The sequence below is a fragment of the Pseudoalteromonas sp. L21 genome, assembly GCF_021728035.1.
In the GTDB taxonomy this organism is placed as follows: domain Bacteria; phylum Pseudomonadota; class Gammaproteobacteria; order Enterobacterales; family Alteromonadaceae; genus Pseudoalteromonas; species Pseudoalteromonas arabiensis.
This window is the reverse complement of the sequence record NZ_JAKKCV010000006.1, coordinates 115,344-173,014: the sequence shown is the minus strand read 5'-3', so window position 1 is coordinate 173,014 and position 57,671 is coordinate 115,344. Positions and strand designations below refer to the sequence as shown.

Annotated in this window: 52 protein-coding genes (2 of these 52 cut by a window edge); 26 read left to right on the top strand and 26 right to left on the bottom strand. The window is 41.3% G+C overall.

From position 1 onward, the window contains the following. Positions 1 to 39: the 3' end of a co-chaperone DjlA gene (gene djlA, locus L3V41_RS17185; RefSeq protein ID WP_237128167.1), read on the top strand. Its footprint begins 822 nt before the window's first position; only the last 39 of its 861 coding nucleotides appear in the window; the start codon falls outside the window, past its left edge; the stop codon is at positions 37 to 39. Here djlA and L3V41_RS17180 read toward each other — a convergent pair. The 3 genes from L3V41_RS17180 to rapA all read right to left on the bottom strand — a co-directional run bounded on the left by L3V41_RS17180 (position 22) and on the right by rapA (position 4,681). Beyond that, positions 22 to 915 carry a DUF3530 family protein gene (locus L3V41_RS17180; RefSeq protein WP_237128166.1) on the bottom strand — a complete coding sequence of 298 codons (894 nt, stop codon included), beginning with the start codon at positions 913 to 915 and terminating at the stop codon, positions 22 to 24. The two genes, djlA and L3V41_RS17180, sit on opposite strands and share 18 nt — an antisense overlap. A 68-nt stretch (positions 916 to 983) precedes the next feature. Further along, positions 984 to 1,637 (bottom strand): bifunctional tRNA pseudouridine(32) synthase/23S rRNA pseudouridine(746) synthase RluA, encoded by a 654-nt coding sequence (gene rluA, locus L3V41_RS17175; RefSeq protein ID WP_237114824.1) that lies wholly within the window; start codon positions 1,635 to 1,637, stop codon positions 984 to 986. Between the two features lie 149 nt (positions 1,638 to 1,786). After that, positions 1,787 to 4,681 carry an RNA polymerase-associated protein RapA gene (rapA, locus tag L3V41_RS17170; protein ID WP_237128165.1) on the bottom strand — a complete coding sequence of 965 codons (2,895 nt, stop codon included), beginning with the start codon at positions 4,679 to 4,681 and terminating at the stop codon, positions 1,787 to 1,789. A 299-nt stretch (positions 4,682 to 4,980) separates the two neighbouring features. Between rapA and L3V41_RS17165 the strand changes: the two genes are divergently transcribed. The 3 genes from L3V41_RS17165 (at position 4,981) to L3V41_RS17155 (ending at position 10,785) form a co-directional block, all read left to right on the top strand. Then, on the top strand, positions 4,981 to 6,378 hold the full coding sequence (locus L3V41_RS17165) for a PhoH family protein (protein WP_130150739.1): 1,398 nt from the start codon (positions 4,981 to 4,983) through the stop codon (positions 6,376 to 6,378). A 62-nt stretch (positions 6,379 to 6,440) separates the two neighbouring features. Beyond that, the gene (locus L3V41_RS17160; protein WP_237128164.1) at positions 6,441 to 9,893 is read left to right on the top strand and encodes a response regulator; all 3,453 of its coding nucleotides are present in this window, start codon (positions 6,441 to 6,443) and stop codon (positions 9,891 to 9,893) included. Next, on the top strand, positions 9,862 to 10,785 hold the full coding sequence (locus tag L3V41_RS17155) for a diguanylate cyclase (RefSeq protein ID WP_237128163.1): 924 nt from the start codon (positions 9,862 to 9,864) through the stop codon (positions 10,783 to 10,785). The genes L3V41_RS17160 and L3V41_RS17155 overlap by 32 nt, the downstream gene beginning before the upstream one ends. Before the next feature lie 28 nt (positions 10,786 to 10,813). On the opposite strand, the gene L3V41_RS17150 is transcribed toward L3V41_RS17155, so the two are convergent. Beyond that, positions 10,814 to 11,197 carry a DUF3192 domain-containing protein gene (locus L3V41_RS17150; RefSeq protein ID WP_062570098.1) on the bottom strand — a complete coding sequence of 128 codons (384 nt, stop codon included), beginning with the start codon at positions 11,195 to 11,197 and terminating at the stop codon, positions 10,814 to 10,816. Positions 11,198 to 11,354: 157 nt separating this feature from the next. Beyond that, positions 11,355 to 12,299, bottom strand: coding sequence for a D-2-hydroxyacid dehydrogenase (locus tag L3V41_RS17145; RefSeq protein WP_193988340.1), 945 nt, complete (start codon positions 12,297 to 12,299; stop codon positions 11,355 to 11,357). Positions 12,300 to 12,384: 85 nt separating this feature from the next. On the opposite strand from L3V41_RS17145, the gene zntR reads away from it, so the two are divergent. The 4 genes from zntR (at position 12,385) to L3V41_RS17125 (ending at position 15,561) form a co-directional block, all read left to right on the top strand. Next, entirely contained in the window at positions 12,385 to 12,798 is a 414-nt protein-coding gene (gene zntR, locus L3V41_RS17140) for a Zn(2+)-responsive transcriptional regulator (RefSeq protein ID WP_083515344.1), read from the top strand. Continuing rightward, positions 12,782 to 13,933, top strand: a complete 1,152-nt coding sequence (locus L3V41_RS17135; RefSeq protein ID WP_237128162.1) for an SO_0444 family Cu/Zn efflux transporter — start codon at positions 12,782 to 12,784, stop codon at positions 13,931 to 13,933. The genes zntR and L3V41_RS17135 overlap by 17 nt, the downstream gene beginning before the upstream one ends. Positions 13,934 to 14,085: 152 nt before the next feature. Then, a complete protein-coding gene (locus L3V41_RS17130) occupies positions 14,086 to 15,213 on the top strand; it encodes a 1-acyl-sn-glycerol-3-phosphate acyltransferase (RefSeq protein ID WP_062570101.1) in 1,128 nt (375 codons plus the stop codon). 99 nt (positions 15,214 to 15,312) lie between these two features. Further along, positions 15,313 to 15,561, top strand: a complete 249-nt coding sequence (locus L3V41_RS17125) for a DUF1289 domain-containing protein (protein ID WP_062570219.1) — start codon at positions 15,313 to 15,315, stop codon at positions 15,559 to 15,561. Here L3V41_RS17125 and L3V41_RS17120 read toward each other — a convergent pair. Beyond that, positions 15,558 to 16,253: a transporter substrate-binding domain-containing protein gene (locus tag L3V41_RS17120; protein ID WP_083515345.1), complete on the bottom strand. Its 696-nt coding sequence runs from the start codon at positions 16,251 to 16,253 to the stop codon at positions 15,558 to 15,560. The two genes, L3V41_RS17125 and L3V41_RS17120, sit on opposite strands and share 4 nt — an antisense overlap. A 140-nt stretch (positions 16,254 to 16,393) precedes the next feature. On the opposite strand from L3V41_RS17120, the gene L3V41_RS17115 reads away from it, so the two are divergent. Genes L3V41_RS17115 through L3V41_RS17105 form a run of 3 tightly spaced genes read left to right on the top strand, consistent with a single transcriptional unit; the run spans position 16,394 to position 21,543 of the window. Next, entirely contained in the window at positions 16,394 to 16,594 is a 201-nt protein-coding gene (locus L3V41_RS17115; protein WP_062570102.1) for a DUF3283 family protein, read from the top strand. 2 nt (positions 16,595 to 16,596) lie between these two features. Next, a complete protein-coding gene (locus L3V41_RS17110) occupies positions 16,597 to 17,025 on the top strand; it encodes a GNAT family N-acetyltransferase (protein WP_062570103.1) in 429 nt (142 codons plus the stop codon). A gap of 12 nt (positions 17,026 to 17,037) precedes the next feature. Then, positions 17,038 to 21,543: an EAL domain-containing protein gene (locus L3V41_RS17105; RefSeq protein WP_237128161.1), complete on the top strand. Its 4,506-nt coding sequence runs from the start codon at positions 17,038 to 17,040 to the stop codon at positions 21,541 to 21,543. Between the two features lie 27 nt (positions 21,544 to 21,570). On the opposite strand, the gene L3V41_RS17100 is transcribed toward L3V41_RS17105, so the two are convergent. Together L3V41_RS17100 and L3V41_RS17095 are read right to left on the bottom strand one after the other, a co-directional pair. Further along, on the bottom strand, positions 21,571 to 22,524 hold the full coding sequence (locus L3V41_RS17100; RefSeq protein WP_157066224.1) for an ion transporter: 954 nt from the start codon (positions 22,522 to 22,524) through the stop codon (positions 21,571 to 21,573). Between the two features lie 10 nt (positions 22,525 to 22,534). Beyond that, on the bottom strand, positions 22,535 to 25,204 hold the full coding sequence (locus L3V41_RS17095; RefSeq protein ID WP_237128160.1) for a bifunctional acetate--CoA ligase family protein/GNAT family N-acetyltransferase: 2,670 nt from the start codon (positions 25,202 to 25,204) through the stop codon (positions 22,535 to 22,537). A gap of 142 nt (positions 25,205 to 25,346) precedes the next feature. Between L3V41_RS17095 and L3V41_RS17090 the strand changes: the two genes are divergently transcribed. Then, entirely contained in the window at positions 25,347 to 26,063 is a 717-nt protein-coding gene (locus L3V41_RS17090; RefSeq protein ID WP_193988347.1) for an SIMPL domain-containing protein, read from the top strand. Here L3V41_RS17090 and L3V41_RS17085 read toward each other — a convergent pair. The 9 genes from L3V41_RS17085 to L3V41_RS17045 all read right to left on the bottom strand — a co-directional run bounded on the left by L3V41_RS17085 (position 26,052) and on the right by L3V41_RS17045 (position 34,319). Next, positions 26,052 to 27,308 (bottom strand): hypothetical protein, encoded by a 1,257-nt coding sequence (locus L3V41_RS17085; RefSeq protein WP_237128159.1) that lies wholly within the window; start codon positions 27,306 to 27,308, stop codon positions 26,052 to 26,054. The two genes, L3V41_RS17090 and L3V41_RS17085, sit on opposite strands and share 12 nt — an antisense overlap. A gap of 7 nt (positions 27,309 to 27,315) precedes the next feature. Then, the gene (locus L3V41_RS17080) at positions 27,316 to 27,996 is read right to left on the bottom strand and encodes a hypothetical protein (protein ID WP_237128158.1); all 681 of its coding nucleotides are present in this window, start codon (positions 27,994 to 27,996) and stop codon (positions 27,316 to 27,318) included. 102 nt (positions 27,997 to 28,098) lie between these two features. Next, entirely contained in the window at positions 28,099 to 29,934 is a 1,836-nt protein-coding gene (locus tag L3V41_RS17075; protein WP_062570110.1) for a DUF885 domain-containing protein, read from the bottom strand. Positions 29,935 to 29,974: 40 nt separating this feature from the next. Further along, on the bottom strand, positions 29,975 to 31,111 hold the full coding sequence (gene hemW, locus L3V41_RS17070; protein ID WP_237128157.1) for a radical SAM family heme chaperone HemW: 1,137 nt from the start codon (positions 31,109 to 31,111) through the stop codon (positions 29,975 to 29,977). Continuing rightward, entirely contained in the window at positions 31,108 to 31,707 is a 600-nt protein-coding gene (locus L3V41_RS17065; RefSeq protein ID WP_237128156.1) for an XTP/dITP diphosphatase, read from the bottom strand. The genes hemW and L3V41_RS17065 overlap by 4 nt, the downstream gene beginning before the upstream one ends. A 7-nt stretch (positions 31,708 to 31,714) precedes the next feature. Next, positions 31,715 to 32,155, bottom strand: a complete 441-nt coding sequence (locus L3V41_RS17060) for a DUF4426 domain-containing protein (RefSeq protein WP_062570113.1) — start codon at positions 32,153 to 32,155, stop codon at positions 31,715 to 31,717. A 54-nt stretch (positions 32,156 to 32,209) separates the two neighbouring features. Beyond that, a complete protein-coding gene (locus L3V41_RS17055) occupies positions 32,210 to 32,743 on the bottom strand; it encodes a YggT family protein (RefSeq protein WP_062570114.1) in 534 nt (177 codons plus the stop codon). Positions 32,744 to 32,766: 23 nt separating this feature from the next. After that, positions 32,767 to 33,588, bottom strand: a complete 822-nt coding sequence (gene proC / locus L3V41_RS17050) for a pyrroline-5-carboxylate reductase (RefSeq protein WP_237128155.1) — start codon at positions 33,586 to 33,588, stop codon at positions 32,767 to 32,769. A 17-nt stretch (positions 33,589 to 33,605) separates the two neighbouring features. Next, complete coding sequence (locus tag L3V41_RS17045; protein ID WP_237128154.1) at positions 33,606 to 34,319, bottom strand: YggS family pyridoxal phosphate-dependent enzyme; 714 nt, start codon at positions 34,317 to 34,319, stop codon at positions 33,606 to 33,608. Between the two features lie 2 nt (positions 34,320 to 34,321). Between L3V41_RS17045 and L3V41_RS17040 the strand changes: the two genes are divergently transcribed. Genes L3V41_RS17040 through L3V41_RS17030 form a run of 3 tightly spaced genes read left to right on the top strand, consistent with a single transcriptional unit; the run spans position 34,322 to position 37,379 of the window. Then, a complete protein-coding gene (locus tag L3V41_RS17040) occupies positions 34,322 to 35,362 on the top strand; it encodes a type IV pilus twitching motility protein PilT (protein ID WP_062570117.1) in 1,041 nt (346 codons plus the stop codon). Between the two features lie 14 nt (positions 35,363 to 35,376). After that, complete coding sequence (locus L3V41_RS17035; RefSeq protein WP_062570118.1) at positions 35,377 to 36,510, top strand: PilT/PilU family type 4a pilus ATPase; 1,134 nt, start codon at positions 35,377 to 35,379, stop codon at positions 36,508 to 36,510. Next, the gene (locus L3V41_RS17030; protein ID WP_237128153.1) at positions 36,510 to 37,379 is read left to right on the top strand and encodes a hypothetical protein; all 870 of its coding nucleotides are present in this window, start codon (positions 36,510 to 36,512) and stop codon (positions 37,377 to 37,379) included. The genes L3V41_RS17035 and L3V41_RS17030 overlap by 1 nt, the downstream gene beginning before the upstream one ends. On the opposite strand, the gene ruvX is transcribed toward L3V41_RS17030, so the two are convergent. The 6 genes from ruvX to L3V41_RS17000 all read right to left on the bottom strand — a co-directional run bounded on the left by ruvX (position 37,376) and on the right by L3V41_RS17000 (position 41,640). Continuing rightward, a complete protein-coding gene (gene ruvX / locus L3V41_RS17025) occupies positions 37,376 to 37,825 on the bottom strand; it encodes a Holliday junction resolvase RuvX (RefSeq protein ID WP_193988351.1) in 450 nt (149 codons plus the stop codon). The two genes, L3V41_RS17030 and ruvX, sit on opposite strands and share 4 nt — an antisense overlap. Positions 37,826 to 37,855: 30 nt before the next feature. Continuing rightward, positions 37,856 to 38,413 carry a YqgE/AlgH family protein gene (locus tag L3V41_RS17020; RefSeq protein WP_062570121.1) on the bottom strand — a complete coding sequence of 186 codons (558 nt, stop codon included), beginning with the start codon at positions 38,411 to 38,413 and terminating at the stop codon, positions 37,856 to 37,858. A 24-nt stretch (positions 38,414 to 38,437) separates the two neighbouring features. Further along, positions 38,438 to 39,391, bottom strand: coding sequence for a glutathione synthase (gene gshB, locus L3V41_RS17015; protein ID WP_237114837.1), 954 nt, complete (start codon positions 39,389 to 39,391; stop codon positions 38,438 to 38,440). Positions 39,392 to 39,459: 68 nt separating this feature from the next. Then, entirely contained in the window at positions 39,460 to 40,194 is a 735-nt protein-coding gene (rsmE, locus tag L3V41_RS17010; RefSeq protein ID WP_062570123.1) for a 16S rRNA (uracil(1498)-N(3))-methyltransferase, read from the bottom strand. A 59-nt stretch (positions 40,195 to 40,253) separates the two neighbouring features. Next, entirely contained in the window at positions 40,254 to 40,718 is a 465-nt protein-coding gene (locus L3V41_RS17005) for a hypothetical protein (protein WP_062570124.1), read from the bottom strand. A 28-nt stretch (positions 40,719 to 40,746) separates the two neighbouring features. Beyond that, positions 40,747 to 41,640, bottom strand: a complete 894-nt coding sequence (locus L3V41_RS17000; RefSeq protein WP_062570125.1) for a hypothetical protein — start codon at positions 41,638 to 41,640, stop codon at positions 40,747 to 40,749. Positions 41,641 to 41,712: 72 nt separating this feature from the next. On the opposite strand from L3V41_RS17000, the gene glnE reads away from it, so the two are divergent. After that, positions 41,713 to 44,505: a bifunctional [glutamate--ammonia ligase]-adenylyl-L-tyrosine phosphorylase/[glutamate--ammonia-ligase] adenylyltransferase gene (gene glnE / locus L3V41_RS16995; RefSeq protein WP_237128152.1), complete on the top strand. Its 2,793-nt coding sequence runs from the start codon at positions 41,713 to 41,715 to the stop codon at positions 44,503 to 44,505. On the opposite strand, the gene L3V41_RS16990 is transcribed toward glnE, so the two are convergent. The 3 genes from L3V41_RS16990 to tolC form a co-directional block, all read right to left on the bottom strand. Further along, entirely contained in the window at positions 44,494 to 45,069 is a 576-nt protein-coding gene (locus L3V41_RS16990; protein WP_062570127.1) for a TcpQ domain-containing protein, read from the bottom strand. The two genes, glnE and L3V41_RS16990, sit on opposite strands and share 12 nt — an antisense overlap. Positions 45,070 to 45,127: 58 nt before the next feature. After that, positions 45,128 to 46,054, bottom strand: a complete 927-nt coding sequence (gene lpxL / locus L3V41_RS16985) for an LpxL/LpxP family Kdo(2)-lipid IV(A) lauroyl/palmitoleoyl acyltransferase (RefSeq protein ID WP_062570128.1) — start codon at positions 46,052 to 46,054, stop codon at positions 45,128 to 45,130. A 100-nt stretch (positions 46,055 to 46,154) separates the two neighbouring features. Continuing rightward, complete coding sequence (gene tolC, locus L3V41_RS16980) at positions 46,155 to 47,495, bottom strand: outer membrane channel protein TolC (RefSeq protein ID WP_062570129.1); 1,341 nt, start codon at positions 47,493 to 47,495, stop codon at positions 46,155 to 46,157. Between the two features lie 152 nt (positions 47,496 to 47,647). Between tolC and L3V41_RS16975 the strand changes: the two genes are divergently transcribed. The 10 genes from L3V41_RS16975 to L3V41_RS16930 form a co-directional block, all read left to right on the top strand. Beyond that, positions 47,648 to 48,280: an NUDIX domain-containing protein gene (locus L3V41_RS16975; RefSeq protein ID WP_062570130.1), complete on the top strand. Its 633-nt coding sequence runs from the start codon at positions 47,648 to 47,650 to the stop codon at positions 48,278 to 48,280. 27 nt (positions 48,281 to 48,307) lie between these two features. Then, a complete protein-coding gene (locus L3V41_RS16970) occupies positions 48,308 to 48,766 on the top strand; it encodes a DUF1249 domain-containing protein (RefSeq protein ID WP_062570131.1) in 459 nt (152 codons plus the stop codon). Further along, complete coding sequence (locus L3V41_RS16965) at positions 48,753 to 49,535, top strand: metallophosphoesterase (RefSeq protein WP_237128151.1); 783 nt, start codon at positions 48,753 to 48,755, stop codon at positions 49,533 to 49,535. The genes L3V41_RS16970 and L3V41_RS16965 overlap by 14 nt, the downstream gene beginning before the upstream one ends. Further along, a complete protein-coding gene (locus tag L3V41_RS16960) occupies positions 49,520 to 50,080 on the top strand; it encodes a YqiA/YcfP family alpha/beta fold hydrolase (RefSeq protein WP_062570133.1) in 561 nt (186 codons plus the stop codon). The genes L3V41_RS16965 and L3V41_RS16960 overlap by 16 nt, the downstream gene beginning before the upstream one ends. Positions 50,081 to 50,113: 33 nt before the next feature. Continuing rightward, positions 50,114 to 52,003, top strand: coding sequence for a DNA topoisomerase IV subunit B (parE, locus tag L3V41_RS16955; RefSeq protein ID WP_062570134.1), 1,890 nt, complete (start codon positions 50,114 to 50,116; stop codon positions 52,001 to 52,003). A 53-nt stretch (positions 52,004 to 52,056) separates the two neighbouring features. Further along, a complete protein-coding gene (locus L3V41_RS16950) occupies positions 52,057 to 53,157 on the top strand; it encodes a PQQ-dependent sugar dehydrogenase (RefSeq protein ID WP_062570135.1) in 1,101 nt (366 codons plus the stop codon). A 10-nt stretch (positions 53,158 to 53,167) separates the two neighbouring features. Continuing rightward, positions 53,168 to 55,468, top strand: a complete 2,301-nt coding sequence (gene parC / locus L3V41_RS16945; protein WP_062570136.1) for a DNA topoisomerase IV subunit A — start codon at positions 53,168 to 53,170, stop codon at positions 55,466 to 55,468. A 314-nt stretch (positions 55,469 to 55,782) separates the two neighbouring features. Continuing rightward, the gene (locus L3V41_RS16940) at positions 55,783 to 56,496 is read left to right on the top strand and encodes a 1-acylglycerol-3-phosphate O-acyltransferase (RefSeq protein WP_062570137.1); all 714 of its coding nucleotides are present in this window, start codon (positions 55,783 to 55,785) and stop codon (positions 56,494 to 56,496) included. Continuing rightward, positions 56,496 to 56,831, top strand: coding sequence for a ribonuclease E inhibitor RraB (gene rraB, locus L3V41_RS16935; RefSeq protein ID WP_062570138.1), 336 nt, complete (start codon positions 56,496 to 56,498; stop codon positions 56,829 to 56,831). Before L3V41_RS16940 ends, rraB begins: the two co-directional genes overlap by 1 nt. A 163-nt stretch (positions 56,832 to 56,994) precedes the next feature. Beyond that, positions 56,995 to 57,671, top strand: partial view of an HD-GYP domain-containing protein gene (locus tag L3V41_RS16930; RefSeq protein ID WP_062570139.1) — the 5' portion only. 532 nt of this gene lie beyond the right edge of the window; only the first 677 of its 1,209 coding nucleotides appear in the window; it begins with the start codon at positions 56,995 to 56,997; its stop codon lies off the right edge, out of view.

The window sequence follows — 57,671 nt, the reverse complement described above, 5'->3', positions numbered from 1 at the left end:
ATTCAAGCTGCGTACGAATACTTAAAAAAGGCGGCGTAGAAAGCCGTCTACCTCTTTGAGCAGCCGCTCGTGTTGTTCAGGCTCAGTGGGTAAGCCAAACAGTTCCCTTTGACGATAATCGTACTTTGCATGGCGTTTTACCCAGCGCTTTCGCTCATGAGCACTGTGTACGATATCTTGATTACCCTCACTGTAAAATATATCCAGTAGCGGTGGGCTGATTGTCGATAGTGTTGCGTTAAGGTGCTGGTTTCGCTCACCATTTGGTAAATAACCACTTAGGCTGATAAATGCGTTTACACTGGTATTAGGGAAACTGGCGTAATGTTCAATTAATAGCCCTGCGCTGGCACCTTGTGCAAGGACGATAATAGCGCCTTGTTCATCTAAGGCATTATTATAGAGCGCATTAAAGCGAGTAATTAGTTTGAGCTTATAGTCATTGAGTACAGCATCACTAATTGTTGGAGTTGCAGAGGCGAAGTGAGGAGTTTGCTCTTTTGGCTCTGTTGATGCTGTCGCAGTGTCACTTTGTGTATTGTTTGATTGTGTATCCGTGTCAGCAGGATGCCAATCTATATCAGGCATCGTCATGGCTGAAGTGGCATAACCTAAGTCATTAAGCTGTTTACGTAGAAAGTTTAGGCCAGTATTACTGGTCGGCGGGTGTTGCCAATCTGGAATGATTAAAACCACTCCTCGTTGAGTTGCCGCCATCGATTGACGATAAAGACAGATAAACTCATCATCACCAGCAAGCAAGGTACGCACCTCACCATCAGGAATAAAGCGCTGAATATCGTTACTAACGATACTTGACCAAGGTGTTGGTTGAATGAAGTCGAGTGCACTTACATTGCTTATAAACGCAAAACTAGTGGCGTAAAGTAATGTATTTAATACTCTTAAAGTCATGCCGATATCCTAACTGAAGTCTAATTAGACTATCGGCACCTCATGCTAAATATTTAGCAATATTATTGTTAAAACTCAGGCGTGGCTTCAAAAACCATTTCTTTACCACTGACAGGGTGAGCCAAACTGAGCATTTCTGCATGCAGTTGCAGTCTTGGCGCCATCGCTAATGCTGCTGGGTGGGCGTACAGTCTATCCCCTAAAATAGGATGGCCTAAAGACAGCATATGAACACGTAATTGATGCGAGCGCCCAGTAATTGGAGTGAGCTCTACACGAGTTGCATTGTCTTCATGCTCAAGCACTTTAAAATGAGTTAATGAAGGTTTGCCATTGTCATGGTCAACCATCTGCTTTGGACGATTAGGCCAATCACAAATAAGAGGTAAATCCACTGAGCCAGTTGGTTGTTCGAGTTTACCAAACACGCGTGCAATATAACGTTTAGCGGTTTTTCTATCTTGAAATTGCATGCTTAAGTTACGATGCGCTTCTTTGTGCATTGCTAAACAAATAATTCCCGAGGTTGCCATATCTAAGCGGTGCACAATTTTTGCTGTTGGAAATACGCGATTAACCCGTGCAATTAGGCAGTCGGCGTGTTTTGGATCTTTCCCTGGTACAGTGAGTAAGCCGCTTGGTTTATTCACAATAAGCAAGTCATTGTCTTGATAAACAATACTTAAATAAGGTGTCATTGGGGGATTATAATTGAGTAACACAGCCAGCCTCGATGATTTTCTAGAGCGCTATTTTAAAGGAGCTGAGAGAGTTACACAAATGTTGATGGTAGCGCTTCGGAAGGTAACTCCACGTTCATAAAAAAACGCGATGTGAAAACACACCGCGTCTATGATTGTCAGCCTAAAGCTTAGTGTGAAACCACAATCAAACGAATGGCATCCAATTTAACTTGGGCTTTTTCGATATAAGTCGTCAATTCACTGCGCTGTTTATCAAAAAAGTTAAGCTCTTCATCACGAATATTCGGATTGATTTGCTTAAGAGCGGCTAAGCGCGATTGTTCCTCAGCAAGTGCCGTTTGCATTTTTTCTAACGACGCAGCACGAAGTGCCTCAAGCTTGGTTTGTGCCATGCCTTGTGCGCTGGTGATCATTGGGTGAATAGCGCTTTGTAAAGCACTGGCTAACTTACTTGCTGTTTGACGGCCCACCGCTGATAGTTGCTGATTAAACGCGTCAAAGGCGACATTGTCAGCTAGGTTATTACTGCCTTTGTCTAGCAAAATACGAATAGGTGTAGGCGGTAAAAAACGCCCCACTTGTAGTGCTTTAGGTGCCATAGCTTCAGCAATGAAAATAAGCTCAACAAAGAAGGTACCAGCAGGTAACTTTTTGTTTTTCAGTAGTGCAACAGACGCTGTACCAAAGTCATCATCACAAATCATATCTAAGCTGCCTTGCACCATAGGGTGATCCCAGCTGATGAAATGCGCGTCTTCTTGCGAAAGCGACGTACTACGGTCAAATGTCACTGTAATGCCATCATCTTTCAAACATGGGAAAGATGGGTTTAGCATGTGCTCTGTTGGTTTTAAGATAATGGTGTTTTCACCTTTGTCTTCTTGGCTTACGCCGAAGGTGTCGAACACATTAATCATATAGCTTGGCAACGTGAATTGATCGTCTAGTTCTTCAATATCAGCAACTAGGCTCTCAGCACGCCCTTGACCACTAGAATGCAGCTCTAATAAGCGGTCACGACCACTTTCCATTTGTTTACGCAGCTGAGCATTTTGCTTAGCTACTTGCTCTAGAAGTGGCTCAAGCTCTTCTTCGTCACAATTATGAGAGCCAACAAACTCAAGTAATTCTTCACCAAACTCTTTATACAGCATTTGGCCTGTTGTTGAGGTTGTTTCAAACGCATCAAGGCCTTCGTTGTACCAACGTAATAGGACTTCTTGTGCAGTGTTTTCGAAATACGGCACATGAATGTTTACGTCTTGGGTTTGACCAATACGGTCAAGACGACCGATGCGTTGCTCTAACAAATCAGGGTTAAGAGGTAAATCAAATAATACTAAATGGTGCGAGAACTGGAAGTTACGCCCCTCTGAACCAATTTCAGAACACAGTAGAATTTGCGCGCTGTCGTACTCATCGGCAAAGAATGCTGCCGCACGGTCACGCTCAACGATTGACATTCCTTCGTGGAAAACAGACGCTTTGATTGCTTCACGCTCACGCAAAATTTGTTCAAGGCTAATAGCGGTTTCAGCTTTAGCACAGATAAGTAAGACTTTTTCGTGCTTAAGTGTTTTTAATGTCTCGATTAGCCAATCAACACGTGGATCAAATGCCCCCCAACTGGCATTTTCGCCTTCAAACTCTTGGAAAATCTTTTCCGGGAACAGTGCACGCAATGCGGTTAGTTCGGCGTTTTGAATACCCCCCATATTGCCCAAAACGGAGATAGCTGTTTTATATTGCTTCGGCATGGCCATAGGGTAGGCATGAAGTTTACGGCTAGGGTAGCCATCGATGCCGCTACGGCTATTTCTAAATAAAATACGTCCCGTGCCGTGACGGTCTAATAGCATAGATAAAATTTCGTTACGGGCAGTTTCATCACCTTGCTCCGCACTTGCAAGTAATTCGCTGATGTCTGTTTCTTTTAAGAGTGCTTTTAACGCGTTACGTGATGCATCAACCAAGCCCTTTTCAGCAAGGAGTTGGTTAGCAGCTTCAGCAACATCTTTGTAGTTACTTTCTTCTTCAACAAACGCATCGTAGTCGTAGAAACGATCAGGATCGAGTAATTGCAAACGCGCAAAGTGACTGCGATGACCAAGTTGGTCAGGTGTTGCTGTTAGTAAAATAAGCCCCGGAATGTCTTGGCTCAACTCTGCCATACGTTGGTATTCAGTGCTTGGTTTACCATTATTAATACTTAGATGATGGGCTTCATCAACGACCAGTAAGTCCCAGTCAGCCAGTGTCGCTTGTTCAAACCAGCGCTTTTTCTTGCTTAAAAACTCAAGGCTAGTAAGTACTAACTGTTCGGTTTCAAATACGTTTGGCGAGTCTGCAAATGCTTCGTCACAGCGTTCTTCATCAAAAATAGAAAAGCGTAGGTTAAAACGACGTAGCATTTCAACAAGCCATTGATGCTGTAAGTTTTCAGGCACGACAATTAACACTCTGCTTGCGCGGCCTGTAATGATTTGCTGATGTAAAATCATGCCCGCTTCAATGGTTTTACCAAGGCCAACTTCATCTGAAAGTAATACACGGGGTGCGAAGCGCTTACCTACCTCTTGAGCAATATACAGCTGGTGAGGAATAAGATTGGCACGCTGACCAATTAAGCCCTTAAGGGGGGATTGTTGGCGCTCAAACTGGTGTTGCCAAGTTTGGTAGCGAAGAGTGTAACGATCAAAGCGGTCTACTTGACCGGCGAATAAACGGTCTTGTGGTTTATTAAATTTGATAAAGTGATCTAAAAAGGTTTCTTTTAATTGTGCTTTCTCACCGTTGTCAGTACGAATACCGTGGTAGCACAATAAATCACCTTGTTCTTCAACAGACTCAACTTCAAGTTCCCATTCTTCAACGCTGCGAATAGTATCACCTGGATTGAATGCAACACGAGTAACAGGCGCTTCAGTTAAAGAGTAAACACGGTTTTCTCCACTGGCAGGAAATAAAATGCTGACCTGACGGCCTTCAAGGGCAACTACGGTGCCTAATCCTAAATCTGACTCTGTATCACTGATCCAACGTTGACCTAAGGAAAAATTCATATATGTCTCATCTATGAAGAAAAAAGGCGGCTATGTTACCTGTATCGTCTTGGTACTTCAAGGCAGTAAACTTGCCTTATACAATTAAATTTAGTCAATTATTTAAAGTTATTTTTTTGGTTGAAATTTGTATGTATTTTAACCGCTTAAATAATTGTAATTTTAGCTGTCATAAAAAAGACTTTTGCTACAAATAGACTAGACTGAGTATATACCTAACAAATAAATAACAGGTTCAATTCCCGCTTGTTTAGTTACTTGGGTATAGCATAAAAATCATAAAACGTAAGGAAAGTGCTATGGAAAAAGCTTCGAACCTTGATAGTAAAATGTATGTGCTCGATACCAATGTATTACTCCACGAACCCCTCGCTTATTTATCTTTCCAAGAACATGATGTTGTTATCCCCATGACAGTATTAGAAGAGCTCGACCACATTAAAGATAGAAAACACGATGTCAGCCGTGATGCTCGTGTTGCTATTCGTGGTTTAGATGAAGTGTTAAAAGATGCCTCTCCAGAGCAAATGTTACAGGGGGTGGCGTTACCCAGTAATAAAAAAGCGAAAGTTCAGTCCCGAGGTCGACTTATTATTGTTAACGACCACTTATTTGCAGACAGTATTTCTGGTTTACCAGGCAACGAAAATGATCACCGTATTATCAATTGTGCGGTGCATCTACAAAAACAGCACAGTGACAGCAAGGTGGTGCTGGTTACGAAAGACATCAATATGCGACTCAAAGCCAAAGGGGCAGGGCTTAAATTTGTTGAAGATTACAGAACTGATCAGCTGATTGATGACATCGCATTACTGACCAGTGGCTATAAAAAAATAGAAGGCGATTTTTGGCAACAGGTAGGAGAATGCGAAACTGAGCAACAAGGGCGGGACACTTATCACCATGTAGCAAAAAATACCATCAGTGACGTATTTTGTAATGAATACATTCTTGATAGTAGCGATCACTTTGCTGCGCGAGTAAAAAGTTATGATGATAAACAAATTACGTTAAAAGATATCAGTGTTGAGCGCCTGATGAGCCACACAGCATGGGGAGTAAAGCCAAAAAATGTTTATCAAGGTATGGCGCTCGATGCCTTACTTGACCCAAGTATTGAGTTGGTTATTTTAACTGGCCCCGCAGGCTGTGGTAAAACACTACTTGCGCTTGCCAGTGCCCTTGAAATGATTATTGAAAAAGGTATTTACGATAAAGTTATCGTCACCCGTAACACACCAGAAATTGCTGAATCTATCGGCTTCTTACCTGGAACTGAAGAAGAGAAGATGGCTCCTTGGCTGGCTGCTATTACGGACACTTTAGAGGTATTACATAAAGGTGACGAGAATCCTATTTCGAGCCGTAATTACATTATGGAAAAGGCCAACGTGCAATTTAAATCGGTGAACTTTATGCGTGGCCGCAGTATTCAAAATGCCGTGGTGATTTTAGATGAAAGCCAAAACTTAACAGCTTCACAATTAAAGACCATTATTACTCGTTGCGGTGAAGGGACCAAGCTTATATGTTCAGGTAATTTGGCACAAATTGATAGTAACTACCTGACCCCAGTTACCTCAGGCTTAACTTACATTGTTGAACGCTTTAAAGACTTTGAGGGAAGTGCTACCGTCAACTTAAACGGCGTTGTCCGTAGTCGCTTGGCAAGCTTTGCCGAAGAAAATTTATAACTTGCCAGCAGATCCTTGCCTCGTTAATCTAGAAAGTTCCGAGGCAAGGTACTTTGAAGCTAGTGAACTTTTTACCACTTAAACGTTATTACCGCTCTATCACTGTCGCACTGATTGTGCCATTGTTAGTGGCGTTTTTTTTATGCTTGCATTTGTACGACTTAAAACTTGAGCGTGCAATTGAGAATCGCCACAGCAGCTTTAATAATATTTCAGCTCAACTGAGCCATGCAATGAGCGCCGCCGATGGGCTGATTGATACTATGTTTACATTGTACGAGCAGCCTTTATCATATGATTTTGACCCAAGCTGGACTAAAAATGTCAACCAATTTGAGCATTACTATTATCAGCCAGTTGGTGATGAAATTGGCGAAATAGTTGGACAGGGTAAGTTTGCTTCCACTTCTTATGCACTTGAACAGTGGCGGCAGGTTATTGCATTAGGGCCTTCTTTTAATACCACACTCTCACTTATCCAATCTTTACAAGCGGTTGCTTATGTTAATGAGCAAGGTTTTGCCTACATCAAGCGGCGTTCTACCGCAGACAGCACGTTACTAACGACAATACTCGATAATAAACTCAAACCACAGCAATTAAACGACAACACACTTTCGTCAAGCCAAGTCGTTACTGTGAATAATCATGCTTATTTTGCAATTGGTAAAAAGCGTACAGCCACAAGCCATGACTACATCATTTTAATTTATGATTTAGAAGCCATTTCAAATTGGTTGCAGAAAATAGCGCCCCCGCAGGGGGAGTATATTTTTATAAATCAACATAACCAAGTTATAGCCAGCTCTGACGTGCGCTTAAATAGTGCAGTGGGTGCAGGTGATTACTGGCCTGAGCCAATGATTATTGACACTAAGCGGCCCGCAAAAAAGTCACATAGCTACTTGGTTCAAACCTCAGATAACTTGCCCATTCATACCCAGTTTTATGAATCTAAACAGGCGCTTAGTGAGCCAATTAGTTATGATATTCTTATAGAGTTTATATTTTTGTGCGTCTTTTTAATAATGATGTTCAGTGGGGTATTTTGGTTGAGCCAACGTATATTTGTTAAGCCCATGACACACTTGATCTGCTATTTAGATCAGCATAATGAGAATAGCAGCCCGCTTTTACATTACCGTATACCGACCGATTGGCAACCGTGGTTTAGTAGAGTTAAACAGGTCTTTAAGCGTAATGAAGAGCTAGTTACATCTTTACAAGAAGCCAATAAGGCACTTGATTCACAAGTTCAAGTAAAATCAGAGCAATTACGACGTAGTATTGATGCCAAAGAACGTCATTTAGCCTTGTTAAACACCATGCTTAACAATGTGCCTGATCTCATTTATTTTAAAAATACTTACGGTGTTTTTTTAGGTTGCAATAAAGCTTACGAAAGTTACGTAGGCATGCCACAAGAAGAACTCGTGGGTGAAAAGTTTACTAACACAAATCAAGACAATATTGAGCTGAGTTTATTAGAAGAGAACGTGTTAACTGAGCGTCAAGTCTATCAAAAACGCTTAGTTACAAATAATAAAACATACAACCTCAGTATTGCGCCATTTTATAATGAGCATCAACAACTGTTAGGTACGATGACCATAGGTAGAGACATAACAGAGCAACACGAAGCGCTTAATGCGTTGCAAAGCTCCGAAGCAAAGCTCAAAAGTGCCATGGAGTATGCAGCGAACGGGGTTATTTTATTATCTCTAGATTACCAAGTGTTACAAGCTAACAAAGCTGCCCGCCAGATATTTTCAATGCAAAAAAGCCACAATATACCCAGTCAGTATATGTTGGCAGATTTATTCGTTGCGCAATCACTAGAAAAATTAACGCAAACACTTAAGCAGCTGCATAGTGAGAAGAAAAATGTTTATCACTTTAGCTTACCTCAACAAGAGCAAAAGCGTTGGTTGCAAATAAGTGTCTCCTTGGTATGGGATAACGAACAAACCCCTGATTATTATGTTTTGCACGTGCAAGATGTCACAGATTTAATTCAGGCAAAGAATGATGCGGAGAGAGCGACATTAGCTAAAAGTCGTTTTATTGCGAATTTAAGTCATGAAATACGTACGCCCCTTAATGCAGTGTTAGGTTTAATAGATGTAATCGCTTTACAAGGTTTATCGCAAGAGCAGCGAGGCTACGCATCGCAAGCTAAGTCGGCAGCAAATAGTTTGTTGTCACTACTTAATCGTATGCTTGATTTTGCTCGTGTTGAAAGTGCGCAAGTGCAATTAAATAAGGCACCATTTAGCGTGGCTGACTTAATTGATTACTGTGAAGGGATTGCAACGCCTCTTTGCAGTAAAAAAGGTTTAGAGTTTAGCGTCGAATGTGATGACACCATTAATGCAAATTTATTGGGTGATCAAATTTGTTTACAGCAAGTGCTCGCAAACTTATTAACCAATGCGGCTAAATTTACAGAACATGGCAGTGTAAAACTGAGTCTTACTTTAGTTGAACAGTCCGATGAGCAGCAACTTATTTGCTTTGTAGTTAAGGATACGGGGATTGGTATTAGCGACGCTGATCAAAGTCGATTATTTGATGCTTTTACGCAAGGAGACGAGTCGCTTACTCGTTCTCATCAAGGTGTAGGACTTGGTCTAGCAATTGTTAAATATGAAGTCGCATTGATGGGGGGGGAAGTTAAACTCACAAGTGAAAAGGGGAAAGGCAGTGAATTTAGCTTTTGTTTACAGCTTGATAAAACCACACAGACCGCCAAAAAAAACAGCCCGTTACTCCCATCAAGTACAGATTTATCAGGTCTATTAGTGCTTGCAGTGGATGATAATCCACTTAATTTAAGTATTATTAAAAGTATTCTGAAGCAGGCTAACATTACTGTTATTTGTGCTGATAGTGGTGCAAAAGCAATTGAGTTATCAGCAAGCTTAACCCCAGATCTGATTTTTATGGATATTCAAATGCCAGAGATGGATGGCTGTCAGGCGACACGAATTATTAGGCAATCATTCACAAAAGAGCAGATGCCTATTTATGCTTTAACCGCCCATAGCGAAGCTGCTGATATTGAACAATCTGTCGCTGCAGGTATGAATAAGCATTTAACAAAGCCAATTGTTGCAAATAAGCTCTTTTTAGCAATGAGTGAACTTGATAAACCAATTGAACCATTTTTTGATCATTCTTTTGTTTTAACTCAGTTTGCAAATGATAGTGATTTGGTATTAACTATGTTGTCAAAGTTTGCCACTATGGCCGCACAGCAATTATTAGAAATTTCTACCTTAAGTACTACTGAAGAACTGGTTAGAGTTGTGCATAATGTCAAAGGGTCTGCTGGTAATTTAGGTTTTAAGCGATTGTCAGCATGTGCTAAACAGTGTGAGGCTGAACTTAAAACGCAAGGTAAGCTTCCTGAGCTATTAAACGATGAGCTGCAGCAACACATAAAGCAAGTTATTGCATTTATCATCGAACAAGGATCTACAAATGTTGAAAAAAGCCAAGGTACTGATTGTTGATGACGATCCGTTAAATCGCTTGGTCTTAGAAAAAACATTGCGACAAGATTACGATGTTTTTTGTGTTGAAAGTGGTGAAAAAGCACTTACATTTTTAAAAACACAACCCGTTGATTTATTAATCTTAGATATTGTTATGCCGGGTATCGATGGCTATGAAGTGCTGGCACAAATAAAAGAAAATACAACAACAAATATGTTGCCTGTTATTTTTATATCCGCAAATACCAGCCATGATGATGAGGCCAAGGGCCTTGAATTAGGGGCAATGGATTATATAACTAAGCCCTTTAGCGCTGCGATTGTTCGTGCCCGTGTTCGCAATCAGTTAATGATCAAACAAAAAAATGATCTACTCGAAATGTTGGCATCGATTGATGGCTTAACTGAAATTCCTAATAGACGTTATCTTGATGAAAACTTATCTAGGGAATGGCGGCGCTCAAGACGAGATCATACCCCTTTGTCGGTTTTATTGATGGATGTTGATCATTTCAAGCGTTACAACGACTGTTACGGTCATCGTGCGGGTGATGATTGCCTTAAAAAAATAGCACATGCACTTGTTGGCTCATGCGAGCGAGGGAGTGATTTTGTTGCCCGTTACGGCGGGGAAGAATTCGCAGCTGTGTTGCCCAGCACTCCTGCTAAAGAGGCGGTTGCTTTCGCTAATAAGCTACGCAATGCAGTTAATAAGTTAAGTATTCCGCATAAGGCCTCTTTAAATTCAGAGTATGTGACAATTAGTATTGGTATTGCCACCACAGAGTCAGGGCAAGTTTATGCTGAGCAAACATTACTGGAAGAAGCCGATTTAGGATTATACCAAGCTAAAGAGGCAGGGCGCGACCAAGTGGTATCGCGGTTAGTATCTGCGACATTGCAGGAGTAGGTTATTTGTCTACCCCTGCATAAAGTAATTAGCCATTACTAAGTGATTTATAAATAGTGTCGCCCACACCAATTAATTTATCGTTTTTAAAGACCAAAGGGGTGCACTCATCTTTGGTCGTTTTGCTGTCTGAGTGGATGCTATGAGTGGCATAAAAGAGTACTTGGTATACGCCGTCATCCTGTTTTAGTAACTCTGTAAAGTTAGGTGTGCTTAGTTTATTGAGTACCGTTTGGTAAGGCGTATCAAGTGCTAAGTTTGCAATGACTTCACGATTATTTTTGTGGTGTTTTTGCCAGCTTGTTGACGAGTCGCCTGCCCAGTGAGTTTCGGCTTCACCGTCTGACACGGCAATGACACAACCGGTTAAAAAAGGTGCAGTTAGCGCGGCAATAAGAAGTGCTTTTTTCATTGTTATATCCCTTGTTTTATCGTTTCGTTTTTTCATATATAGCAATCCATTTGCCAACATTTTATTTCTTTTATAATCAAAGTTTTAGCTTGTTGTTGCGAGCTAGCTAAGTAATGTGGAACTCATTACTTAGCTTATTTGGCTAAAAAATTGTTTTTTAGACCAGTCTATTTCGTGCCTCACCTTGGCTGAAGGCGTTGATGTTAAGTGCTATTTCAGCCACAAGTCGAGCAATTGATTCTTGACTCGCCCAAGCGATATGAGGTGTTAGTAATAAGTTATCACCTTGATATATGGCAAGTGGATTATTTTCTTCTGCTGGCTCTTTGCTCAACACATCCACACCGGCACCCGCAATCACATTATTAGCAAGGGCATTGGCTAAGTCAGCTTCATTGATAATTCCCCCTCGTGCTGTATTTATTAGGATTGCTGTTGATTTCATCATATTAAGCTCTTTAGCCGCTATTTGGTTGCGAGTTTCATCAGTCAGTGGGCAATGAATACTGATAATATCCGCTGTTTTAATCGCCTCTTCAAAGCTAACACGTCCTTCGCGAGGAGCATGCCCTTTACGTTCACTTATTATTACATTAACACCAAAAGCACGGCCTACATCAGCAACCGCTTTACCAAGTGAACCATAACCAATAATCGCAAGTGTTTTGCCTGACATATCATTAAAACGGTAATCTAAACGACAGAACATCGGGCTTTGTTGCCATTTTCCAGATTGGCAATCTTGAATATAACGGTGGGTATTACCCAGTAAGTTAGTGATGAGTGCGAATGTATGCTGTACCACAGAAGGAGTGGAGTAGCCTGCCACATTGGTGACGGCAATATTGTGCGTTTTGGCTGCATCTAAATCAATGTTGTTGGTGCCTGTTGCTGCAACACAAATTAGTTTTAGGTTGCTAAGCTGCGACATCGCTTTTTGATCAATAACGACTTTATTAGTAATGATAATATCGGCATCCTGACAACGAGAAACAACATCTTGTGGGTCTGTTAAATCATAGCAAGAGAGTGTTCCCAAGTTTGCTAATGAATCTAATGAGGTATCTGCTAATGTGGCGGTATCAAGGATGGTAATATTCATGTGCTTTCCTTTTTTAATTTAATGCTTGACCTTAGGGTGTACTCCAAGGTTTATAGTACGTATAAGCTTTTAAATGGAGACGGTGATGAAAATAGGTGAATTTGCCCGCAAGTTGGGAGTTTCAACAGATACATTAAGGTACTACGAAAAACATGGTTTGTTAACGCCTAGTTCGCGCTCACAGTCAGGGTACCGTATTTATACCGATACAGACATTAAACAGATGTCGTTTATCTTACGCGCTAAAAACGTGGGGTTTAGCTTGTCTGAAATTAAAGAGTTGCTGCAAATAAAAATTCATAAAGATCAGCATTCGTGCCATGAAGTTAAAGAAATGACTCTACAAAAACGTGATTTAGTCGCTCAACGTATTGAGGAATTAACACGGTTTTATGATTCATTATCGCTATTAGCAAAGAAGTGTTGCGGCGGCGAAGAGCCTGCTGAAAATTGCTCTATATTAACGACATTGGAGGATATAGATGGACTTACTCACTAATTTTTGGCAGTTATTTTTACTGTCTGCCCCTTGGTTGATGTTGGGGTTATTAATAGCAGGACTATTAAATGTTTACTTGCCTACGGACTTTTTGCATCGTCATCTTGGTAAAGAGGGACTTTGGACCACAATTAAAGCTGCTCTTATTGGTGCCCCAATGCCATTGTGCTCATGTGGTGTGATCCCTGCCGCTATAGGACTTAGGCGGGCTGGCGCTTCAAAAAGTGCGACGACGGCTTTTTTAGTATCGACCCCTGAAACGGGCGTTGACTCTGTTTCTGTTTCTTATGTTTTATTAGGCCCTTTTATGGCTGTGATCAGGCCGATTGCAGCCGTATGTAGTGCGATTGCTGCTGGTGTGTTAGTTGGTAAAGAGAGTGAGTTTAATAATGAGCGTACTAAAACCTCGCATAACCTTGAAACAGTAACAAGTAGTTGTTGTAGCACTAAGCAAGCAACCGCTAAAGAGCCTACATCAAGTTGTTGTAGTACAAAGCAAGCTCCCACTGTTGAGAAAGCAAGCTGCTGCGCAAGCAAAAAGGAAGTCGTTAAAATTGAAGGAGGGGTTGCAAAGCTTAAACGCGCAATAAGTTTTAGCTGTAATAAGTTGCTTGAAGATACCATGGTATGGTTGGTTATCGGTCTATTTTTTGCCGCACTGGTCCAAACCTATGTGCCTGAGTCGTACTTGAGTCAGTGGGGAAGTGGTATTTTTGCAATGCTGGTGGTGATCTTAATTAGCATTCCTATGTATATTTGTGCGACGGCATCAACCCCGATTGCAGCCGGTTTATTGCTCAGTGGTGTATCACCAGGCGCCGTGTTGGTATTTATGTTGGCAGGCCCTGCCACAAATGTTGCAACATTGGGTGTGGTGGGTAAAGAGTTGGGTCAACGCGCTGTAGTTGCTTATTTAATCGGTGTCATAGGCGTTGCATTACTATTCGGTTTTTTAACGGATTACCTAGTTTCTGAGTTTGGTTTTGTGGTGGCACCCATGATGGGGGAGGAACATCAAGTATTACCGCACTGGTTGAGCTTAGTGTGTGGCGTATTATTGGTCGCTTTAATGTTGAGGTTAGCGTTAAAAATACTCTTAAAGAAGTCAACACAGACTGGTAAGAGCATTAGCTAATTGATTGTTATAAAATATATTTTTATAACTATTAAGAGAAGATATAGGTTAACTATCGCGTCTCGGTTCGCATTTAAAATTGCCTGAGTTATAATCCGCCAATTCTTTAAACGGTACGCTAAGCGTGCCGTTTTTTAACTTAAGTAGTTTTTATGAGTGAATGTGTGGATAAATACGCAGATATAAGACCTTACAATGATGATGAAGTTGCAGACTCAGTGGCGCGTTTAATTGCTGATAATGCCTTTGTGGATGTTATCGCTAAGTATAATCTACCACGCTTTTTATCTTATTTTCCGTTTATAACACGCCCATTAGTACGTCAGCAGTTAAGAAAAAAGTGGGGTAAAACCAACTCAGTTGAACAAGTTCAGCATGAAGTTGCTGATTATCTGAATAAGCTAATTACTCGTACTACGTCGGAAGTCACGTTTTCAGGTATCGATAAACTTGATCCGAAGCAAGCTTATTTATTTATCTCTAATCACCGTGACATTGTTCTTGACCCTGCTCTGGTTAACTGGGGCTTGTTTAAACACAATATGCCGACTGTTCGCATCGCAATTGGTGATAACCTGCTGCAAATTCCATATATTACTGAGTTAATGCGCTTGAATAAGAGTTTTATTGTTAAGCGCTCCGCGAAAGCACCAAAAGAGATGTTAAAAGCGCTCTCGCAACTTTCTGCTTATATTTATGATTCACTGGCTGAAGGTCACTCTATTTGGATAGCGCAAAAAGAAGGTCGTGCGAAGGATGGTTTTGACCAAACTGATCCTGCACTACTTAAAATGTTGCAATTACAAGGTCGTAAACAGAAAAAAGAATTTGCAGATTATGTGCGTGAGCTAAAAATAGTACCTGTTTCTATTTCCTATCAGTATGAACCATGTGCAATTGCAAAAGCAAAAGAGTTGTATCATAAGCAACAACATGGCCAGTATGTGAAGCAGCAAGGTGAAGATATAGCCAGCATTGTTGAAGGTTTCAGTACAGCCAAAGGGCATGTTCACTTAGCGTTTGGTCAGCCAATCGAGTCAGGTTGTGAATCACCAGAGGAGTTGGCAAAAACGATTGATCAGCAAATTGTTGATTCGTTTTTCTTACATCCTGGTAATTATATTGCTGGTGGCTGTAAACAAGCAGTAATAGATAAAAAAGACGCTGAAGCATTTGATGCGCGTTTAAGCCAAGTTCCTGAAGAATTAAAGCCTTTGGTCTTAGCTATGTATGCAAAACCATTCCATCGCAAGGCAGAGCTTGCAACGAGCGAATCTTAATCAGAGTAACGCATTTTAAAAGCTACTTTTTAAGTGGCTTTTTTTATGACTAAATTTCAGGCTATACTTTCAGTACCTTTAATTTACTGGCAAATTGTGATGCAACAAATTGAAATATTTGAAATCCCAAGCCCTTGCAAAGGAATTTGTCAGGTTAATAACCGTGGTTACTGTAAAGGGTGTTATCGCAGCCGTGATGAGCGCTTTCATTGGAATAAATTCAGTAATGCGGAAAAAAGAAAAGTGATTATTTTATGTCAGCAGCGTTATAAACGCTTCCTTCAGAAAAAGCTCAATGCGGCTGCACACATACAATCTAGCCCTGAGCAAGGTGGTTTCGATTTTTAGAAGTCGGTAAGGTTATATTTGTTTTTTAAAAATCGCACTGTTCCTTGTTCATCTAACTTTTTTAATGCAGCTGTCAGCTTAGGGATTAATGTCGCGTGACGCTTATGCACAAAGTGAAAGCTCTGCATAGACATTAGTACTTCTTTGTGAAATTGGCTCTGATCAAAGTTAGGGTGTTTTGTTGACAGTAAAAAGTCGAGTAAGAGGGCCCCTTCAACACGTTTTTGTGTCAGTAAATTTAGCTGAGCAGTGATATTTCTAACAGTGATAACATCGCCATGAAATGGCTGTTTATCTAAAAAACTTTGTGCTGCAGGGTAGCTAGACTGGATTGCTAATGATTTTAAGTCGCTATAAAGACACGTCTGACAGTTTTTTAGTAATAGCAAATTAAAATTAAATAGCGGGAAATCAACCTTTAATAGGTTAGGGTAATCTTGTGTTACGTCAGCGATGCGGCCTAATTGCCCATCAAGAACCCCTTCGTTTGCAGCAGCTAAAGAACTTTGATGATTAAAATCAATGATATGTAATTCGTAACCAATCTCTTTATAAGCCATACGAAGTAAATCTATGACATAACGTGCTTGCGGTGTATCAGCAGGGCGGTTGAATATTAATAAACTAGCGTGAGTCGAAAAAGCAAAGCAAAGCAAAACAAATGCGAAAAAATAAATGATAAACTTTGGCATTGTGCTTTCCTAGCGGGCGTAAATTCGTCGTTAATTTACTTTCATGTGTGGCTAAAATCAAGGTTGGCAGGTCGTTAATATGCTAATTTTTTCTTTACTTTGTTATACTGGAAAAATAGTCACTTTATTCCTGAGATAGTATGAGTTTTAATTTATGTAAGTTGCCGAGAGAGCAAAAGTACCAAATTCAACTAGATTATGAAGCGTCTTTTTGGGCCTACCAGATTAAGCGTGGTAAAAACACACGAGAAGGTGTGTACACAAGCATAAATAGCAGACCCATGTCTGAGCAAGCATTTTTAAAGCAGCAATTTGAGCATTACCTGTCGTTAATGAGCTAGTAATGCCCAAGCTAAAATTTTGCTTGCTTGATCCTATAAAAACACCGCTAGTTAATAAGTTTTATAATAAACACAGTGCGCGTGGAAGAGCGACGAAAGCTGATCAAGTGTGGGTTGCTTACCATGAGATAGATATTGTTGGTGCCTGTCGTGTACAAAATCAACATGGCTATTTATTTTTATCAACTTTATATGTTGATGCCCAGTGGCGTGGTAAAAAAATAGCCTCTCAGTTACTTGAAACTTTACTCGCAGAGCAAAAAAGCGGCGTTTTTACTTTCGCTTATCAAAATCTAATTGATTTCTATCTACAAAATGGGTTTAACTATACATTAACATTACCCTGTTCTTTGCAATCGTTGTTTGAGGTGTATGCACATCGAGATATTGTCCCAATGCACTTTACATGTGACGCCGTGCCAAGTATGTAATTTGGAACGTTAATGACTAAGTTTTTAACCAGAATTATCTTCTGTGCTATTCTAATAACCTGCTTTTCTAGTCAAATCAGCTTTGCACAGGTCAAACGCTTATCAACAAGTGAAGGCTTATCGCAAAGTTATGTCAACACCATGCTCATCGATAACAGCGGTTACTTATGGCTTTCAACGGAAGGTGGACTTAATCGTTATGATGGTTATGAAGTTGTTAATATTAAAGGTCCTAATGGTGAGCTTGAAGACGCAATTATCGATCGTATTTATCAAGACCCACAAGGGTATATCTGGATAGCGTCAATACAAGCAGGGTTATTTCGTTATGACCCTAGCGAAGATTCATATGAACAATTTATCCCCAAACCGACTACCGAAGAGCAAATATTCATTGAATCGGTATTCAGCATGGTTGCGGTAGATGATAAAACGCTTTGGCTAGGGCGTGGTCAAGATTTTGCTAAGCTTGATTTAGAAACCAAGCAAGTAACCTCATTATTTAAAATTCCAGAGCGAATAAAAAGCAGTGTCATTCGCGAGCTATACCCTTATAAAGGCTATATTTTCATGGGCACAAGTAACGGAGCATATGTGTACCAAATCGCTTCGGGAAAAGTGAGAAAACTTGAGCATTTGCAAGATAAGCCAGCTCATATATATCAAAACTATGTAAAGTCTTTCGCTGTCGTCAATGACCAAACCTTATTAGTGGGTGCTGTGAAAGGCTTGTATAAGGTCGATATTAGCCAGCTTGATAAGATGTTTACCACACCAGAAATTGCCTTTAGTAATGAAGAGTTAGTGCGTGATTTAAATATCTGGAAGATTATTAAACAAGCATCAAAGGTAACTTTAGGAACAGATAAGGGGTTATTTGATTATACCCTAGCAACGAGAGAGCTGATAAAAAATACCCGCTTGAAAGAGAGCGGCTATACACTTGCAGATACTAGTATTATTGATGTCGTTAAAGACAGATCTGGCGGTATGTGGCTGGCGACTAAAAATGATGGCGCATTTTACTTATCCTACGATAACTATAACTTCATTAATGTTGTTGCCAGCTCAATTAAAGGCGATGGATTGTCACACCACTCTATTTGGGGGTTGACTGAGTATCAAGGTCGTCTTTGGCTTGCCACTCATAATGGCTTAACTGCTGTCGATTTAGATACCTATGAAAGTGAAGTATTTCTAAAAAACTATCAAGTTGATCTGATCACAACAGAGTTTAGTGTTTATCAAATTATGCCTTATAAAGGCAAACTGTGGTTGCATACTAATCGTGGTATTTTTAGTTTTGACCCGACAACAGGGCAGGCTAGTCCAGTTAAAACAGCTGATCCTGAACAGCAAGTTTTAATTAACGATTGGGTGCATGGTGTGTTACTGATGCCAACGGGTAATTTACTCTATGTACACCCGGATTATGGCATGTTCGCCTATAATATCGATAGCCAAAAAGTGACCCGTTTAGGCGGCAAGTTTGATGAGTTTGAACCTTTTTTAGCTTATGGTTTTTTGCCTGCTTTATCGAGTAAACCGGACGCCCCCCTTTTTTATAATGCGGGAATTTTGTATCAAGTTGACCCACAGACCTATGACTTAACAACTATTTATACTGTTCCTGAACAACATGAAAACGTCGCTGTTAATGTTATGTCCTACATTATTGATAATAACAATGTACTGTGGTTATCTTTATCTAATTTCGGCTTAATAGGTCTTGATGCAACGACCTATGAACATATATACACAATTGATTTAGAAAAGAATAAGCTCGGCACCTTGCTTTATGACATGGTGCTAGATGAAGCCGGTATGATTTGGATGAGTTCCCACAAGGGGTTGTGGCGTTTGAACCCCGAAAACTTACATTTCCAGCAATTTACAGGGTCTGAAGGGCTACTTTCAACAGAGTTTAACAGTGGTGCATTCACACAACTAGCATCAGGACAAATAGTCTATGGTACGCTTAAAGGGTTTACTTATTTTTACCCTATGGATAATCACTATCAACAACCTTTAATCGACCATGTCAATATTACGAACCTTGATTTAATGTCACGTGATTTACCAGCAGAGCTCAAACAGCCCATTGATAGCGTTGTTCTTGAACACGACGATATCGGTCTTGAAGTGGCCTTTTCGGCTATGGCATTTAACTATCAAGAGCGAATTCTTTACGAGTATCAATTAGGTGATGGTCAAAAAACTTATACTCGAAACAATAATCGTGTTCTTTTTCCTAAATTAAGTGCTGGTAAATATCATTTAAAAGTTTGGGCAAGAGACCCTTTAACAGGTGAGCTAACGCCGCCTGCGATTTTGAATATAGAAGTTAAATACCCCCTTTGGCGAGCTCCTCATTTTATTTTCTTATATATATTGCTGATTGCACTATTGGCCGCAACGTGGGTTTACAGGCGCAATCGTACGCAACAAATACTCCTTGCTGCTCACAAAGAAAGTAAAGAAAGTGAAGCCCGTCTTAAGCTTGCATTAGAAGGAAGCCACTCAGGGATGTGGGATTGGTCATCAAAAAGCCTCATTATTTATCAACCAAGGCTAAAGAATGAGCTCGGCTATGACGTTGATGGTGTTAACTTGGATGATTACTTAGCAAAGATACACCCTCACGATAAACAAACATTCCGCCTTGAATGGTTAGAGTTTTTATCAACTGAAAAAGGTTACTTTAATTGTACTTATCGACTTCGTCATGCGGATGGTCAATGGCGTTGGTATAAAGATTTCGGTAAGGTCGTTGAATGGCATGGGAATGTTCCTGAGAAAGTAGCAGGGACTTATACGAATATGACCCGTGAGCTGGTATTTGAGGAAAACGCGCGCTTGTTTGGTGCTGCCTTTGAACAAACGCGCGATTGGGTTTTTATTTTAGATAAAAATTTACGTATTCGAGCGACTAATAAATCATTTCAAGATGCCTTTGCTTTCCCCGCGGATCCCCGTTCAAGCCGCTCTTTAACATTAGGCTTATCTATACCTGCTCGTATTCATTACTTACGAATTATGCAAAAACTGCAATCAGGTGAACATTTCTCTGCAGAGGATGTTGTTGAGGTTGCCAGTGGTGAAAAGCGTCAAGTGCTCATTAAGATAAGTGCAGTCGCGGGTAGTAATCGTCAATTAGATTGCTATGTGATTATTGTTACCGATATTAGCGCACAAAAGTTGGCTGAGAATGAGCTTCATCTGCTGGCTAATTATGACACTTTAACTGGCTTGCCTAACAAAACCTTATTTAGTGATCGTGTTAATCACGCCATTGAGCAAGCAGATTATCATCATACAAAAGTGGCTTTATTGAATGTAGATATAAAGCGTTTTAAAAATTTTAATGATTCGCTAGGACATGAAGAATCTGACGAGCTTATAAAACGGGTTGCGAGACGTTTAAAGCAGGTACTACGTCCACAAGATAGTCTTGCTCGGTTTGACGGCAATGAGTTTATGATTCTTGCAGAGGACTTTAAGCGTATAGATGAGTTACTCGCATTGTGCGCAAGTGTGATGGAGAGTGTTGAAAGCCACATTGAGCTTAGCTTGCAAGCAGTTAAAGTTAATTTAAGTGTTGGCGTTGCAATTTACCCTGATGATGCCAACAACACCAAAGCATTGCTCAAAGCTGCAAATGTAGCGCTTTACCATGCCAAAGGGCATGTTGAAGGAGGCTATCAGTTTTATAAGCAGGAGATGAACTTGCAAGTTCAACGTACTTTGCATTTAGAATCTCAATTAAGCAAAGCATATCAAGAACATGAGTTTTGTAATTATTATCAGCCAATTATTAGTGCAGAAACGAAGCAAGTTGCAGGTCTTGAAGTATTACTACGTTGGCCAAGTAATGATAATTACCAACCAGAAGATTTCGCAAATGCCGCTGAAAGCTCGGGCTTAATCACAAAAATTATGCTGCAGACTTTATCTCGAGCACTGATTGAGCTTCGTCAGTGGCGTATAACACACCCTGAGTTATATGTTTCAATTAACCTATCGGCGCTTGATTTTGAAAGTGCTCATCTCGTTGAGAGTATTCATCAGGCACTTGATGTATCAGAAGTTCCGCCAAGCGCTGTGGTTTTTGAGATCACAGAGTCCGTGATGATGCATGATTCAAATAAAGCACAGCAGAGTATGGAAGAACTCAAAGCGTTAGGTTGTCGAATTTATATCGATGATTTTGGAACTGGCTACGCGTCACTAACCTATTTAAAACGCTTTCCTATCGATGTGTTGAAAATAGATAAGAGCTTTGTACATGATATTGGCATTGATAAAGATGATGAAGCGATTATTAATTCTACACTGACCCTTGCTCGCAGCTTAGGGAAGGAATGTGTCGCCGAGGGCGTCGAAAATAAAACACAACTTCGCTTTTTACGCCAATTAGGGTGCGAATATTTTCAAGGCTATTTATTTAGTAAGCCAGTACCTGGCGACTCGGTTAGCCCGTTATTAAACGCCCATTGGCAAGATGAGTTTAACGAATAAAAACCCTAATGCGCGATACTTAAATTGCTAGTCTTGGCGTTTGCCACAGTGGCGGCAATAAAGGCTACGGTTACGGTTTTTTAATTCATTATGGATCGCTTTATTCGCTTCTTGCTGGCTTAGCCCAAGTTTATAGCGCAAGTTCTCTAAGTGCTCTTGCTCAACGGGGGTTAGGTGACCGTCCTCAATCGCTTCGTGGACTGCATCAGTAAATAGTTGCCTACGTTTACGTAATTGCTCAGAGAAGCTTGACGCGAGTAAACCTGTCGGAATTGCGACCATGCCCATACTCACTAAGGTGATTGCACCACCAAAGAGCCGCCCGAGTGGAGTTATTGGCACAACGTCGCCATAACCAACCGTTGTCAGTGTAACCATTGCCCACCACATTGCTGCAGGTATGGAGCCAAATTTATCCGGTTGTACATCATGCTCTATTAAGTAAATACCGCATGAGGCAATGATTAATACCACTGCCATGATAAAGAATGCTGCGAGTAAGGAGCTACTTTCTTCACGAAATGAATTAAGAAGCAGCTGCATGGCACGTGAGTAACGGGTGAGTTTAAAAATACGCATCAACCTCAGAACACGTAAGAAGCGTAAATCAACACTCACAAATACCATTAACAGAGTGGGCAAAATAGCAATCAGATCAATTAAGGCTAATGGGGTAAAGAAGTACTTTATGCGAATTTTAGAGTTCGTTAAGGGGCTTTCTTTATGCACGCTTTTATCCACGCAAGACCAAAGCCTTAATATGTATTCTAAGGTGAAAATGGCGACCGATACCAACTCTAACGTTAAAAACTCCTGATGATATTGCTTTGCCAAAGGGCCAACCGACTCTAATACAATAGCAACAACATTGATCATGATAAGTGACATCAAGAATACATCGAGTGCTCGACCTACTCTGCGGTATTTACCATTCCCTTCAAAAACACGGGCAGTATAATTTCTTAAACGATGCAAAATAATGATCCGTTTTTTAGTTTAACTGTAGCACCATATTAATGCTGCCTTCTTCAAAGTCGCGAGTGATTTTAAAACCAAGTTTACGGGCAAGCTCTATCATGCCTGTATTTTCCGGTAGTGTTATACCAGCAATTTGTTTAACTCCTTGGTTTTTGCAGTGCTCAATGGCAGCATTCATTAATATGGTGCCGAGCCCCAAACCTTGGCAGTCTGAGCGTACCACAATCGCGAATTCTGCCTCTTGCTTGTCAGGGTCCATTAATACCCGAGAAACGCCAAGAGTGCACGCTGAACCATTTTGTTCTTGGCTTACAATAAACGCCATTTCTCGGTCATAATCAATTTGCGTCATTTTTGCGAGTTGATCGTGATTAAATTGTGGCAGCTCACCAAAAAAGCGCTTGTATCTATCCTCTTTAGTTAAAGATTGATCAAACTCTAAATGTGCTTGTTCATCTTCTGGCTTTATTGGCCGCAATTGAGCTTGGGTATTGTTTTTAAGCGTTACATCTTTTACCAATTCAATAGGGTAAGGACGAATACATAGACGCTTACGGTTTGCCTTGGCCTTATAACGACTGAGTCCTATGGTGGCATCAAGCACTAAAAACTGACCGTTACTAGCTAAAATAGGGTTGAGCTCAACACTGGTTATATCAGGCTGGTCGATTACTAATTGAGAAATTCGTGTTAGTAGGGCGCATAAACGGTACTTATCGACTTTTTCAGGGAGTACTCTATCTTTTAGCACGCCTTTATCGTGTGCCGCAGCAATTAAGTATTTTGCCAGATTCATATTCAAAGGAGGGAGCGCTACAGCAGCTTGCCCAAACTCAAGCCCAGTGCCTGCTTCACCCAGCAATATAACGGGACCAAAGTTGGGTTCTGTTTTAATTGCAATACGCAGTTCATTGGCGCCAGCACGCGGTGCCATTTTTTGTAGCGAAAACCCTTCAATATGAGCATCAGGGTAGGTGTTTTTGATACGCAGTAGCATCGCAAAGGCAGTTTGCTCGACCTCTTGTGCATCATTTAGGTTAAGTACCACACCGCCTACTTCTGACTTTGATGGAATGCTCGGGCTAATTAACTTTAATGCCACTGGAAAGCCAAGTTCGATAGCGTGCTCTTTTGCTTCCGTTGGCGTGTAAGCCACTTCGGTTTGAATACAGTCAATGCCATAGTGAGTTAGAATTTGACTTGCTTCATGGGTTGATAAATAGCTTTGTTCTTCCGCTAAAAACTCATTTACCACAGCGCGCGCAGCTTCTTTATTTATTTTGGCATCATCTGTATTTGATTCAGGGGTTTGCGTTAAGTGCTTTTGATTTCGGCGATAACTGACTAGGTGCATAAACGCACCAACCGCCCCTTCAGGGGTACGGTAAGTTGGAATCGCATTGTTAGCACAGACTTTGCGTGCTGCATACGCGGCGTCTTCACCCATAAAGTTAGTCATGACATAAGGGCGAGCCATTTTTGGGATTTTTTGTAAGGTTTCGACAATGATCTCTGCGTAATCTTCACTCGGAGCAAGCGCGGACGGAGTATGAATAATGAGTAAGTTTTTAACCTCTTTTGCTTGCAGTAAGATTTCGAGTGCTTGTTGATAACGCCTCGGAGCAGAGTCACCAAAAATATCCACTGGGTTTGAGGTCATCTCTGATTGCGGGATCACTCTATTTAGTGCTGAGCGTGTTTCATCACTTAGCTCCGCGAGTTTACCAGAGCTTTGCAATAATGTGTCCACAGCCATGACCCCAGGGCCACCCCCATTGGTTAAAATGGTGAGCTGCTCAACTTTTAGAAGTTTAGGGTGCATTGCTAGAGTTTGTGTTGCAGCAAATAGCTCTCTAAGGTCATTTACCCTTAGCATACCTGCGCGTTGAAAAAGTGCATCGTACACTGCATCTGAGCTTTGTTTACCCCCTGTGTGAATCTCTGCAGCAAGTGCCCCTGCACTGGTTTTTCCGGTTTTAATCGCAATGACAGGTTTGCTGAATGCGGCTGCCCGTGCTGCGGAAATAAAGCTGCGGATATCTTCAATGTTATCAATGTATAAAAGAATAGCTTTGGTTTTGGCATCTCGACCTAAAAAGTCGAGTAGTTCATCAAAATTAATATCAATGCAGTCACCTACAGAGACAAAATACGAGAAGCCAATTTCTTTATTTTTAGCCCAATCAAGAATTGTAGAGCAAACTGCGGCTGATTGAGAAACAAAGGCAAGTTTGCCAGGACTTGCAACCGTGTGCGAAAAGCTCGCATTTAAGCCAATGTGAGGAATTAACAACCCTAAACAGTTAGGCCCAAGCAACGACACATTTGCTGCCTGTGCAGCGTCTTTTAAATGCTGCTTTTGATCAGGGTTAAGACCTGCTGCGATGATAACAGCATGTTTACAGCCAAGCTCTCCTAATTCTTTGATTATGTCTTTTAACGTGTTTTTATTGGTACAAATAACGGCAAGGTCTGGCACTTTGGGTAAGCTGGCGATACTCGGGTAAGCGAGCACACCATGTACTGCACTGTGATTTAAACTCACCGGCATAATTGGACCTTTGAATCCGCCCTGTAGCAAATTACGCATAACCACAAAACCAGCACGATTAGGTGAGTTCGACGCGCCAATGACAGCGACTGAAGATGGATTAAAAAATTGGCTAATACGTTTAACGCTCATGCTATTTCCTTCGCTTGCGCTTAGTTGTAAACATTTCAGGGTCTGTTAAGTTTATATACATAAGATAACCCTTTTATATAAGATAACCTGTTTACTACGACTTTTCGAGTCAAAAACAGTGACCTACATCAAGGAGATAAGCATGAATAAAGCGCAGCCGTTTAATGTCATAATTGCCGCGATTGCATTAACGATTGGTTTATTGGGGCTGGGCTTTATTTTAAAAAGTGCTGCGCTTGATGTAAAAGCCATGGAGCGTACTGTACAAGTTAAAGGCTTGGCTGAAATGGAAGTTGCCGCAGACACCGTTATTTGGCCGTTACAGTTTTCTGATGCCGATAATAACCTTGAAAAGTTAGTCGGGCGTGTTGAAAATAAAAACGATGCGGTCGTTGCGTTTTTGAAGTTAAATGGCTTTAGCGATGAAGAAATTAGCACGGGCAGCCAGTCAATAATTGACAAGCAAGCACGCGAATATGGTGGAGAAAATCAGCAATTTCGTTATATCGCTCGTTCTAATGTTATCGTCTATTCTAATGATATTGAAAAAGTTCAGCATGCACTGAGTCAAGTTAATCAGTTGGCAAAGCAAGGAATTGCTATAGTGCAAGACAATTACGAAACACGCATTCAATATTTATTTAATGGCCTTAATGAGATAAAGCCTGCCATGGTTCAGCAAGCGACAGAAAAAGCCCGCGAAGTGGCGATGAAATTTGCTAAAGACTCACAGTCTAAACTTGGTAAAATCAAAACGGCTCGCCAAGGTCAGTTTTCGATTTCAGATAGAGATTCTAATACACCACAGCTTAAAAAGGTGCGAGTCGTTACTAGCGTTGAATATTACTTATCTGACTAAGCCAAGTACTACAGAGAAAGGTAGCCGCATGCGAGTACAGACAATAACCGTGCGGCTAAGTGCGCCAAGCACAAAGCCACCACTAAATGCCACCGCCACACCCATTAAGCCAAACTGATCTTTTAAAAGTACTGCCATCAATACCGTGACACTGGTTGCGCCAAGTAAGACGTATAAGTTGATAAGCGGGTTACCTTTTAACTTAATCATACTACTGGCTAAGATTCTTGCAGGTAATAATAGCTGCCCTAGCAATAACAGTATTAAAATCCAAAACCCTTCTTGTAATTGGCTTTCACCATATAAATGCAGAAGGGGCTTTGCAAGCAAGGCAAGTAGCAAGATAGCGGCAAAGTTAAAACGCCACACCACTTTCATTAGCTCGCCAAGTTGCTGCTCGGTATTCTCATCAGCCATTAAAATAGGTTTTAAATATTGGCTCGCTGCATTACCTAAAATAGTCAGTAATCCAGCAATAACAACCGCGGGAAAGAAAATGCTTACACCTTGTGCACCAAACCAGTGATGCACCAGCAACACGTCAAGTTTTGCCACTAACACGGTTCCTGCACCACTTGCGAGCATGATTAAAGAGTCTTTACACCATTGCTTGGTTTGGTAGCGAGCAGCGCTTGCGACAATCATTTTTTTGATTAACCAGTATTGATAACTCGCTACACACAAGATGCTACAGAACAACAAGATACAAATCTCGACTAAAGATAAATCACCACGTATCAAGTACACAAAAAAGCAAAACCCAGCCGTTAACAATTCAAAAATACATTGCTGCGTTATCAGGCCAATTTTAGGTTTGTTTAAAGCGACTAAAAAAGCCGATTGGCTTTGCATAATGGCGCCAATTGGCACCAGTAACAGTAAATAAACGACATGTTCTTTGGCACTTTGGTGGGGGGATATAGCCTGAAAGCTAATGACTACTGCAGCTACAAAAATTACACCGAATAAACAAGATGCAGCCAAGTAAACATGTTTTAAGCCACGTAGTAAATCATGTTGTTGGGCTTTATAAAGTGGATAGCTTATTCGCATTAATGACGATGCAAACCCCATGCTTGCTGGCAATAAGAGTATTTCACAAAGCGCGAGTAACGCGGCGAAAGTGCCAAATTCATCATCGCTTAATAACCTCGCAAGGCACAAGGTGAGAATAATACGACTAGCATGATTCAGAGCAGTAAAACTACTGAGCGAGAGAAATCCTTTGACGACATCCTTGTTCATTGAGCTATTAATTTAATGTATGGAGTAACTGGGTCGTTGACACTTGTAAATACGTAGCACAAAGCAACACTTTGCTGTCGGTAATATTTGGTATATCCCTATTGTAAAATTGCTTAAGCTTATTAACTAGGGCTGTGACGGTGGTTTGGTTGTGGTTTTGATCTACTTCCATCATTGCCAGTAAAGCAGAGAACTCATGTTTTGCTGGCATCTGTGTGTTGTTATTACAAGCAATGTAACATCCTATCGGGGTTAATCCTTGTTGGTTTTGCGCTTTTAGTGCGACAGCTAAGCTTTCATTGCTTTCAAATAACATCAAAGAGCGTAAGTAATTAAAGGGCAGTTTATTTGCTTGGCAATGGCTAAACAGGTGATGTAACAGGTTGTTACCCTGTTGATCTGTAATATTAAAAGCATTTTGAAATTTGAGCCCTGGGGTGAAAAAACTGAGTTTGTCGATATCATCAATAAAGCCGACAGCTTCGCTCGGAAGTGGGCTTGCTTCGAGCAAATGTGCAGCGACATTTTGTAAAAATAGGTATTTTACTTCGCTGCTATTTGCTAATTGATGTAGATGTTGTAACTGCGCTGCTTGCAATACGCTCGACAAACCTTGGTAATCAGTGAGTAACTCTTTTAACTGATGATGTTGGAGTCGGCTGTTAAGTTGTTCAATAGCGCTTAGCATGAAGTCTCTCAATTATTATTCTTTGGGGTAGGTATAGCTATTTATAGCGTGTTTATCAGTAATAAAAAAGGCCGCAAAGCGGCCTTTTTATCAATTATGTTTTTAAGCGGCTTGTTTTTTAGCAACCCACTGATCAACAAATTGCTCTAAAACGTTAAGTGGTACAGCACCATTTTTAAGTACAACATCATGGAACTCACGAATATCGAACTTTTCACCAAGCTTTTCTTTTGCTGCTTCACGCAACTCTAAAATCTTTAGCATACCCACTTTGTAAGCGGTTGCTTGAGAAGGCATTACGATGTGACGCTCAACCATTTTAACGGCATCAGAGGTCGCATTTGGCGTATTATTAACGTAATAATCGATGCCTTCTTGACGAGTCCACTTCATTGCATGGATACCCGTATCTACAACTAAGCGACAAGCTCGCCATAACTCCATAGAAAGGCGGCCAAAATCAGAATATGGGTCTTCATATAAGCCCATTTCTTTTGGTACTAGCTCAGAGTACAAACCCCAGCCTTCAATGTAGGCCGTGTAGCCACCAAACTTGCGGAATTTAGGTACACCGTCAAGCTCTTGTGCGATGGCAATCTGCATGTGGTGGCCTGGAATACCTTCATGATAAGCAAGTGCTTCCATTTGGTATGTTGGCATCGCTTCCATATCGTACAGGTTTGCGTAGTAAATACCTGGGCGTGAGCCGTCTGGTGCAGGTTGTTGATAGAAGGCTTTACCCGCTGCTTTTTCGCGGAACGCTTCAACAGCTTTCACTTTCAGACCTGCTTTAGGTTTAACAATGAATAACTCATCTAAGCGTGTCTTCATGTTATCGATAAGGGCTGTTGCTTCGTCAAGGTAACGTTGTTTACCTTCTGCTGTATTCGGGTAGTAGAACTGCTTATCTGTTTTCATGAATTGCATGAATGCTTGAAGGTCGCCTTCAAAGCCTACTTTATCTTTGATAGCGCGCATCTCATCATGAATACGTGCAACCTCAGCTAAGCCAATCGAGTGGATTTCTTTTGCTGTTAGCTCAGTGGTTGTAGTACGTGCTAATGCGTTGTTATAGAAGGTTTCGCCATCAGGAAACTTCCATGCTCCATCACGCTCATCGGCACGTTTTTCTAGCTGAGCTAAGAAGTTGATTAATTTAGTGTAAGAGGGCTTCACAGCTGCTTTTAGGGCTTTTTCAGCATCGCTGATAAGCGCTGATCTCTCACTGTCGGCAATATCCAGTGCTGCCACTTTACGTTTAAAGTCAGCAAGAAGTGTTGAGTCATCACCAGAATCAAATGGTGCGCCATGTAAAATGTTTTTACTTGAATCAACAACATGTGGGAACACAAACTTAGGTGCAATAATGCCCTTATCTGCACGTACTTCAAGGTCCTTGATTAGTTGATCAATAACCGTTGTGACACCGTTTAAACGCGAGATATATGCTTTTGCATCAGAGACATCAGTAATTTGATGTTGGTTGATTAGAAAAGCAGGGATCATTGAGTGAACCCCAAACATTTGGTTCACAGGGTAGTTGTAATAACGCCATTTGAAATCAGCGATGTCATTTTCAAGATCTTGTTTCTTTAAGTCGTAACTAACTTTTGTGGCGTCATCAAGTAAGTCGCGGTTAATTGCATTCAGTGCGACTAGGTCTGCTTTTTTTTGTTCAAAATCAGCTAAAGCACGCTCTTCGCTACCATCATCCCATTTGCCGTAATCTTTTTTAATACCCATATAGGTTTGAGATACAGGGCTGTTCATTATATCGCGATTAAAAGTGTCTTCGAAAAACGCATTGGCTTTATCTATTTCACTTTGTACAGGCTGGCTTTGTACACTTGGCGCTGATGTCGGTTGCTCTTGCATTTGTTGGCAACCGCCAAGTAATGCAACACTTACCGCAGCTGCGATGAAGGTTAGTTTACGCATTTTAGTTCCTTTGTCGTTGTTAGAAATTTAATTTTTGTTGTTAAACGAATAATTCTAGCAGGTCATTTAAATAACGATGGCCTTTTTGGCTCACCTGCCAAGTTTCTGAGTTATCTATTAGTAGCCCTTTTGCGATGGCTGTATTTAAGGCTCGCTGCTGACTTTGCTGCGATAAACCTGTCAGTGACGATAAGTCTTTTTTAGGGCATGACTCGACAAGGCGAAAGCGGTTCATAAAAAACTCAAACGCTAAATCGTCTTCCTCTACGCGCCATTGCTTATATAAATAAGGCTTTGCTAAGTCCATATAACCGCGAGGATGCTTGACTTTTTCAGTGCGAGTGATGACCCCAGTTTTTATGTTGGTGACTTTACCATGCGCGCCACAGCCAATACCGAGATAATCGCCAAATCGCCAATAATTTAAGTTATGCTGACATTGGTAGCCAGGTTTTGCATAGCCAGAAATTTCGTATTGCTCATAACCTGCTTCGGCTAGCAATGCTTGCCCTTGCTCTTGGATATCCCACAATATATCGTCTTGGGGTAAAGTCGGTGGTTTTGAGGCAAATTGTGTATTGGGTTCTATGGTTAATTGGTACCAAGAAATATGTGGCGGATTTAATGCAATAATTTTTTTAAGGTCGCTCAGTGCATCCTCAAGAGATTGTCCTGGAAGCCCATGCATTAAATCTAGGTTGAAACTGTTTAGTCCAGCTTGGTGAGCTTGTTCAGCCGCATAGTTTGCTTCATCGGCACCATGAATGCGACCAAGCGCTTTGAGTTTATCGTTTTGCATGCTTTGCACGCCAATCGAAATACGATTGATACCAGCACCAACATACTCTTTAAAACGGCCTGTTTCGACAGTGCCTGGGTTTGCTTCTAGGGTTATTTCACAGTCATCGCTTAGGCCAATTAATCTGTCGACTTCGCTAAGTAGGCGAGTATAAGCATCACCCGTTAATAAGCTCGGGGTGCCGCCGCCAATAAAGATGCTGTGGATTTTACGCCCTTGCACTAAATGTAGATCGGCTTTGAGATCATCAATTAGGTGCTGAACATATTCTTTTTCGGGGATCGTGCCTTTTTGGCCATGACTATTAAAATCACAGTAAGGGCACTTTTGCACGCACCAAGGTACGTGCACATATAGACTTAAAAGCGGTAAGTTCACAGGCCGCCTTTTTGCTGCAATTGCGCAAGGAGTTGTTTAAGAGCTTGACCTCGGTGACTCAGTGCATTCTTTTGCTCTTTAGTTAGTTGTGCGCTGGTGCACTGCTCAGAAGGCACATAAAACACCGGATCATAGCCAAAACCACCTTGACCGTCTTGGCTCTGGGTGATTTCGCCTTCCCAGCTTGCACTACAAATAAGTGGCGTTGGGTCATCTGCATGGCGCATTAGTACCAATACACACCAAAAGCGTGCGCTACGTATAGGGTTATCAGCAAGTTCTTTTAATAGTTTGTCGATATTATCTTGATCGCTAGCACCTTCTTTAGCAAAGCGTGCTGAGTAAACGCCAGGTGCACCATTTAGGCCGTCTACTTCAAGTCCTGAGTCATCGGCAATGGCTGGCATACCCGTGATCTTCGCCGCATGACGCGCTTTAATGATGGCGTTTTCAACAAATGTGGTGCCTGTTTCTGGCACCTCTGGTACTTGAAAATCGCTTTGTGGAACCACGTTAATATTAAGCGGGCTGAGCATGCTTGCCAGCTCTTTTACTTTGCCAGGGTTACCCGTGGCTAAAACTAAGGTGTTGTTCATATGAGAGTTAGTCTACGTAAAATTTTTGCTGAAACTTCAGTGTTTGTATTTGGCCGTTTTTATTGATTTCGATGTTAAAACGGTAAATCTCTTCGTTGCTGTAGTCGATTTGCGCTAAGTAATAAATCGCATCGCCTTCAATAACTTCTTTAAACTCGAGCTGTTTACTATTGCCAAGTAAGTTGCGAGCGGTGCCTGTTAAGGTCGCTGTTTGTGCTGTTTTGTCGCTGTTTTTTAATACCGAAATATTGATAACCCCTTTGCTCGGGCTACGGTCTAAATCGTAATTTTTGGCGATATTAGGCTGAATAAAGGTGGATGGAAAGGCAATATAGTGAACCTCCCAAGGGCCAAGCTTTTTAAATTGAGCGCCTGTTTGTTCATCCGCCTTAGCAAAGTTTAAAAATAAACTTAGGCAGAGGAAGGTAATAAGAATAATTTGCTTCATGGAATATCTCACTTAACAAAAGAGGCCTAGCGGCCTCTTAATTCACAAATGGCGTTAGCCTATAAAATCCATTAACAGGATTTGTAAAAACTGCAAACCAATGATGAGTACCAGAATCGATAAGTCTAAGCCCCCTAATGGTGGAATAACTTTACGAATCGGACGCAGCATAGGTTCGGTTAGTTGATGGAAAACAGCTTCAATAGGGTTATAGCCCTGACTTACCCAGCTTAGTAACGCACGGATAATTAAAACCCAAAATAACAGGTTTAAGCCTTCTTTTATCACCGTCATAAATGCCGAAACAAAGACAGGTGCTGCTGACCAGCCGCCATAAAACATCAACATAATGACACTTATTTTTGCTACCGCCACTAAATAAGCAAGTAGTAAAGAAGCCATGTCAAAGCCACCAAACCCAGGGATGATTTTACGTAATGGGTTAACAGCAAATGAAGTGGCTTTTACCACAAACTGGCTCATAGGATTATAAAAGTCAGCTTTTGCCGCTTGTAACCAAAAGCGTAAAAGGACCACCATTAAAAAGAGATCAAAAATAATCTCAACTAAAAATTGCATGGCTTGCATAGTTTTACCTTCAAAAAGTAAGCTTAGAGTTCTTTTTCCATTTCTTCTGCACGAGCAATACAGGCATCCATTGCATCTGCAACAGTACCTACAAGACCTTGGCTTTTCAGGTGCTCAACAGCTGCATGGGTTGTTCCGCCTTTTGATGTAACATTGGCACGTAGCTGAGAAATACTAATGTCTTGCTGTGAAAGCGCCATTTCGGCTGCGCCTAGCGCGGTTTGTTGTACTAAACGGCGTGCATCGTCATCGCTAAAACCAAGTGCTTTGGCTTTTTCTTCAATCGCTTCCATAAATAAGAAGAAGTAAGCTGGAGATGAGCCTGTTACCGCAATGATATCGTTGATTTGCGACTCGTTTTCTACCCACACAACAATACCTGTACATTCAAAAACTTGTTGTACAAATTCATGCTCTTGGGCAGTTTCACCCGCACCAAATAAACCTGACACACCACGACCAAGTAATGACGGTGTGTTAGGCATACAACGGACCATTTTAACGTCTTGACCTAACATTTCGCGTAGACGTCGTACAGTTAAACCTGCGGCCACAGAAATAAATAGTTTATCGCTAAAGTCTATGCCTGAATCTTGGAACGATTGGCATAAATCACCCATCATTTGTGGTTTAACAGACAATACAATCACATCTGCATCGCGAAGTGCCGCGTTGTTGTCCGCGGTTGTTTGCACCCCGAAATCAGCAGCAACCTTCGCTAATTTTTCTTGGTTGCGATTGGTTGCAATGATGTTTTTAGCTGCAAAACCGTTCTTTACCATGCCGCCAATAATGGCGTAGCTCATGTTACCCGTGCCTATAAATGCGATTTTTTTATCTGACATATGTCTGTTATCACCTTTTAATTTCGTTGGCCAAATATATCCGTGCCAATGCGTACCATAGTTGAACCTGCGGCAATCGCAGCTTCAACATCATTACTCATACCCATCGACAAGGTGTCTACTTGGGGATATTGGGCCTTTAGTTTATCAAAGCAAGCGCTTAATTGCTCAAAATATTGTAATTGTAGCTGGCTATCGTCGGTTTTTGCAGGGATAGCCATGACACCACGTAGGCATAAATTGTCGCACTGACTAATAAATTCAGCCAGCGTTATTAGCTCGTCTGGGTGGCAGCCTGACTTTGCCTCTTCTAAACTAATATTAACTTGAATTAATACATTCAGCGGAGCCTTATCAGCTGGTCGTTGTTCATTCAGGCGTTTTGCTATTTTTGTTCGGTCAACACTTTGGACCCAATCAAAGTTAGCGGCGACAAGTGCACTTTTATTTGATTGAATAGGGCCGATAAAATGCCAGACTATCTCATTGTAGTCTTTCAGTGCAGCTACCTTTTCAACGGCCTCTTGTACATAGGACTCACCAAAGAGGCGTTGTCCATATTGGTAGGCTGAGATGATATCAGCGACAGGCTTGGTTTTTGAAACAGCGAGTAAGCTAATCGTTTGCTCATCACGGTGATTATTTTTTGCCGCTTGAGTTATTCTTGCGTAGGCGGATTTAAGTCGTTCTGCTATTGTAACCATATAATTATCAGTTGGTTGTGGAGTCATAAATGGATATTACCGAATTATTGGCCTTTAGTGTGCAACATAAGGCCTCGGATTTACACTTATCATCGGGTGTATCACCTATGATACGCGTCGATGGCGATGTACGTCGTATTAATATTCCAGCATTAGAACAAAAAGATGTAAACAGTCTGGTTTACGATATTATGAACGATAATCAGCGTAAGGACTATGAGCAAAATCTCGAAGTGGATTTTTCTTTTGAAGTACCTAATCTTGCTCGTTTTCGTGTTAACGCGTTTAATTCAAACCGAGGACCCGCTGCTGTATTTCGTACAATTCCCAGTGATGTGTTAACACTTGATGATTTAGGTGCGCCGGAAATATTTAAGACCATTGCTGATAACCCACGCGGTTTGGTTTTAGTGACAGGACCAACTGGTTCAGGTAAATCAACCACCTTGGCAGCGATGGTTGATTACATTAATCAGACCAAACACCACCATATTTTAACGATTGAAGATCCAATCGAATTTGTTCACGACAATAAGCTGAGCCTTATTAACCAACGTGAAGTTCATCGTGATACTCACAGCTTCTCTAATGCTCTACGAAGTGCGTTACGTGAAGATCCTGATGTTATTTTAGTGGGTGAGCTTCGTGATTTAGAAACTATTCGCTTAGCCATGACGGCCGCAGAAACAGGCCATTTAGTGTTCGGTACTTTGCATACCACATCTGCACCAAAGACCATTGACCGTATTATCGACGTATTCCCAGGTGAAGAAAAAGACATGGTGCGCTCAATGCTTTCAGAGTCGTTGCGTGCTGTTATTTCGCAAACATTACTTAAAAAAGTAGGAGGTGGGCGAGTGGCAGCGCATGAGATTATGATAGGGATCCCTGCTATTCGAAATCTTATTCGTGAGGATAAAATTGCACAGATGTATTCATCGATTCAAACTGGCGCATCACATGGTATGCAAACAATGGATCAATGTTTAGGTAATTTAGTGAACTACGGCATTGTTACTACAGCAGATGCTAGAGCTAAAGCGCAAGATAAAACTCAGTTTGGTGGCTAACGGAGCACTTAATTATGACAATACCTTTAAATCGCTTTTTACAGGTGATGATCGATAAGAATGGTTCAGATTTATTTGTGTCTAGTGGCTTACCTGTTAGTGCCAAAATTAACGGTGAATTGCAACCGCTGACCGACGATAAGTTATCTGATGAGCAGGCACTGGCTATGGTTGAGTCTGCGATGAACGAAAAGCAACGTAATGAGTTTCACGCAACAAAAGAATGTAACTTTGCCATTGCAACAGAAGAAGGGCGGTTTCGTGTTTCTGCATTTTGGCAGCGAGACCAAGCGGGGATGGTTATTCGCCGAATTGTGACGCAAATTCCTGATGTAAACGATTTAGGATTACCGTCTATTCTTACCGATGTGATAATGGCAAAACGTGGCTTAGTGCTGTTTGTGGGTGGTACCGGTACCGGTAAGTCAACCTCGCTTGCTGCGCTTTTAGGTTATCGAAATCGTAATCAACGTGGGCATATTCTTACCATTGAAGATCCAATCGAGTTTGTGCATGAGCACCAAAAAAGTATTATTACTCAACGCGAAGTAGGTCTTGATACTGAAAGCTTTGAGTCAGCGTTAAAAAGCTCATTACGCCAAGCGCCTGATGTTATTTTAATTGGTGAAATCCGTTCACAAGAAACCATGGAATATGCATTAAGTTTTGCTGAAACAGGGCATTTATGCGTCGCAACGTTGCACGCTAATAATGCCAACCAAGCCATTGACCGTATTATGCACTTAGTACCAAAAGAAAAGCACGATAAGCTAAAATACGACTTAGCACTGAACCTACGCGCAATTGTTGCACAGCAACTGGTGCCAACAGCGGATGGGGAAGGCCGTGTGGCTGCTATCGAGATCTTGCTTAATTCTCCTATGGTCGCTGAACTGATAAAGCGCGGTGATATTGGTTCAATAAAAGAAACTATGGCGAAATCAAAAGAAATGGGTATGCAGACTTTTGACCAAGCCTTGTTTGAGCTTTATAAACACCAGCGTATTAATTATGCCGATGCCTTGCATCATGCTGACTCGCCAAACGATTTACGCTTGATGATCAAGTTACAAAATAACGAGCAAAAAGGGGCTGGCTTTTTACAAGGTGTGACTATTGATGGCCTTGATGAAAAGGGTAATAGCTAATGTTGAAGGGGATAAAAATAGCATGCATTATTTTTATTTTGAGTGCTTTTCCTGCAAAAGCAAGCGAATTAAATGACATCGTTATTTTTATCCGTGACGATGTGTATAACGATTATACTCGCTTCTTAAATGGTCGTCAGCCCAGTGAAGTGAATGACTTTACTGGGGCATATATCCGCCGTGATGTGGTGGATATGATTATCGCACAACAAGCCTTGATGTTGGGTGGCTTCACTAAGTCGTTTAGCTACCATACAGGGAATGTGAATTTTCGTAAGACTAAGTTACTTGAAGACGGTAAGTTACTGATTAGTTTTGATAGTGTTTGGTCCCTTGACGCTGAGCAGCTCGCTAAAGATGTGTATATTTCTGATGCGGTTATTCGTAAGGGAGAGTACTATGCCGGTGTATTTACTGCACCGTCGAATCACCGTGTATTAAAACTACAAAAACGTGAAGACTTCAAATCGTTGACAGCTGTATCTACGCCTAAATGGCTAACAGACTGGCACACCTTGTCTGCGTTGCCATTAAAAGAGCTACTGAGAGAAGACGAGTGGTTGAGTCAAGTTCGTATGGTGTCTATGAAGTGGGTTGACTTTGTGATGATGCCACTGATGCCAAGCCTCAAAAATCAATATCATTTAGAAGACATTCGTTTAGTCGCGGTGCCAAATATAGTCTTACAGCTCAACGATAGCCGTCATTTTATTATTTCTAAGCATCACCCTGATGCAAGCCAAGCGTATGCTGCGCTGCAAGCAGGGCTCAAGCAGTTACGCAAACAAGGGGCAATAGAAAAAGCCTACAAAGAGGCAGGCTTCATTCCTAACTTAAACGATTATACCGTGATTAACAGTACCGATTAATCACCGTAAAATTGTTCAAAAAAGCTTTCAAGAATAATCACAGCAGACATATTATCCACATTCCCTTTGCCTAAGTTGCGATAGCCACCTTGTTCAAATAAGCGTGCTTTAGCGTCTGCGGTGGTTAAGCGTTCATCCTGAGTTTCAACAGGAATAGCAAAATGATTATGTAGGCGGTTCGCAAATTTCTTCGCTTTGAACGTCACTTCTTGTGAGGTGCCATCCATATTAAGCGGCAAGCCAACAACCATAAGATCAGGTTGCCATTCATCCACTTGTTTTTTAATTTGTTGCCAATCAGGAATCCCCTCTTTGGCTTTGACGGCTTGTAGGCTTGACGCCGTGCCGGTTAATTCTTGGCCAATGGCAATACCGATACTTTTGGTACCAAAGTCAAAGCCCATAACGGTTCGCTCGCCTACAGGCTTAAACGTTCTTTTTGTCATAATGAATTAATTAAAATAAGGCAGTAAAAATTAGGCATGACCAGCTTCAGAACTTAACTGACTGACGTCAAAGCCCAGCATTGAGACTGCTTTTTCCCAACGCTTTTCTACTGGGGTATTAAAGATGATCTCAGGGTCTGCTTTGATGATCAGCCACGAATTTTCAAGTAGTTCTTGTTCAAGCTGACCTTGATCCCAACCTGCATAACCCAGTGTAATAATAAATTGCTCGGGTGCTTCTGCTGTCGTTAAGCTTGCCAGTACATCTTTTGATGTGGTGATCATAATATCACTACTAAGCTTTTGGCTTGCAGCATAGCCGGGCTTTGGGGAATGCAGTACAAAACCTCGGTCTGTTTTTACAGGGCCACCAGCATAGACAGCAAGGCTTGCCGCATCTTGGCTTTTATCGTTATCGATCTCAATTTTATCGAGTAACTCACCCACTGTGATGTTGATGGGTTGGTTAATCACCAAACCCATTGCACCATCTTGATTATGCTCACAAATATACGTTACAGCATGCTTAAAGAAAGGGTCTTGCATGCTAGGCATTGCAATTAAGAAGTGATTCTCTAATGACTGCATAGGTCGCCCCTTTTGTTGTTTAAATTAAGTATGGCTCAGTTTTCTTTCAATGGCATTAAATAAGTGGCCAGTGATTGAAATGTCATAAGCTGCTTCAATTTCTTTTACACAGGTTGGTGCTGTTACATTAATTTCGGTTAAGCGGTCACCAATGATATCCAGTCCCACAAAAATGAGACCTTTTGCTTTAAGTGTTGGTGCGACGGCTTCTGCGATTTTACGATCTGAGTCGCTTATTGGGCGAGCTTCACCACGGCCACCTGCGGCTAAATTACCACGTGTTTCACCGTTTTGTGGTATACGTGCAAGACAGTATGGCATGACTTCACCATCGACGACCAAGACGCGTTTATCGCCTTGTTTAATCTCTGGGATATAATTTTGTGCCATGGCAAAACGGCTACCATGCTCGGTTAATGTTTCGCAAATTACACCGATATTGGCATCGTCTTCTTTAACACGAAAGATTGACGCGCCCCCCATGCCATCTAGCGGTTTTAAAATGATATCTTTATGTTCAGCTAAAAATGCACGAATGTCTGCTTGGCTGCGGGTTACCAAGGTATCTGGCGTGTGCTCGCTAAACCATGCTGTAAATAACTTTTCGTTTGCATCGCGAAGGCTTTGTGGCTTATTAATAATGAGTGTTCCAGCTTGCTCTGCGCGCTCTAAAATATAGGTTGCGTAAATATATTCAGTATCAAAAGGCGGATCTTTACGCATTAAAATAACGTCTAAATCGGCAAGGGCAATTGTTGATTTTTCTTCAAGCTCGTACCAGTGATTAACATCATCGAAAACACGTGCCTTTGATGCGGTTGCATAACCTTGACCTTGACGTAGCGATAGGTCGTCCATTTCCATGTAGTAAAGTTCGTAACCACGTTTTTGTGCTTCCATCATCATTGCGAAGCCTGTGTCTTTTTTAATATTAAAGCCACTAATTGGATCAGAGATTATGCCTAACTTAATTGCCATGTTTTTGCCTTAGAATAGAATGACTACACTGTGTCGGTTACTTTAATATATGGGTGTTTTTATGGTTTTCAATTCGCTAAATCGCCAAACTGCAGTTGCAGTGCGCTGAGTACTGTTAGCGCAGCGGTTTCAGTACGCAGTACACGGGGGCCTAAGCGAATATCGACAAAAGCTTGTTGCTTAGCAATATTAATTTCTTCATCGGTAAATCCCCCTTCAGGGCCAACTAAAAAGCGCACCCCCTCGCTTGGGACTTGAATGGTTTTTATACTGTGTTCAGCGCGTGGGTGTAGAGTCAGTTTTAGAGCATCGCTGGTTTGCTCTAACCACTCTTTTATATCGATAGGTGGGTGTACGACAGGCACAAAGTTACGACCAGATTGCTCTGCGGCAGCAATCGCTATTTTTTGCCATTGTTGATGTTTTTTAGCAAGGCGATCACCGCTTAGCTTGACACCACAGCGTTGACTAAAAATAGGGGTGATCTCAGTAATTCCCAGCTCTACAGATTTCTGAATGGTAAAGTCCATTTTATCGCCACGTGAAATACCTTGGCCTAAGTGAATTTTAAGCGGTGACTCTACATCATGATTGATAAACTCTTGCGGCTCTACAATCACGCTCTTTTTACTTACTTCAATAATTTCACTTAAGTACTCTCCGCCTTCGCCATTGAAGATAGAGACTTTTTCTCCAGCTTTCATGCGAAGTACTCGACCGATATGACCGGCAGCATCATCATCAAGTGCTACTTGGGTGTTTAAAGAAATTGCTGATGGTTGGTAAATATGAGGAATTCGCATTGGATGTCGCTTATCAAATAATTTAGCAATATGGTAAGTATACAGCGCGATGGGTGCAATTATTTATTTAAATCTTCACTTAAGGTGAGAATGTCGGCTGTCGTTTGAGCGATGTCTGTTTGGCAAGATAAATGGTTTATATGAGCGGCGTCTGGGCAAGGTATAAAATTAAATCCTTGCTCATTTTGGTGTATTAAAAAGCGTACTTTGTGCAGCGAATTGTAAATAAATTTTTGAGCGTCATCGGCAAGTTGGTAGTCAGTATGGTTAATCAACACGCCTTTTATGTCATGGTGCTCATGCAGGTAACTTGCCAATTCGGAAACACTTATTTCATTACTAAAGTCGCAGTAACAATAATCTTTTATTAGCTCGTCGAACATCAGTTTAACCATGTGCCGGCTATTCGCTCCTGCAACAACTAACGTTGAGCCGCCTTTACCTGCAAAATAATGATGCGTAAAAGCATGACTAAACTCATTGTCGACATCAACTAGCAAATAATTATTAACTTTAAAGGGCATACTGCCTCACTTATTATGTATTTCCATATTAAATCGAAAACATGCTAATTAGTAGATAGCCTATCGCGCCGTAAACGGCAAACTCGATACAGGCAATACCTATGTTATCTTGATGATCCACTTCTAACGATGTATTAATATTCGGTAATGAAATATATTTAATGATATAACTCAAAACATATAACAATACCCACATAGCACCGCAATGAGAGACTAGCGTAAATAGGTTTTCTACCATCTTACCACTAATAAATGATGCACTGGCAAGACCAGCATACCCTGCTAAGGCAAGACCAATCGATTTACCCGCATAACGAATACCAATAGAGGTATTTTCAAGGTTAAAATTGCTCTGTAAAGAAGCCCCTTGGTTAGCCTTGGCAAAACGGTACTCGCGAATTTTACTATCCAGAGCAAACATGCCCTGTAGCACAAAAAAGCTAACAGTGGCTATTAGTAAGCTGCTGTAACCTTGAGTATGACACCAATTATAAAGGCCTAAACTAATAATACAGTTTGCGATTAACATACCTGAGTCAACCAAAGCCGCACAAACATTTTGTTTTAAAATAGCGGCTTCTTCGTTAAAGCGATATAAAATCCATTTCCGATGAATGAGGTGACCCACTTTAATGAAGGAGAACAACAAGGCGATTAAAACGACCACCTTAAGTGGGTTTGATTGAGCTGCACTTAAACTGATTTCATCAAAAATATAAGCAATGGTCGCAATCACGACGAGAATTTCACTGGCAAAGCTAATCCCCATTGCAAAATTATCATGTTGTGCGAGCTCTTCTTTAAGCGCTTGTTTTGCTTTAATTTGCGTTAAGATACGTAGAAGTACTATGGTTATGCAAATTACAGCAAAACTAATGGCAATCGCGACTAAACTAGTGTTAGATAATGATAAATAATGCATGCAGATCCCTGCTAAATAATTCTTTGATAATCATTCTAGTACGGTTATTGATAAGTTAAAAGAGAGTATTTAATGAGTAATTCACAACCGCTTCCTGACGCGCTTTATCAATTAGGGCAAACTCGTTTTAACGGTTTGTACCCTGAGCAGCCTGTAGACCCGTTGATTGCTAAATTACTGTCTTTGAGTGACTTCGCTTGGAGCTGCTTACAATCTCAACCTGACTTGAAAGATTGGTTGCTAGATGAAAGCACATTGGCTTGCCGTAACCCGCAACCGCCACTGACTGATAACGACTCTACTGAGTTAGATGATGCCGCAGCAATGGCCAAGTTGCGATTATACCGAGAGAAATATTGGCTTAAGGTTGCGTTCTTAGATGTCTGTTGTCATAACCCAATTGAAGACAGTATCGCTTATATTTCTGCACTTGCTGAGCAGTTAATTGATTGTGCGAATCAATGGGCATTTGCACAAGTTGCAAAAGTCAGTGGCATGCCAACAGATGCGTTTGGAAATGCTATTCCAATGCTTGTACTAGGCATGGGAAAACTTGGGGGAGGGGAGTTAAATTACTCCTCAGACATTGATCTCATTTTTTCTTACCCAATAGATGTGGCTACTCAAGGTGGACGCCGCTCTATTGAAGCGCAAGTTTTTTACACTAAGGTTGCGCAAAAATTAATTATGGCACTCAACCAAACCACCGTTAATGGCCAAGTTTTCCGTGTAGATATGCGCTTGAGGCCTTTTGGTGAAAGTGGTCCTTTGGTGATGAGCTTTAATGCAATGGAAGATTACTACCAAGAGCAAGGTCGAGAGTGGGAACGTTATGCCATGCTAAAAGGGCGTTTAATAGGCGCCGAAAATAGCTATTGGGGTGAGTTCTATGAGTTATTAAGGCCATTTGTTTATCGTCGATATATAGACTTTTCGGTGATCGAATCTTTACGAAAAATGAAACAGATGATTGCTCAAGAAGTGCGCCGAAAGCGTTTAACTAACAATATAAAACTGGGCGCTGGGGGGATTCGCGAAGTTGAATTTGTGGTGCAAGCATTGCAAATGGTGCGTGGTGGCCGTGAGGCAAACTTACAGACACAATCACTTTTATCAGCCTTACAAGAGCTTACCAATAATCAGGTTATTGACGCTAAAGAAGCATCACAGCTTAAGCAGAATTACCTCACGCTGCGTCGTATTGAGCAATACTTACAAATATTTGATGATAAGCAAACTCAAACATTGCCCGATGATGAGCAAGACCAGCAACGCTTATGTGTGCTGCTTAATAAACCCAACTTTGATGAGTGCCTAAAAGCGATCAATGAAACAATGGCCTCAATACACAGTGAGTTTGAGCAAGTAATTGGTTTTGAAAGTGACAATGTTGATCCATGTGAAAGTGCCTTTATTAGTGCGTGGGAAATGGCCGATGTTTCCTTGATAGACGATGCTAATTTAGCTTGGCAACAGGCACTTGATGACTTTAAAACACGTTTAACAAAAGCAAAAGTTGGTAGCCGTGGGCGAGATATTCTTGATAAGTTAATGCCTTTACTGCTTAAGCAATTGACAGTGAGTAAAGCCAGCGGTGATGCATTCACTATGATTTGCCAAGTGCTGAATAAAATCATCTCTCGTACAGCTTATTTAGAACTCTTATATGAAAACCCTGGCGCGTTAAATCAACTGGTCGCTTTGTGCTGTCACAGTAAATGGATAGGTGAGCACATCTCCCGTTACCCAATTTTGCTTGATGAGTTGATTGATCCTCAAGTACTTTATAAACCCACTCCGTTATCAGCGTATAAAGACGAAATAAGACAGTACTTCCTTCGAATAGAATACGATGATTTAGAGCTGCAAATGGAAGCCTTACGCCAATTTAAACAAACACACCAACTGCGTATTGCCGCAGCGGATGCGACAGGCGTTCTTGATGTAATGAAGGTGAGCGACCACTTAACGGCGTTGGCAGAGGCGATTGTTGAGCAGGCTGTGAACATCGCGTGGCATGCATGTGTTGCACGCTTTGGGCAACCAGCCAATACCACAGAACAAGAAAAAGGCTTCGCGGTTATTGCTTACGGTAAAACAGGCGGCTTTGAAGTAGGCTATGACTCTGATTTAGACTTAGTGTTTGTGCATAATCATGATGGTAGTAGTTATACCGATGGCGATAAGGCGATTGATTCAAGACAGTTCTATTTAAAATTAGCACAGCGTTTAATGCATCTATTTAATACACGCACTGCATCTGGCATTTTGTACGAGCTTGATACACGCTTGAGGCCTGAAGGAGCGTCAGGGCTGTTGGCAATAAACCTAGAAAGCTTTTATCACTATCAACAAACCCAAGCATGGACTTGGGAGCATCAAGCCTTAGTTCGCTCGAGAATGATTTATGGGCAGGTATCGCTTCATTCTCGATTTGATGAGATCAGAGCAATTATTTTGTGCCAAGCACGTGATGATGAAAAATTGAAAAAAGATGTCATAGAAATGCGTGAAAAAATGCGCAATCACTTAGCTAAAGGTAATAGTGAATTATTTGACTTAAAACAAGACCAAGGTGGAATGACTGATATTGAGTTTATTACACAATATTTAGTCCTAAAATATGCCCCGCAGTATCAAGAGTTAACGACTTGGCCTGATAATGTTCGTATTTTAGAGGATGCAGCTAAGCTTGGCTGTATTGATTCTGAAATGCAACATCAGCTAGTGGCTGCTTACATTGAATACCGTTCTCGTTATCATGTCATGAGCTTAAACCAGCAAGGTCGATGTGCGCCGCGCACTGAGCTCAAAGAGCATATAAGTTTGGTACAAAGTGCGTGGCAGCAAGTGTTAGCTTCTTAAGCGGCGGCAGTTTTCGCGTATGTAAGGAGAGGGCAGCTCTGTAATAACAGCCGCTCTTTGCTTGAAACAAAAGAAGGTATAAACCTCATTTTCAAAGTCGTCGTTGATAGCACGTCCCACTTGATATAAAGCGGACACAAAGTTGCTATCAACACGAAAGTGATCTTTAACGACATAATCTTTACTGAGGTACCAGTAAAGCTCAATTTCTTCATTTCGAGCGTAGTCTGATAACACGTCTTTTAATGTTGTTCCGCTTTCAAAACGACGTGGTAATACATCACCAGTCCAGTTTGGAGATGAAGGTTCGACTACCTTACCCCGTTCAAACAGAGCCATATCGAGGCTTGTTTCAGGCTCTTTTAACTTAAGAACGTATTTATCACGCTCGTTATTTTTACTGTTAACTTGATTTCTTAGCGACGAATAAAAACGAGAAAGTCCCTGTGCGGCGGCATTTTGAGTATTTTTAATATCGATAACAGGCCCTTTACCGAATAAAAAATAAAGAGCTGCTGCAATTAAAATAATAGCTAATGATAAATGCTTAACCCAAAACCACATTTCTAATACTCTTGTTGTTGCTTAGATTTATAAAACCACACAATTTAACAAATGTCACTCACTTATAATAAGAAGGGGCATTCTTATCAGGGCGTGTTTTAAAACGTCGATGTAACCACATATATTGTTCAGGTGCTCTATTAACCGCTTGCTCCATGCGTTGATTGACACGTGTTACGTCATTAAGATTATCACCACTTGGAAAGTTTTCCATAATCGGGAGCACTTCTAAGTGGTAGCGACCTTGTTCATCGCGGCGGCTAGCAAGACTAACCGTTTCACAGTGTTTACTGTTCGCAAAAAGTAGTGTGCCCGTTGTTGTTGCAGCATCTTTTACCGCGTAAAATGGCGCGAACTCACAGCGGGTACGTCCGTAATCTTGATCGGGTAAGTAGTAACAAATCTTTTTATTTTTTAGTGCTTTTAGCAACCCTTTAACATCACGCTTTCCAACTAAGAATTCATTAGAACGTAAACGGCCATTGGTCGTAAAATATTCCATCAATGGATTATTGTGTGGGCGATAAAAACCAATACCTTGATATTTCAACCCCATCACTCGGCTCGCCATCTCTAAATGAAGAATGTGCGGCACGAGCATTAAAACGCCTTTGCCTGATTGCTGAATTTGTTCAAAGTATTCAAGGCCCTTGATTGACCCGTAGCACTTTCTTACTCGCCACTCGGGCCACCACCACGCCATGCCTGTTTCCATCATAGCGATACCGGTGTTTTCCATATTCTTAAGTACTAATTCTTTTTGTTCTTGCTCCGGCATATCTGGGAAACATAGACGGATATTGACCTCTGCTATGTGGCGACGGCGTTTCATAAAGCGATGAACTAATCTACCTAACCATTTACCAAGGAATAATTGAAACTTATGTGGCAACCAAGAGATCAGAAATAAGAAGAAAACGCCAACCCATGTAAGCCAATAACGAGGACCCAAAAAGGATGCTTTGAAAGGAGATGAACTAACCACTGAAAAGTCTCTAAAAAAATAAAAAGCTAGTTTAACCGTAAGTCTTTAAAAATACAAAAGCCAGCATTTAGCTGGCTTTTCTATCAGTTTAGTAGAGTAATTAAATCTCTTTTAAACCTTGGTTAATTGCCGCAAGATCTTCAGCTGTTAATGTGCCAGCCGCTTGTTTTAAACGCAGCGTTGAAACAACATAGCGGTAACGCACGTTAGCAAGGTTGCTTTTGGCGTTATAAAGGTTTTGTGTGCTGATTAATACATCAACAATTGTACGTGTACCCACCTCAAAGCCTGCCTCAGTTGCTTTCAGCGCACTTTCTGCTGAAACAACCGCTTGTTGTAGCGCTTTATAAGTTGCGATATCTGACACAACTTGGTTATAAGAAGTAATCACAGAGCGTGTCACTGCACGCAGACTTGCTTCTAAATCTTCACTGGCCGCCACATAAAATGCACGTGCTTGTTCTGTTGCTGCGACAGTTGCACCACCAGAATAAATAGGTAGGCTAAAGTTAACCCCCACTCTTGCACTATCTGTGCGAGGCTCATGTGAGTTGTTATTTAAGTCTTCTAGGCTATCACCGTACGATGCATTTAGAGTCAGCTTAGGGTAGTGACCAGCTTTTGCTAAGTCGATTTGATCTTTTGCAATATCAACGGTTACTTTTGACACTTGTAGGTTTAAGTTTTTCTCTTCTGCGATTTTTATGTAGTCGGTTGACTGTTTGTTAGGCGCAACAGTTGAAAACGTGTCAGTATTTAACATGTCTAATTTTGCATGGTATTTACCGGTGATTTCACGAAGCTGTTCGCGGGCCGTTTCAACGCTGTTTTTCGCAACAATTTCTTTTGCTACAGAGTTGTCGTACTGTGCTTGTGCTTCATGTACGTCGGTAATCGCAGTTAAACCAACTGCGTAACGTTCTTTTGTTTGTTGTAATTGACGTTCAATTGCACGTTTTTCAGCTTGTACAAACTCTAAGTTGTCAATTGCGCTAAGTACATTGAAATAACCCTCAGCAACACGAACAATGAGGTCTTGTCTGGCAAAGTCGTACTGTGCATTTGCTTGCAAAGCTTGTTTATCAGCAATGCCTAATGAATTCCACGCACCCAAGTCAAACAAGGTTTGGCTCAGACTAATACCGCGGCTAAATACATCTGTATCACGGTCAAATTCAATGTAACCGGTTGTATCGTTGCCTTCGTATAGTGTTGCGTCGGTTTTTTCGTACCCTAAACTTAAACCTAATTGTGGCAATAGCGCACTTAACGCGCGATCGCTCTCATAAGCTTGCGCATCTGCTTGGGCTTTTGCTTTAAGTACGGTAGGATCATTGGCTGTAGCAATCTCGTATACTTGAAGTAAATCTTCAGCGTAAGTGGCAGTAGCAGTCAAAGCGCTTGAAAAACCGATCAGCGCGGCGAGTAGTGTTTTTTTCATTATTCGTTCAGTCCTTAGACAATTTTCGTACTGTCACCATGGTACTCTTTTTTAGTGAATAACCAAAAAAAAAATGCGTAAATCTACATGTCCAAGTGTAACAGAATATAATTGAGTGAATTTTTAGCGCAAAACCTAAAGGAATTAGTGTAATGAAAGTAACAGCAATCTCACAGTTTAATCATGATGATATTGATCTAAAACCTGTTGAACGTGCATATGATGGCTTTTTTAAAGTTAATTTATATCGCTTTCGCCATGCATTATTTTCAGGAGGTGAATCGGTAGAGATTAAACGTGAAATTTTAGAGCGTGGTCATGCTGTTGCGGTGCTTCCATATGACCCTGCAACCGATCAGATTTTGCTTGTTGAGCAAGTGCGTATCGGCGCACTTGCATCTAAGCAGTCTCCTTGGTTACTTGAGTGTATCGCAGGCATGGCTGATGGCAGCACAGACTATGAGCAAGTTGCCAAACGCGAGGCATGGGAAGAAGCGGGCATTGAGCTTGGTGAGCTTGAGTTTATGATGTCTTATCTTTCAAGTCCAGGTGGTACAACAGAGCGTTTATACTTGTATTTAGCACGCGCCGACTTATCTCAATACCAAGAGGGGATTTTTGGTCTTGATAATGAAGATGAAGATATTAAAACACATGTAATGTCATACACAGAAGCCATGCTCCGCTTAGAGCAAGGAGAGATAGACAATGCTGCAACAGTTATCTCGTTACAGTGGTTAGCACTGAATAAGCAACGTATACTGTCTGATTGGCAAACTGCTTAACTTACATTTTTATAATGAGGAATTATTTTGACGTACGTAACAGCTGAACAACGTTACATTCAAAGCTTACCTAAGTATTTAACTTTGTGTGAGCATAATTACGTGCGTGCGCTCAAATTGCTTCCCAACGAACGTCAAATAGGCCATGTACGTAAAGTGCAACTCGGTAATAGCACGTTTGTAGTTAAAATAGATGATACAGCAAAGTACACCATGGATATTTCTATCTCGCAAGAGACAGGAAACTTACATGTTGTTACCCCACTTTATCTAACTGTGCGTATGTATCATGATGCAAAAGTGGCTGAGATTGTTCATCACGATTTTCATCAACGAATAAAGCCATCTTACGCATACCCGAATCCGAATATGCATCAAAAAGACGAAAAGTATCAACTAAATGCTTTTTTGTATGACTGGCTTGTTGCGTGTGTAGAAAACGGTCGTGCAGCGCTACACTGGGATGTAAACAATGGCTTGGTTTAGTGATGCTTATCATTTTGACAAAACAACATTAAAAATTGCACACATTACAGATTGTCATTTATCAAAAGACAGACAAGGTGAGTATTTTAATGTAAATACCGCTGAGTATTTTTCGCGTTGCTTAGCAGCCATGGCAAACTTACAACTTGATTGCGTGATCTTTGGGGGGGATTTAACACAAGATCACAGCAGTAAATCGTATCAACTATTTGCTGAACTTATTGATGATTCGGCACTGTCTTGTCCTGTGTTTTGGCTACCGGGTAATCACGATGAGCTTGCTGAATATAAAGCGCTTTCAAACTCGCAAATTTTAAGCTGTAAACGTATTACCTTTTTAACTGGACAACTGCTTTTAGTAAACTCGAAAGGCCCGACTCCAGCAGGTTGGGTAACACAAACACACTTAAGCGAATTAAGCGAAGCGATAGGGCAAATCCCGAGTGTGGTGCTTTGTCATCATAACCCGCTACCTATTCAAGCTTACTTAGATAAACATATGCTTGAAAATGGCCCGCAGTTTTTAAACGTTTGCGTTAATAGTGAGCAATGTATTGGCGTATTTCATGGTCACGTACACCATGAGTACACGCAAAATTACCGTGATCTAAAGGTGTTTGCGACACCTGCCAGCTCGATACAATTTACTAAACATACTATGGCGTGGCAGCAAGAGGATTTAGGGCCAGCGTTTCGTGTGATTAACTTAAATATTGATAAACAACAAAGCTTGCAGCTAACAACGGATGTAGTATGGCTAAACGGGTAATTTATATTCATGGTTTCAATAGCTCTGAGCAATCCTATAAAGCCGTGCGTTTTGGTGAGCATATGGCTCAGTTTGATGTTGATTATAAAGTGCCGAGATTAACCCATGAGCCATTACATGCAATTTTACAATTAGAACAACTGTTAAATGATGATACTGTATTACTCGGGAGTTCATTAGGCGGTTTTTATGCGACCTATTTGTCGCAACGTTATTCGATACCCGCGGTGGTAATTAATCCTGCGGTGCGCCCATTTGAGTTACTTGATAACTATTTAGGGCCAAACTATAACCCGTATCAAGACACCCATTACGAACTTGATACTCGTCACATGGATGCATTGCGCAGGTTATATTTGTCGCAATTAGACACCCCTTCATTGATTTATTTGCTACAGCAAACAGGCGATGAAGTACTGCCTTTTCAGCAGGCGGTTAACTATTATTCTCAGTGTAAGCAACACGTTGAATTTGGAGGCGATCATAGTTTTATCGGCTTCGAACAAACCTTTGCAAGTATTGTAGATTTTCTTAAAATCACGTAAAACATAGCTAAGCGCATAAAAGATATAAAAACTATGAGTCAGCAAAATTATAACGCCGAAGCAATTGAAGTCTTAAATGGGTTAGAGCCCGTTAAACGCCGCCCAGGTATGTACACCGACACGGTTCGCCCTAATCACTTAGGCCAAGAGGTTATCGATAACAGCGTCGATGAAGCAATGGCAGGTCATGCAACAAAAATAGATGTCATTCTTCATGAAGATAACTCGCTTGAAGTTATTGATGATGGCCGTGGTATGCCGATAGATATTCACCCTGAAGAAGGCATTCCCGGAGTGGAGCTCATTTTTACCAAGCTGCATGCTGGTGGTAAGTTCTCTAATAAAAACTATCAGTTTTCAGGTGGTTTACACGGTGTAGGTATTTCGGTTGTAAATGCCCTGTCAACGCGTGTTGAAGTTACCGTACGTCGTGATGCGCAGCAGTTTCGTATGGCCTTTGAAAACGGCGACAAAGTTGAAGACTTAAACGTGATTGGCACTGTGGGTAAGCGTAACACAGGGACTACCGTGCGTTTTTGGCCAGATGCCAGTTATTTTGACTCTGCTAATTTCTCGATTACCAAGCTTAATCATTTATTAAAAGCCAAAGCAGTACTCTGCCCAGGCCTGCGCATTAAGTTTACTAATAAGCAAACCAAGGAAAGCCAAGAGTGGTATTACGAAACGGGCTTAAAAGATTACCTAGTTGAAGCGGTGAAGGGTTTTGAGGTATTACCAAAAGAACCATTTATTGGTGATTTTTCAAGCTCAACTGAAGGCGCTGACTGGGCTGTTGTGTGGTTACCTGAGGGCGGTGAATCCATCGCTGAAAGCTATGTAAACTTAATTCCTACCGCACAAGGCGGTACCCACGTCAACGGTTTACGCCAAGGTCTACTCGAAGCGATGCGTGAATTTTGTGAATTCAGAAACTTATTGCCTCGCGGTGTAAAGTTAACGCCAGATGATATTTGGGAGCGATGCAGCTATGTATTGTCGGTGAAAATGCAAGACCCACAATTTGCTGGCCAAACCAAAGAAAAGCTGTCTTCACGCTCATGTGCTGCATTTGTATCGGGTGTGGTGAAAGACTCATTTAGCTTATGGTTAAACGAACACACCGAGACCGCTGAATTATTAGCTGAGCTATGTATCTCAAATGCACAGCGTCGTTTACGCGCGGCTAAAAAAGTCGTGCGTAAGCGCATTACTTCAGGCCCTGCGTTACCGGGTAAATTAACCGATTGTAGTGCCCAAGATAATGACCGTACTGAATTATTCTTAGTAGAGGGTGACTCTGCGGGTGGCTCAGCTAAACAAGCCCGTGACCGTGAATTTCAAGCAATTATGCCACTGCGCGGTAAAATTCTTAATACATGGGAAGTCGAATCAGGACAGATTTTAGCATCACAAGAGGTGCATGATATTTCAGTGGCCCTAGGTATCGACCCTGATTCAAGTGATTTATCGGGTCTGCGTTATAACAAGATTTGTATTTTGGCTGATGCTGACTCGGATGGGTTACACATTGCCACACTATTATGCGCACTGTTTGTTCGTCATTTCCCTGCGCTAATCAAAGAAGGTCATGTATTTGTCGCCATGCCACCGCTGTTTCGTATTGATATCGGTAAAGAGGTGTATTACGCCCTCGATGAAGATGAGAAAAATGGTATTTTAGCGCGCATCGAAGCTGAGAAAAAACGCGGTAAAGTGAATGTTCAACGCTTCAAAGGGTTGGGTGAAATGAACCCGCTGCAGTTAAGAGAAACAACGATGGATCCAAATACCCGTCGTTTGGTGCAATTAACACTCGATGAAGAAGAGCAAACCATGGAAATGATGGATATGTTACTTGCGAAGAAACGTTCATCAGATCGCCGTCAGTGGTTAGAAGATCACGGTAATCGCGCGCAAGTTTAATACAGGTACATTTGCAGCCTAAGGGTTGTTAAACGAATTAAAGGGCAAGAAAAATGAAAAAACTACTGACCTCATTTTTATCGCTGAGCTTACTATCAGCGCCAGCAATGGCTGAAGATATTCTTGATAAACTAACGGTTGCTGAAGGCTTCAAAGTAAGCTTATTCGCCGATGATGTTGAAAATGCACGCCAAATTGCCGTATCAAAAAAAGGCATTGTGTACGCAGGTTCGCGTAAAGCAGGCAATGTATATGCATTGATTGATCATAACAGCGATGGTGTAGCCGATAAGAAAATTGTTATTGCCAAAGGATTAGAAATGCCATCAGGCTTGGCAATAAAAGAGGGTGATTTATATGTTGCTGAAGTGTCACGTATTATTCGCTTTAAAGACATTGATAAACATCTCAAAGCCCCTAAGTTTGAGGTGGTGTATGATAAATTCCCAACAGACCGCCACCATGGTTGGAAATTTATTAGCTTTGCCCCAACAGGTGAGTTAATTGTGCCTGTCGGGGTGCCATGTAATATTTGTGCTGAAGACGACAAATACGGTCGTATTTTTTCACTTAATGTTGATACCAAAGAAATCAAAACCATTGCTCAGGGCGTTCGTAACTCAGTGGGTTTTGACTATCACCCAACAACAAATGCGTTTTGGTTCAGTGATAACGGTCGTGACATGATGGGCGATGATATTCCGCCTTGCGAAATCAATCGAGTTGGTGAAGGTGAGGAGGGAGCGCATTATGGTTTCCCTTATGTTCACGCAGGGGCGATTTTAGATCCTGAGTTTGGTAAAGGTAAAAATATTGCTGATTACAAATCGCCTGCGCTCGCACTGGGTGCGCATGTTGCGCCATTAGGCATTCATTTTTATAACGGCAAGCAGTTCCCAGCTAAATACAAAGAGCAGTTATTTGTTGCTGAGCATGGTTCTTGGAATCGTAGTAAAAAGTCGGGTTACAGAGTCATGCTAGCGAATGTTGAGCAAGGTCGTATCACTAAATACACCCCATTCATCACAGGCTTTATGCAAAACGAAGAAACATTTGGTCGCCCAGTTGCATTTGCAGAGCTTGCAGATGGCAGCTTATTGATCTCAGACGACTTTGCTAACGTGATCTATCGTGTTAGTGCTAAGAAAAAATAGGTAAGCGTTAATGAGTGATACAAATACCTTGCTGATGCAAGGCATAGAACAACAAACGATGGGGCGTTTTACCGAAGACGCCTACTTAAACTACTCAATGTACGTCATCATGGATCGCGCTTTACCGCATGTTGGCGACGGCCTTAAACCTGTACAGCGTCGTATCATTTATGCAATGAGCGAACTGGGGTTATCGGCGCAAGCAAAATATAAAAAATCAGCGCGTACCGTGGGTGATGTACTGGGTAAATACCACCCACATGGTGATAGTGCCTGTTACGAAGCCATGGTATTGATGGCGCAACCATTTTCTTATCGCTATCCGCTGGTGGATGGTCAAGGTAACTGGGGTGCTGCGGATGATCCTAAGTCATTTGCAGCGATGCGTTACACCGAAGCCCGTTTATCAAAGTTCTCGGAAGTTCTACTAAAAGAGCTTGGTCAAGGCACGGTTGATTGGACCGCCAACTTCGATGGTACACTTGATGAGCCAATGGTACTGCCTGCGCGTTTACCGCACATTTTACTCAATGGTGTGACCGGTATTGCGGTGGGTATGGCAACCGATATTCCACCACATAATGTGCGTGAGGTGGCCAGTGCCTGTTGCTTATTACTTGATAAGCCAAAAACTGAAATCGAAGAGCTGCTTGAGTTAGTGCATGCGCCTGACTACCCAACAGAAGCTGAGATTATCACGCCCAAAGACGATATCCGTAAGATTTATCAAACGGGGCGCGGCTCTATTAAAATGCGCGCAATTTACACTGAAGAGCAGGGCGATATTGTTATCACAGCATTACCGCACCAGTGTTCAGGGGCAAAGGTTTTAGAGCAAATTGCAGCACAAATGAATGCTAAAAAGCTACCGATGGTGGCTGACTTACGTGATGAATCTGATCACGAAAACCCAACCCGTATTGTGATAGTGCCACGTTCAAACCGCATTAAAGCTGAGCCGTTAATGGCGCACTTATTTGCCACCACAGATTTAGAAAAGAACTACCGCGTAAACTTAAACATGCTTGGCCTAGATGGTCGTCCGCAAGTGAAAGATTTACGGAGTATTTTAACTGAGTGGCTGACGTTTCGCCGTGAAACAGTCAGACGCCGCTTACAGTATCGCTTAGATAAAGTACTAGCACGCTTACATATTTTAGAAGGTTTATTAACGGCCTTTTTAAATATCGACGAAGTCATTGAAATTATTCGTACGGAAGATAAGCCAAAACCTGTATTAATGGAACGCTTTGGTATTACGGATATTCAAGCCGAAGCGATTTTAGAGTTAAAACTACGTCACTTAGCTAAACTTGAAGAATTCAAGATCAAAGGTGAGCAAGATGAACTTGCCCTTGAGCGTGACAAATTAGAGCAAATTCTGGGCTCTGAACGTCGTATGTCGACGTTGATGAAAAAAGAAATCCAAGAAGCCGCTGACATGTATGGTGATGATAGACGCTCACCCGTTGTTGAACGTTTGGAAGCAAAAGCACTGAGCGAAAAAGATTTAATCCCTTCAGAGTCAGTGACGGTTGTGTTATCTGAAAAAGGCTGGGCACGTGTTGGTAAGGGTCATGACTTAGATGTAGAAGGTTTAAGCTATAAGTCAGGCGACAGCTATAAGGCCTCTGCGCGTGGTAAGAGTAATCAGCCAGCGGTATTCCTTGATTCAAATGGCCGTGCTTTTGCAACTGATGCGCATAGTTTACCTTCTGCACGTAGCCAAGGTGAGCCTATGACGGGTCGCTTTAATTTAAGTTCGGGTGCTAACTTTGAGCATGTTGTGATGGCCGAAGATAATCAAGAACTCTTGATGGCATCAGATGCGGGTTATGGTTTCATCAGTGACTTTAAAGATCTCGTGAGTAAAAATAAAAATGGTAAAGCATTGGTTAGTGTTCCGAAAGGGGGTGAACTACTTGCGCCAATTCGTATTACCGATATTGCCACTGACTATTGTATGGCTATTTCAAACGAAGGCCGTATGTTGTTATTCCCACTACGTGATTTGCCTAAACTAGGTAAAGGTAAAGGCAATAAAATTATTTCTATTCCAGGTGCGAAAGTACAGGCGAGGGAAGAGTTTGTAAAAGTGTTGGCCGTAGTGCCCGAGGGGAGCAGTGTTACGCTTCATGCTGGTAAGCGCAAATTAACCTTAAAGCCAAGTGACCTTGAGCATTATCATGGCGAGCGTGGACGAAGAGGGAACAAGTTACCACGTGGCTTACAGCGAGTAGATGAAGCTGTAATAGAAATAACACAGACCGATGACATAACGGAGCCATCGGTTGATGATATAACAGAATAAAAAAGGCCTGCTTAGCAGGCCTTTTTTATTGGGGTAGATTATTGTTCTAATATTATACCAATCCGCAATAATACTTAATCATTTTGAGGGATTAAACCTGTCGCTATCTGCGTTAAAAATTTCTGATTTAGAGCAACTAAATAACGAAATTTTTGCCTTGCTATCGACGAGGTTTTATTGCCTCAAAATAGACCACTTAATTAAGCGAATTGGTATAAAAAGATATATTTTTAGCGCACACATGTAAGCTAAAAGCTATTGCAGAGGCACTTTTCACGTTATAATGCGCGCTGATTTACCCGAGGAGAATCCGTTTGTTAGCTGTTTTTCGTATTATTATCATGGCTTTATTTATCGTGTTTAGCTGCCTTTTTGGCTTAGTCTTATGCATCATTAAGCCATTTCATACCAATAACGTACATATTATTTCTGGCTGGTTTAGCAAAGTGGCTAACTTGCTGGGAGTAAAACTTGAATTACGTTACCATGCGGATGCAAAAACAGTTGGCCCTGCAGTGTATGTGGCTAATCATCAGAATAACTACGATTTATTTACCTTGCCTGCAATGGTGCCTGAAAATTGTGTGAGTCTTGGAAAGAAAAGCCTGAAATGGATCCCATTCTTTGGGCAGCTATATTGGTTATCAGGTAATATTTTAATTGATCGCGCTAATCGTTCAAAAGCCGCAGGCACGATTTCAAAGTCAGCCGAAAAAATTAAGCAAAAAGGTTTGTCGGTTTGGATGTTCCCTGAGGGCACGCGAAGCTATGGCCGTGGCTTGTTACCTTTTAAAACAGGGGCTTTTCATACAGCAATGAGTGCTGATGTACCTGTTGTGCCAGTGTGCATGAGCACAACGCATAAAACTATTAAGCTAAATCGCTGGGATAATGGTACAATTTACCTCGAAATGTTAGCGCCAATTTATCTTGATAAAGACGTATCTGCTCGTGATCATGCATCGCATGTTCATCAGATTATGGCTGCTAAAATAACTGAATTAGATGCTCAAGTGAGAAATAAATAATGGAAAATTGGCGCGAAATTACTGAAGACATCGTTACTTCATTACTTGAAGATGGCTCAGATCCTGAAGTACTGTACGAAGTAGAACACCACTTTGTTAGCGAAAATTTTGAACAGTTAGAGCAAGCCGCTTTAGCTGCTTTTAAACTCGGTTACGATGTTGAAGAGCCTGCTGAACTTGAGCTAGAGGATGGCGAAAAAGTATGGAGCTTTGATGTAGTCGTTGAGTGTGAGCTTGACGTCGAAGCCATTATGGAAGATGTCGATAAGCTTGAAGCGCTCGCTCAACAATCAAACGTTGAATACGATGGTTGGGGAACTTACTTTCAAGAGTAATTTTGTAGGCGTGAAATTTATTTTGTGCGCGATTTAAAGTCGCGCCTATGATCTGAAGCCTTTTTGTCTCACACTAATTTCGTATTTACCCTCCTTGCTATAGACATTTTTAACCAATTGGCGATAATAAAAAACTCGATGTTTTTATAAACTAAGCTCACATATGCTTGTAACCTTACCCATTGCCGAACTAGTACCAGGGATGTTTGTTGACAGTGTCAGTAAGCAGCACGAGCACATTAATAGCGTTAAAATTAAAACCCGTGGATTAGTTAGAGATAGAAGTATTATTCAACGTCTGGTGTCTGAAGGTGTTGAAGAACTCCTCATTGACTTCACTCAAAGTGATGTTGCGCTTCCGGCTAAATACCAGCCCAAACCCGTAGAAAAACCCAAGCCAAAAAAAGAAAAAAAAGTTGCTGAAAAAGGCATATCGGTCGAACAAGAGTTCGTGAAAGCGAGTGTTAACTACGAACAGCATAGTCGTAAGTTGCAAGTTTTATATTCAGATATCACATCAGGTTTGAAAATGAATATGACACTGCTTGATGAAGTTGTGGTTGATATCGTTAGTTCTGTATTTCGTAATCACAACGCCATGACGATTCTTACTCGTCTTAGAGACAAGCATATTTATAACTGGCGACATATGATCAATACGGCCATTCTGGTGAGTGTATTCGCTAAATATCTTGGGTATAAAGAGCAAACTGTTAAAGAATTGGCAATGGGGGCGCTACTGCACGATATTGGGCAAGCTAAAATGCCACAGGGCGTGCTGTCTAAGCCAAGTCAGCTTAATGACAATGAAATGCAGGTTGTGAAAAAACACGTTGCACA

What these genes read in the sequence shown, in the direction of transcription:
- rraB (WP_062570138.1), top strand. Translation starts at nt 56,496, where the DNA reads ATGGAAAATTGGCGCGAAATTACTGAAGACATCGTTACTTCATTACTT.
- L3V41_RS17155 (WP_237128163.1), top strand. Translation starts at nt 9,862, where the DNA reads ATGTTGAAAAAAGCCAAGGTACTGATTGTTGATGACGATCCGTTAAAT.
- L3V41_RS17180 (WP_237128166.1), bottom strand. Translation starts at nt 915, where the DNA reads ATGACTTTAAGAGTATTAAATACATTACTTTACGCCACTAGTTTTGCG.
- ruvX (WP_193988351.1), bottom strand. Translation starts at nt 37,825, where the DNA reads ATGACAAAAAGAACGTTTAAGCCTGTAGGCGAGCGAACCGTTATGGGC.
- zntR (WP_083515344.1), top strand. Translation starts at nt 12,385, where the DNA reads ATGAAAATAGGTGAATTTGCCCGCAAGTTGGGAGTTTCAACAGATACA.
- L3V41_RS17145 (WP_193988340.1), bottom strand. Translation starts at nt 12,299, where the DNA reads ATGAATATTACCATCCTTGATACCGCCACATTAGCAGATACCTCATTA.
- tolC (WP_062570129.1), bottom strand. Translation starts at nt 47,495, where the DNA reads ATGAAAAAAACACTACTCGCCGCGCTGATCGGTTTTTCAAGCGCTTTG.
- proC (WP_237128155.1), bottom strand. Translation starts at nt 33,588, where the DNA reads ATGTCAGATAAAAAAATCGCATTTATAGGCACGGGTAACATGAGCTAC.
- L3V41_RS17005 (WP_062570124.1), bottom strand. Translation starts at nt 40,718, where the DNA reads ATGCCCTTTAAAGTTAATAATTATTTGCTAGTTGATGTCGACAATGAG.
- L3V41_RS17000 (WP_062570125.1), bottom strand. Translation starts at nt 41,640, where the DNA reads ATGCATTATTTATCATTATCTAACACTAGTTTAGTCGCGATTGCCATT.
- L3V41_RS17060 (WP_062570113.1), bottom strand. Translation starts at nt 32,155, where the DNA reads ATGAAGCAAATTATTCTTATTACCTTCCTCTGCCTAAGTTTATTTTTA.
- L3V41_RS17085 (WP_237128159.1), bottom strand. Translation starts at nt 27,308, where the DNA reads ATGAACAAGGATGTCGTCAAAGGATTTCTCTCGCTCAGTAGTTTTACT.
- L3V41_RS17040 (WP_062570117.1), top strand. Translation starts at nt 34,322, where the DNA reads ATGGATATTACCGAATTATTGGCCTTTAGTGTGCAACATAAGGCCTCG.
- L3V41_RS16975 (WP_062570130.1), top strand. Translation starts at nt 47,648, where the DNA reads ATGAAAGTAACAGCAATCTCACAGTTTAATCATGATGATATTGATCTA.
- rapA (WP_237128165.1), bottom strand. Translation starts at nt 4,681, where the DNA reads ATGAATTTTTCCTTAGGTCAACGTTGGATCAGTGATACAGAGTCAGAT.
- L3V41_RS17105 (WP_237128161.1), top strand. Translation starts at nt 17,038, where the DNA reads ATGACTAAGTTTTTAACCAGAATTATCTTCTGTGCTATTCTAATAACC.
- L3V41_RS17165 (WP_130150739.1), top strand. Translation starts at nt 4,981, where the DNA reads ATGGAAAAAGCTTCGAACCTTGATAGTAAAATGTATGTGCTCGATACC.
- L3V41_RS17020 (WP_062570121.1), bottom strand. Translation starts at nt 38,413, where the DNA reads ATGCAGTCATTAGAGAATCACTTCTTAATTGCAATGCCTAGCATGCAA.
- L3V41_RS17045 (WP_237128154.1), bottom strand. Translation starts at nt 34,319, where the DNA reads ATGACTCCACAACCAACTGATAATTATATGGTTACAATAGCAGAACGA.
- L3V41_RS16960 (WP_062570133.1), top strand. Translation starts at nt 49,520, where the DNA reads ATGGCTAAACGGGTAATTTATATTCATGGTTTCAATAGCTCTGAGCAA.
- L3V41_RS17130 (WP_062570101.1), top strand. Translation starts at nt 14,086, where the DNA reads ATGAGTGAATGTGTGGATAAATACGCAGATATAAGACCTTACAATGAT.
- L3V41_RS17125 (WP_062570219.1), top strand. Translation starts at nt 15,313, where the DNA reads ATGCAACAAATTGAAATATTTGAAATCCCAAGCCCTTGCAAAGGAATT.
- L3V41_RS17065 (WP_237128156.1), bottom strand. Translation starts at nt 31,707, where the DNA reads ATGAACAACACCTTAGTTTTAGCCACGGGTAACCCTGGCAAAGTAAAA.
- L3V41_RS17150 (WP_062570098.1), bottom strand. Translation starts at nt 11,197, where the DNA reads ATGAAAAAAGCACTTCTTATTGCCGCGCTAACTGCACCTTTTTTAACC.
- L3V41_RS16990 (WP_062570127.1), bottom strand. Translation starts at nt 45,069, where the DNA reads ATGTGGTTTTGGGTTAAGCATTTATCATTAGCTATTATTTTAATTGCA.
- rsmE (WP_062570123.1), bottom strand. Translation starts at nt 40,194, where the DNA reads ATGCGAATTCCTCATATTTACCAACCATCAGCAATTTCTTTAAACACC.
- glnE (WP_237128152.1), top strand. Translation starts at nt 41,713, where the DNA reads ATGAGTAATTCACAACCGCTTCCTGACGCGCTTTATCAATTAGGGCAA.
- L3V41_RS17075 (WP_062570110.1), bottom strand. Translation starts at nt 29,934, where the DNA reads ATGCGTAAACTAACCTTCATCGCAGCTGCGGTAAGTGTTGCATTACTT.
- L3V41_RS17115 (WP_062570102.1), top strand. Translation starts at nt 16,394, where the DNA reads ATGAGTTTTAATTTATGTAAGTTGCCGAGAGAGCAAAAGTACCAAATT.
- L3V41_RS16965 (WP_237128151.1), top strand. Translation starts at nt 48,753, where the DNA reads ATGGCTTGGTTTAGTGATGCTTATCATTTTGACAAAACAACATTAAAA.
- L3V41_RS17035 (WP_062570118.1), top strand. Translation starts at nt 35,377, where the DNA reads ATGACAATACCTTTAAATCGCTTTTTACAGGTGATGATCGATAAGAAT.
- L3V41_RS17095 (WP_237128160.1), bottom strand. Translation starts at nt 25,204, where the DNA reads ATGAGCGTTAAACGTATTAGCCAATTTTTTAATCCATCTTCAGTCGCT.
- parE (WP_062570134.1), top strand. Translation starts at nt 50,114, where the DNA reads ATGAGTCAGCAAAATTATAACGCCGAAGCAATTGAAGTCTTAAATGGG.
- gshB (WP_237114837.1), bottom strand. Translation starts at nt 39,391, where the DNA reads ATGGCAATTAAGTTAGGCATAATCTCTGATCCAATTAGTGGCTTTAAT.
- L3V41_RS17135 (WP_237128162.1), top strand. Translation starts at nt 12,782, where the DNA reads ATGGACTTACTCACTAATTTTTGGCAGTTATTTTTACTGTCTGCCCCT.
- L3V41_RS16950 (WP_062570135.1), top strand. Translation starts at nt 52,057, where the DNA reads ATGAAAAAACTACTGACCTCATTTTTATCGCTGAGCTTACTATCAGCG.
- L3V41_RS17080 (WP_237128158.1), bottom strand. Translation starts at nt 27,996, where the DNA reads ATGCTAAGCGCTATTGAACAACTTAACAGCCGACTCCAACATCATCAG.
- parC (WP_062570136.1), top strand. Translation starts at nt 53,168, where the DNA reads ATGAGTGATACAAATACCTTGCTGATGCAAGGCATAGAACAACAAACG.
- L3V41_RS17090 (WP_193988347.1), top strand. Translation starts at nt 25,347, where the DNA reads ATGAATAAAGCGCAGCCGTTTAATGTCATAATTGCCGCGATTGCATTA.
- L3V41_RS17030 (WP_237128153.1), top strand. Translation starts at nt 36,510, where the DNA reads ATGTTGAAGGGGATAAAAATAGCATGCATTATTTTTATTTTGAGTGCT.
- L3V41_RS17055 (WP_062570114.1), bottom strand. Translation starts at nt 32,743, where the DNA reads ATGCAAGCCATGCAATTTTTAGTTGAGATTATTTTTGATCTCTTTTTA.
- L3V41_RS17120 (WP_083515345.1), bottom strand. Translation starts at nt 16,253, where the DNA reads ATGCCAAAGTTTATCATTTATTTTTTCGCATTTGTTTTGCTTTGCTTT.
- L3V41_RS17110 (WP_062570103.1), top strand. Translation starts at nt 16,597, where the DNA reads ATGCCCAAGCTAAAATTTTGCTTGCTTGATCCTATAAAAACACCGCTA.